The organism is Streptomyces sp. NPDC014870, assembly GCF_043081505.1.
Classification (GTDB): Bacteria; Actinomycetota; Actinomycetes; order Streptomycetales; family Streptomycetaceae; genus Streptomyces.
In genome coordinates this window covers 57,672-115,342 of the sequence record NZ_JBIBWQ010000017.1, presented here as the reverse complement: position 1 = coordinate 115,342, position 57,671 = coordinate 57,672, and the positions used below count along the sequence as shown (strand labels likewise).

At 71.0% G+C, this 57,671-nt stretch carries 45 protein-coding genes (2 of these 45 cut by a window edge); 30 read left to right on the top strand and 15 right to left on the bottom strand.

Going from position 1 to position 57,671, the window contains the following annotated elements:
- Window positions 1-1,454, bottom strand: partial view of an LPXTG cell wall anchor domain-containing protein gene (locus ACF09C_RS37110; protein WP_392098060.1) — the 5' portion only. 901 nt of this gene lie to the left of the window's left edge; the window shows 1,454 of its 2,355 coding nt (coding positions 1-1,454); its start codon is at window positions 1,452-1,454; its stop codon lies beyond the left edge, outside the window.
- A 212-nt stretch (window positions 1,455-1,666) separates the two neighbouring features.
- Between ACF09C_RS37110 and ACF09C_RS37105 the strand changes: the two genes are divergently transcribed.
- From ACF09C_RS37105 to ACF09C_RS37080, 6 genes are all read left to right on the top strand, one after another.
- On the top strand, window positions 1,667-2,692 hold the full coding sequence (locus ACF09C_RS37105) for a hypothetical protein (protein ID WP_392098059.1): 1,026 nt from the start codon (window positions 1,667-1,669) through the stop codon (window positions 2,690-2,692).
- Between the two features lie 71 nt (window positions 2,693-2,763).
- Complete coding sequence (locus ACF09C_RS37100) at window positions 2,764-4,266, top strand: 3' terminal RNA ribose 2'-O-methyltransferase Hen1 (RefSeq protein ID WP_392098057.1); 1,503 nt, start codon at window positions 2,764-2,766, stop codon at window positions 4,264-4,266.
- Window positions 4,263-6,806: a polynucleotide kinase-phosphatase gene (locus ACF09C_RS37095; RefSeq protein WP_392098055.1), complete on the top strand. Its 2,544-nt coding sequence runs from the start codon at window positions 4,263-4,265 to the stop codon at window positions 6,804-6,806. The genes ACF09C_RS37100 and ACF09C_RS37095 overlap by 4 nt, the downstream gene beginning before the upstream one ends.
- Window positions 6,807-6,851: 45 nt before the next feature.
- Window positions 6,852-8,084, top strand: a complete 1,233-nt coding sequence (locus ACF09C_RS37090; protein ID WP_362421619.1) for an arginine deiminase — start codon at window positions 6,852-6,854, stop codon at window positions 8,082-8,084.
- 113 nt (window positions 8,085-8,197) lie between these two features.
- Entirely contained in the window at window positions 8,198-9,208 is a 1,011-nt protein-coding gene (gene argF, locus ACF09C_RS37085) for an ornithine carbamoyltransferase (RefSeq protein ID WP_392098091.1), read from the top strand.
- A gap of 162 nt (window positions 9,209-9,370) precedes the next feature.
- Complete coding sequence (locus ACF09C_RS37080) at window positions 9,371-10,831, top strand: amino acid permease (RefSeq protein WP_392098053.1); 1,461 nt, start codon at window positions 9,371-9,373, stop codon at window positions 10,829-10,831.
- Here the strand turns inward: ACF09C_RS37080 and ACF09C_RS37075 are convergent.
- Window positions 10,785-11,231 (bottom strand): ATP-binding protein, encoded by a 447-nt coding sequence (locus ACF09C_RS37075; RefSeq protein WP_392098051.1) that lies wholly within the window; start codon window positions 11,229-11,231, stop codon window positions 10,785-10,787. The two genes, ACF09C_RS37080 and ACF09C_RS37075, sit on opposite strands and share 47 nt — an antisense overlap.
- 230 nt (window positions 11,232-11,461) lie before the next feature.
- Here ACF09C_RS37075 and ACF09C_RS37070 point away from each other — a divergent pair, with 230 nt between their 5' ends.
- Window positions 11,462-12,289, top strand: coding sequence for an enoyl-CoA hydratase family protein (locus tag ACF09C_RS37070; protein ID WP_392098049.1), 828 nt, complete (start codon window positions 11,462-11,464; stop codon window positions 12,287-12,289).
- Between the two features lie 2 nt (window positions 12,290-12,291).
- Window positions 12,292-14,613: a bifunctional salicylyl-CoA 5-hydroxylase/oxidoreductase gene (locus ACF09C_RS37065; RefSeq protein WP_392098089.1), complete on the top strand. Its 2,322-nt coding sequence runs from the start codon at window positions 12,292-12,294 to the stop codon at window positions 14,611-14,613.
- Here ACF09C_RS37065 and ACF09C_RS37060 read toward each other — a convergent pair.
- Window positions 14,600-15,421: a PaaX family transcriptional regulator C-terminal domain-containing protein gene (locus ACF09C_RS37060; RefSeq protein WP_392098047.1), complete on the bottom strand. Its 822-nt coding sequence runs from the start codon at window positions 15,419-15,421 to the stop codon at window positions 14,600-14,602. The genes ACF09C_RS37065 and ACF09C_RS37060 overlap by 14 nt on opposite strands.
- 21 nt (window positions 15,422-15,442) lie before the next feature.
- Window positions 15,443-17,086 (bottom strand): AMP-binding protein, encoded by a 1,644-nt coding sequence (locus ACF09C_RS37055; RefSeq protein WP_392098045.1) that lies wholly within the window; start codon window positions 17,084-17,086, stop codon window positions 15,443-15,445.
- A gap of 109 nt (window positions 17,087-17,195) precedes the next feature.
- On the opposite strand from ACF09C_RS37055, the gene ACF09C_RS37050 reads away from it, so the two are divergent.
- The 5 genes from ACF09C_RS37050 to ACF09C_RS37030 all read left to right on the top strand — a co-directional run bounded on the left by ACF09C_RS37050 (window position 17,196) and on the right by ACF09C_RS37030 (window position 22,209).
- Window positions 17,196-18,446 (top strand): acyl-CoA dehydrogenase family protein, encoded by a 1,251-nt coding sequence (locus ACF09C_RS37050; RefSeq protein ID WP_392098044.1) that lies wholly within the window; start codon window positions 17,196-17,198, stop codon window positions 18,444-18,446.
- Window positions 18,443-18,841 carry a RidA family protein gene (locus ACF09C_RS37045; protein WP_392098042.1) on the top strand — a complete coding sequence of 133 codons (399 nt, stop codon included), beginning with the start codon at window positions 18,443-18,445 and terminating at the stop codon, window positions 18,839-18,841. The genes ACF09C_RS37050 and ACF09C_RS37045 overlap by 4 nt, the downstream gene beginning before the upstream one ends.
- A gap of 118 nt (window positions 18,842-18,959) precedes the next feature.
- The gene (locus ACF09C_RS37040; protein WP_392098040.1) at window positions 18,960-20,495 is read left to right on the top strand and encodes an MFS transporter; all 1,536 of its coding nucleotides are present in this window, start codon (window positions 18,960-18,962) and stop codon (window positions 20,493-20,495) included.
- Between the two features lie 88 nt (window positions 20,496-20,583).
- Window positions 20,584-21,087, top strand: coding sequence for a thiol peroxidase (gene tpx / locus ACF09C_RS37035; RefSeq protein ID WP_392098038.1), 504 nt, complete (start codon window positions 20,584-20,586; stop codon window positions 21,085-21,087).
- A gap of 174 nt (window positions 21,088-21,261) precedes the next feature.
- Window positions 21,262-22,209 (top strand): tetratricopeptide repeat protein, encoded by a 948-nt coding sequence (locus ACF09C_RS37030; RefSeq protein ID WP_392098036.1) that lies wholly within the window; start codon window positions 21,262-21,264, stop codon window positions 22,207-22,209.
- 15 nt (window positions 22,210-22,224) lie between these two features.
- Here ACF09C_RS37030 and ACF09C_RS37025 read toward each other — a convergent pair whose 3' ends face one another.
- From ACF09C_RS37025 to ACF09C_RS37005, 5 genes are all read right to left on the bottom strand, one after another.
- Window positions 22,225-23,187 carry an ABC transporter substrate-binding protein gene (locus tag ACF09C_RS37025; protein WP_392098035.1) on the bottom strand — a complete coding sequence of 321 codons (963 nt, stop codon included), beginning with the start codon at window positions 23,185-23,187 and terminating at the stop codon, window positions 22,225-22,227.
- A gap of 1 nt (window position 23,188) precedes the next feature.
- The gene (locus ACF09C_RS37020; RefSeq protein WP_392098034.1) at window positions 23,189-25,162 is read right to left on the bottom strand and encodes an ABC transporter permease subunit; all 1,974 of its coding nucleotides are present in this window, start codon (window positions 25,160-25,162) and stop codon (window positions 23,189-23,191) included.
- 70 nt (window positions 25,163-25,232) lie between these two features.
- Complete coding sequence (locus ACF09C_RS37015; RefSeq protein ID WP_392098032.1) at window positions 25,233-26,300, bottom strand: glycine betaine/L-proline ABC transporter ATP-binding protein; 1,068 nt, start codon at window positions 26,298-26,300, stop codon at window positions 25,233-25,235.
- Window positions 26,297-27,823, bottom strand: coding sequence for a GMC family oxidoreductase (locus tag ACF09C_RS37010; RefSeq protein ID WP_392098031.1), 1,527 nt, complete (start codon window positions 27,821-27,823; stop codon window positions 26,297-26,299). The genes ACF09C_RS37015 and ACF09C_RS37010 overlap by 4 nt, the downstream gene beginning before the upstream one ends.
- Window positions 27,820-29,328, bottom strand: coding sequence for an aldehyde dehydrogenase family protein (locus tag ACF09C_RS37005; RefSeq protein ID WP_392098029.1), 1,509 nt, complete (start codon window positions 29,326-29,328; stop codon window positions 27,820-27,822). Before ACF09C_RS37005 ends, ACF09C_RS37010 begins: the two co-directional genes overlap by 4 nt.
- Window positions 29,329-29,541: 213 nt before the next feature.
- Here ACF09C_RS37005 and ACF09C_RS37000 point away from each other — a divergent pair, with 213 nt between their 5' ends.
- The 6 genes from ACF09C_RS37000 to ACF09C_RS36975 all read left to right on the top strand — a co-directional run bounded on the left by ACF09C_RS37000 (window position 29,542) and on the right by ACF09C_RS36975 (window position 32,577).
- A complete protein-coding gene (locus tag ACF09C_RS37000) occupies window positions 29,542-29,979 on the top strand; it encodes a nitroreductase family deazaflavin-dependent oxidoreductase (protein ID WP_392098027.1) in 438 nt (145 codons plus the stop codon).
- Between the two features lie 112 nt (window positions 29,980-30,091).
- Window positions 30,092-30,298 (top strand): cold shock domain-containing protein, encoded by a 207-nt coding sequence (locus tag ACF09C_RS36995; RefSeq protein ID WP_362421672.1) that lies wholly within the window; start codon window positions 30,092-30,094, stop codon window positions 30,296-30,298.
- Between the two features lie 182 nt (window positions 30,299-30,480).
- Complete coding sequence (locus ACF09C_RS36990; RefSeq protein WP_392098026.1) at window positions 30,481-30,834, top strand: sortase-dependent protein; 354 nt, start codon at window positions 30,481-30,483, stop codon at window positions 30,832-30,834.
- Window positions 30,831-31,469 (top strand): class F sortase, encoded by a 639-nt coding sequence (locus ACF09C_RS36985; protein ID WP_392098024.1) that lies wholly within the window; start codon window positions 30,831-30,833, stop codon window positions 31,467-31,469. The genes ACF09C_RS36990 and ACF09C_RS36985 overlap by 4 nt, the downstream gene beginning before the upstream one ends.
- 117 nt (window positions 31,470-31,586) lie before the next feature.
- A complete protein-coding gene (locus tag ACF09C_RS36980; protein ID WP_392098023.1) occupies window positions 31,587-32,081 on the top strand; it encodes an RNA polymerase sigma factor in 495 nt (164 codons plus the stop codon).
- Complete coding sequence (locus ACF09C_RS36975) at window positions 32,065-32,577, top strand: hypothetical protein (RefSeq protein ID WP_392098021.1); 513 nt, start codon at window positions 32,065-32,067, stop codon at window positions 32,575-32,577. Before ACF09C_RS36980 ends, ACF09C_RS36975 begins: the two co-directional genes overlap by 17 nt.
- A 10-nt stretch (window positions 32,578-32,587) precedes the next feature.
- Here the strand turns inward: ACF09C_RS36975 and ACF09C_RS36970 are convergent, their stop codons facing one another.
- From ACF09C_RS36970 to ACF09C_RS36960, 3 genes are all read right to left on the bottom strand, one after another.
- Entirely contained in the window at window positions 32,588-34,117 is a 1,530-nt protein-coding gene (locus ACF09C_RS36970; protein WP_392098019.1) for a helix-turn-helix domain-containing protein, read from the bottom strand.
- 51 nt (window positions 34,118-34,168) lie between these two features.
- On the bottom strand, window positions 34,169-34,525 hold the full coding sequence (locus tag ACF09C_RS36965; protein ID WP_392098087.1) for a VOC family protein: 357 nt from the start codon (window positions 34,523-34,525) through the stop codon (window positions 34,169-34,171).
- An 81-nt stretch (window positions 34,526-34,606) separates the two neighbouring features.
- Window positions 34,607-35,563, bottom strand: a complete 957-nt coding sequence (locus ACF09C_RS36960) for a cupin domain-containing protein (protein WP_392098017.1) — start codon at window positions 35,561-35,563, stop codon at window positions 34,607-34,609.
- A gap of 105 nt (window positions 35,564-35,668) precedes the next feature.
- Here ACF09C_RS36960 and ACF09C_RS36955 point away from each other — a divergent pair, with 105 nt between their 5' ends.
- The gene (locus ACF09C_RS36955) at window positions 35,669-36,520 is read left to right on the top strand and encodes an NAD(P)H-binding protein (protein WP_392098016.1); all 852 of its coding nucleotides are present in this window, start codon (window positions 35,669-35,671) and stop codon (window positions 36,518-36,520) included.
- Between the two features lie 26 nt (window positions 36,521-36,546).
- Here ACF09C_RS36955 and ACF09C_RS36950 read toward each other — a convergent pair whose 3' ends face one another.
- Entirely contained in the window at window positions 36,547-37,581 is a 1,035-nt protein-coding gene (locus tag ACF09C_RS36950) for a saccharopine dehydrogenase family protein (RefSeq protein WP_392098014.1), read from the bottom strand.
- A 111-nt stretch (window positions 37,582-37,692) separates the two neighbouring features.
- Here ACF09C_RS36950 and ACF09C_RS36945 point away from each other — a divergent pair, with 111 nt between their 5' ends.
- The 4 genes from ACF09C_RS36945 to ACF09C_RS36930 all read left to right on the top strand — a co-directional run bounded on the left by ACF09C_RS36945 (window position 37,693) and on the right by ACF09C_RS36930 (window position 45,017).
- Window positions 37,693-38,721, top strand: a complete 1,029-nt coding sequence (locus ACF09C_RS36945) for a helix-turn-helix domain-containing protein (protein ID WP_392098012.1) — start codon at window positions 37,693-37,695, stop codon at window positions 38,719-38,721.
- 151 nt (window positions 38,722-38,872) lie between these two features.
- A complete protein-coding gene (gene acnA / locus ACF09C_RS36940; protein WP_392098011.1) occupies window positions 38,873-41,587 on the top strand; it encodes an aconitate hydratase AcnA in 2,715 nt (904 codons plus the stop codon).
- A 370-nt stretch (window positions 41,588-41,957) separates the two neighbouring features.
- The gene (locus ACF09C_RS36935) at window positions 41,958-44,513 is read left to right on the top strand and encodes an RHS repeat-associated core domain-containing protein (protein WP_392098009.1); all 2,556 of its coding nucleotides are present in this window, start codon (window positions 41,958-41,960) and stop codon (window positions 44,511-44,513) included.
- Window positions 44,514-44,582: 69 nt separating this feature from the next.
- Window positions 44,583-45,017, top strand: a complete 435-nt coding sequence (locus ACF09C_RS36930; RefSeq protein ID WP_392098007.1) for a hypothetical protein — start codon at window positions 44,583-44,585, stop codon at window positions 45,015-45,017.
- 93 nt (window positions 45,018-45,110) lie between these two features.
- Here the strand turns inward: ACF09C_RS36930 and ACF09C_RS36925 are convergent, their stop codons facing one another.
- Together ACF09C_RS36925 and ACF09C_RS36920 are read right to left on the bottom strand one after the other, a co-directional pair.
- Entirely contained in the window at window positions 45,111-46,028 is a 918-nt protein-coding gene (locus ACF09C_RS36925; protein ID WP_392098005.1) for an FG-GAP repeat domain-containing protein, read from the bottom strand.
- A gap of 152 nt (window positions 46,029-46,180) precedes the next feature.
- Window positions 46,181-50,002: a GH92 family glycosyl hydrolase gene (locus ACF09C_RS36920; RefSeq protein WP_392098003.1), complete on the bottom strand. Its 3,822-nt coding sequence runs from the start codon at window positions 50,000-50,002 to the stop codon at window positions 46,181-46,183.
- 387 nt (window positions 50,003-50,389) lie between these two features.
- Here ACF09C_RS36920 and ngcE point away from each other — a divergent pair, with 387 nt between their 5' ends.
- The 6 genes from ngcE to ACF09C_RS36890 all read left to right on the top strand — a co-directional run.
- Window positions 50,390-51,883 carry an N-acetylglucosamine/diacetylchitobiose ABC transporter substrate-binding protein gene (gene ngcE / locus ACF09C_RS36915; RefSeq protein WP_392098001.1) on the top strand — a complete coding sequence of 498 codons (1,494 nt, stop codon included), beginning with the start codon at window positions 50,390-50,392 and terminating at the stop codon, window positions 51,881-51,883.
- Window positions 51,884-51,998: 115 nt separating this feature from the next.
- Window positions 51,999-52,928 carry a carbohydrate ABC transporter permease gene (locus ACF09C_RS36910; RefSeq protein ID WP_392097999.1) on the top strand — a complete coding sequence of 310 codons (930 nt, stop codon included), beginning with the start codon at window positions 51,999-52,001 and terminating at the stop codon, window positions 52,926-52,928.
- Between the two features lie 100 nt (window positions 52,929-53,028).
- The gene (locus tag ACF09C_RS36905; RefSeq protein ID WP_392098085.1) at window positions 53,029-53,952 is read left to right on the top strand and encodes a carbohydrate ABC transporter permease; all 924 of its coding nucleotides are present in this window, start codon (window positions 53,029-53,031) and stop codon (window positions 53,950-53,952) included.
- A 316-nt stretch (window positions 53,953-54,268) separates the two neighbouring features.
- Complete coding sequence (locus ACF09C_RS36900; RefSeq protein WP_362421714.1) at window positions 54,269-55,480, top strand: ROK family transcriptional regulator; 1,212 nt, start codon at window positions 54,269-54,271, stop codon at window positions 55,478-55,480.
- Between the two features lie 122 nt (window positions 55,481-55,602).
- Window positions 55,603-56,703 carry a substrate-binding domain-containing protein gene (locus ACF09C_RS36895; protein WP_392097997.1) on the top strand — a complete coding sequence of 367 codons (1,101 nt, stop codon included), beginning with the start codon at window positions 55,603-55,605 and terminating at the stop codon, window positions 56,701-56,703.
- A gap of 191 nt (window positions 56,704-56,894) precedes the next feature.
- Window positions 56,895-57,671: the 5' portion of an ATP-binding cassette domain-containing protein gene (locus ACF09C_RS36890; protein WP_392097995.1), read on the top strand. 36 nt of this gene lie beyond the right edge of the window; 777 of the gene's 813 nt are visible here — the first part of the coding sequence; the start codon lies at window positions 56,895-56,897; its stop codon lies off the right edge, out of view.

Below are 57,671 nucleotides of genomic sequence, written 5' to 3'. Positions count from 1 at the left end.
CGGTACGTCTTCCAGCAGGGTGCGCCGTTGACGTGCTGGAACGAGTCCCACAGCCGGTTGCCGACCGGGTTGTTGGGAACCATGACCCGGGCCAGGTCGTGCTTCATCTCCAGGTCGGCCTCGAGCAGGACGCGGCCCGCGTCGGTCTTGGCGAGCTTGTCGTCGGTGACCTGGTCGGGCTGGTCGGGGTTGAGGTTCACCCAGAACCGGTTCGGGTGCAGCGCCAGCCAGGTGAACATCGCGTCGGACGAGAGGTCGATCTTCGCCCCGCCGCCCCACGAGGGGTTCTCGTCCTCGTCGTCGTTCATCGTGGCCTTGAAGCCGTAGTCCATGCCCTTGCCCTTGACGGGCTCGGTGATGTACCGCAGCTCCATGGTGGTGAAGTCGATGCCGCCGGGGCCCCGCATCCGGAACGGTGCGCCGGGCGCCTGGCGGGCGGCCGCCTGGCGGCGCTGCGCCTCTTCCTTCGTCCGGCCGGAGTTGCGGGCGAAGTCGTTGGCCGAGCCCCGGGAGCTGCCGCAGCCGGCCGCCTTGGCCGAGGCCAGGGTGGTGGCGGTGGGGCAGTTCTTGCCGCTGAAGGCCGGGTCCTGACGGGTGTACTGCGGGTGCGGGGTGTACCGGGCGTCCGGCACCGCGCGGTGCTGGTACCAGGAGACTCCGTGCGCCCGCAGCCGCGCCTCGACCGCCTTGCTCGGCGGCTCGCCGAAGACGTACACGACCTTGTAGCCCCGCTTGGCCAGGGCCTGGTCCACGAGCAGCTGCTTGGTGTCGATCTGCTTCGTGCCCGACTTGAACTCGTAGATGATCTTGTCGCGGCCGCTGGTCTTGATCGCGTCGAAGCGGCGGTCCTTCTTGACGTTCTCCTCGCCCAGCTCGTCGACGAGTTCCTTGAAGAGCTCCGGCATCTCCTCGGCCATGGAGTACTGGCAGTACCAGTTCTGGCCGCCCAGCTTGAAGTAGCGGGCCACCTCGGCCTCGTAGGCGTTGCCGCCCCGGGCGTTGGCCTCACCGTTGACGTAGTAGCTGTTCACGTACTCGTTGAAGGTGCCCTTGTAGGGCTGCTTCCCGGCCTGGTTCTGCTTCCAGTACGCCCAGGCGTGCTGCGGAGAGGCGTTGTCGTACTTGCTCGGGTCCGGGAGGATCTTGTCCAGTTCCTCGGCGCTGGGCAGGTCGAGGCCCGAGAGGCGCTTGCGCGGGTTGTCGAAGGAGTACGTGCGCCTGGTGTCCCCGAGCGTGCGCCACTGGTACTTCCCCGGGGCCTTGAAGCCGGGCAGGGTTCCCAGCCGGGGCGCCGAGTTGGGCGTCTGGTACATGTCGGTACAGCGCTTGGCGGCGGCTTCTGCCTCCTGGACGTTGTCCAGGATCGGCAGGCTGCCGGAGAGTATGCCGACGCTCAACGCCAGGACGGCCGCGCGGCCGAACCAACTGGAGCGCCGTGTGATGGCGGTGGTCAAGATGATCGGTCCCATGGTCAGGGGGCCACGGGTTGAAGTGCGTGCGGTCGGGTATCAGGTCACGGCCCCCGTGGAAGTGACCTGATGGTCACTCACCATAGGAGGGCCGTGTGAAGAAAGTGGCAGGGACACGCCAAGGTTCTGCGGTGTAACTCGCCCGCACAGTCTGCCACTTCGGTCACCGCCAACCCCTCCTGTCTAGAGTGGCGGGCATGTCTGACACCACGCACGGCACGACGGACGGCTCCACGGACGGGACGGCGGACGGCACCACGGACGGCGAGCGGCTGGCCGAGTGGATCGAGGACGTACCGGCCCGCGTGATGCGCCTGGACACCTGGTACACCCCCGCGGACTTCACACCGGACATGTCGGCGGAGTCGCTCGGCCTGCTGGAGGACGCGCTGGTCTTCACGTACCGGCCCGAGGGCACGCCCGAGTCGCAGGACTTCCTCCAGGGCGCGATGGCCTACCTCGGCGAGGCGCTCATGGCGGCCGGCGGCGGACGCTGGGGCTGGAGCGCCGACGACCGTCCGGTCGTCCTGCCCGACCCGGCGCTCGGCCTGGCTCCGCTCGATCCGCTGGGCCTGATCGTCGCCGCGCAGGAGCGGGACAGGTCCGGCGCGTTCACCGAGGCCGCCGACGAGCTGCGCGCGGCGGTCGCGGCGCACCGCGAGCGGGTGGCGGAGCCCGGCTGGAAGCCCGCCAAGCACGCCACCCCCGGCCTCGACCCGGGGGCGGCCGACGCCCCGCACCCCTGGCTCGCGGGCTGGCTCGCCGAGCGCGCGGACGGCCACCCCGCGTGGGCGGCGGACGCGGGGGCCGGATCCGCCGCCGGGTCCGGGACCTGGGACTTCTCCCCGGAGTCGCTGGAGACCCTGGGGCGGCTGATGGTGGACAGGTTCCCCGACAAGGAGGTCTACCGGGCCGCCGAGGGCACCCCGTTCGTCCAGGGCGCCGTCTGGTACGTCGGTGAGGTCGCCGTCCGCCACCGGCACGGGGCCTGGACCTACCGCGAGGCCGCCGCCGGGATCCCCCGGGACGAGGTGGAGCGGAACATCTACCTGGAGCGGCCGTTCGTCAACCAGCCCACCGTCAGGGACGGGGTCGGCGAAGTGCCCTTCTACGCCCTCCTGGCCACCGTGGGGGACAAGGACCCGGGCACCCTCCGAGAACGCCTCGCCCGCTACCGCGACCACGACCCGGAGGGCGACCCGGTGGAGTACCGCGAGGCATAGCCGCGGTCCGCAGCCGCCGGGACGGGGAAAATGCCTGGTCGGAGCCGGGATCTCGGACCATACTCGGACGTGTGTTCCTGACGATCAGTACCACCGGCACCCCCGAACGTCCCGCGACCGACCTGGGCTTCCTGCTGCACAAGCATCCCGACAACGCGCAGACGTTCTCGACCTCGCACGGCACGGCGCACGTCCTCTACCCCGAGGCGACCGCCGAGCGGTGCACGGCCGCCCTCCTCCTGGAGATCGACCCCGTGGGTCTGGTGCGGCGCGGCAAGGGCAAGGGCCGGGGCGGCGCCCCCGACTCCGCGCTCGCGCAGTACGTGAACGACCGGCCCTACGCCGCGTCCTCACTGCTCGCCGTCGCCCTCGCCACCGTCTTCAAGAGCGCTCTGCACGGCGCCTGCAAGGCGATGCCCGAGCGGGCCGCCGCGCCGCTGCCGCTGCGCGTCGAGGTCCCCGCGCTCCCCGCCCGCGGCGGCGCCGACCTGGTCCGCAAGCTGTTCGGGCCGCTCGGCTGGGACACCGTGGAGGCGGAGCCGGTGGCGCTCGACACCGCGTTCCCCGAGTGGGGCGACTCGCGCTATGTCCACCTCGTCCTCGAAGGGGAGCTGCGGCTCGCCGACGCGCTCAACCAGCTGTACGTCCTGCTGCCCGTCCTCGACGACGCCAAGCACTACTGGGTCTCGCCCGACGAGGTCGACAAGCTGCTGCGCGCCGGCGACGGCTGGCTCGCCGACCACCCCGAGCAGAAGCTGATCACCAGCCGCTACCTCTCCCGCCGCTGGGGTCTGACCCGCGACGCCATGGAACGCCTGGAACTCACGCGCCTCGCCGAGGCGGACGGGCTCGACGTCGAGGACGTCGACAACGCCGTCGACGAGACCACCGACACCGAGGACAAGCCGGTGCCGCTCGCCGAGCAGCGCCGGGACGCGATCCTCGCCGCGCTGCGCGCCGCCGACGCCACCCGGGTGCTCGATCTCGGCTGCGGACAGGGCCAGTTGGTGCAGGCGCTGCTCAAGGACGTGCGCTTCACCGACATCGTCGGCGTCGACGTGTCCGTACGCGCCCTGACCGTCGCAGGGCGCCGGCTGCGGCTCGACCGGCTCGGCGAGCGGCAGGCCGGCCGGGTGAAGCTGATCCAGGGCTCGCTCGCGTACACCGACAAGCGGCTCACCGGCTACGACGCCGCGGTCCTCAGCGAGGTCATCGAGCACCTCGACCTGCCGAGGCTGCCCGCGCTCGAATACGCCGTGTTCGGCTCGGCGCGCCCCCGTACGGTCCTCGTGACCACGCCGAACGTCGAGTACAACGTCCGCTGGGAGTCCCTCCCCGCCGGGCACGTCCGGCACAGCGACCACCGCTTCGAGTGGACCCGCGACGAGTTCCGCGCCTGGGCGGGACGCGTCGCCGAACAGTACGGCTACGGAGTCCGGTTCACCCCCGTCGGCCCCGACGACCCCGAGGTCGGCCCGCCGACCCAGATGGCGGTCTTCACCCAGGAGACCGACACCCGGAAACCCGGCACCCAGGAAACCGATCCGGCGACCCCGAAGGAGGAGCAGGCATGACCAGCACCGACACCACCCGCAGGCTGCCCGTCACCGACCTGTCCCTCGTGGTCCTGATCGGTGCGAGCGGCTCCGGCAAGTCCACGTTCGCGCGCCGTCACTTCAAGCCCACCGAGGTCATCTCCTCCGACTTCTGCCGGGGCCTGGTCGCCGACGACGAGAACGACCAGAGCGCGAGCCGGGACGCCTTCGACGTCCTGCACTACATCGCCGGGAAGCGCCTTGAGGCGGGACGGCTGACCGTCGTCGACGCCACCAACGTCCAGCAGGAGGCCCGGCGCCAGCTCGTCCAGCTGGCCCGGCAGCACGACGTGCTTCCGATCGCGATCGTCCTCGACCTGCCCGAGGAGGTCTGCCAGGCGCGGAACGCGGCCCGCCCCGACCGCGCCGACATGCCCCGGCACGTCGTCCAGCGCCACCGCCGCGAGCTGCGGCGCTCGCTGCGCGGCCTGGAGCGCGAGGGCTTCCGCAAGGTGCACGTGCTGCGGAGCGTCGAGGAGGTCGACGCCGCCCAGGTCGTCCTGGAGAAGCGGTTCAACGACCTGCGCCACCTCACCGGACCCTTCGACATCATCGGCGACATCCACGGCTGCCGCTCCGAGCTGGAGACCCTGCTCGGCAGGCTCGGCTACGTCGACGGCCACCACCCCGAGGGCCGTACGGCCGTCTTCGTCGGCGACCTCGTCGACCGCGGCCCGGACAGCCCGGGCGTGCTGCGACGGGTGATGTCCATGGTCGCGGCCGGGGACGCGCTCTGCGTGCCCGGCAACCACGAGAACAAGCTCGGCCGCTGGCTCAAGGGGCGCAAGGTCCAGGAGACCCACGGACTCGCCGAGACCATCGAGCAACTGGGCCGGGAGAGCGAGGAGTTCCGCGCCGAGGTGGGCGCCTTCATCGACGGGCTCGTCAGCCACTACGTTCTCGACGAGGGCAGGCTGGTGGTCTGCCACGCCGGTCTGCCGGAGAAGTACCACGGCCGGACCTCCGGCCGGGTGCGCTCGCACGCGCTGTACGGGGACACGACCGGGGAGACCGACGAGTTCGGGCTGCCCGTGCGCTACCCGTGGGCCGAGGAGTACCGCGGCAAGGCCACCGTCGTCTACGGCCACACACCCGTCCCGAACACCTCGTGGATCAACAACACCCTCTGCCTCGACACGGGCGCCGTCTTCGGCGGGAAGATGACCGCGCTGCGCTGGCCGGAGCGTGAACTCGTCGACGTACCGGCGGAGAAGGTCTGGTACGAGCCCGCCCGGCCGCTCACCACGGACGCGCCCGGTGGCCACGAGGGCAGGCCGCTCGACCTCGCCGACGTGCACGGACGCCGGATCGTGGAGACCCGGCAGATGGGCAACGTCTCCGTGCGCGAGGAGAACGCGGCGGCGGCCCTGGAGGTCATGAGCCGGTTCGCGGTCGACCCGCGCCTGCTCGCCTACCTGCCGCCGACCATGGCACCGACCGCGACCTCGAAGGAGGACGGCTACCTGGAGCACCCGGCCGAGGCGTTCGCGCAGTACAAGGCGGACGGGGTCGAGCGGGTCGTGTGCGAGGAGAAGCACATGGGCTCGCGGGCCGTGGCGCTGGTCTGCCGCGACGCGGACGCGGCCCGTGAGCGGTTCGGGGTCACCGGAGTGACCGGCGCCCTGCACACCCGTACCGGACGGCCCTTCTTCGACGACGAGGCGGTCACCGAGGAGGTCCTCGCGCGGCTGCGGGCGGCGATCACCGCCGCCGGGCTCTGGGAGAGCCTCGACACGGACTGGCTGCTGCTCGACGGCGAGCTCATGCCGTGGTCGCTGAAGTCGGCCGGGCTGCTGCGTTCGCAGTACGCGGCCGTCGGCGCGGCCTCCCGCGCGGTCTTCCCGGGCGCCCTCGGCGCACTGGAGCAGGCGGCGGCGCGCGGGGTCGCGGGTGTGGACACGCTCCTGGCCAAGCAGCGGGAACGGGCGGCGGACGCCGAGGCGTTCACGGAGGCGTACCGGCGCTACTGCTGGCCGACCCAGGGCCTCGAAGGGGTGCGCTTCGCCCCGTTCCAGATCCTGGGCGCGCGGGGCCGCGCGCTGACGGCCGTGCCGCACGACGAGCAGCTCGGGTGGCTCGACCGCCTGGTCGACGCCGACCCGACGGGCCTGCTCCAGGTCACCCGCAGACTCGTCGTCGACACGGGGGACGAGGAGTCGGTCAGGGCCGGGGTCGAGTGGTGGCTGGAGATGACGGCCGCCGGTGGCGAGGGCATGGTCGTCAAGCCGCTCGCCGCGCTCGTCCGGGGCGCCGACGGCCGGCTCGTCCAGCCGGGTGTGAAGGTCCGCGGCCGCGAGTACCTGCGGATCATCTACGGCCCGGAGTACACCCGCCCGGAGAACCTGGAGCGGCTGCGCAACCGCTTCCTCGGCCACAAGCGCTCGCTGGCGCTGCGCGAGTACGCGCTCGGCCTGGAGGCGGTGGACCGGCTGGCCGAGGGCGAGCCGCTGTGGCGGGTCCACGAGGCCGTGTTCGCGGTGCTCGCCCTGGAGTCGGAGCCGGTGGATCCGCGTCTGTGAGGTGAGAACCACGCGCGAGCCGCCCGGCTCCGTCAGGATGGTCGCATGGGATTCCATGTCGATTCCGAGACCGGGCGGCTCCGCCGCGTCATACTGCACCGGCCCGATCTGGAGCTGAAGCGGCTGACACCCTCCAACAAGGACGCTCTCCTCTTCGACGACGTGCTCTGGGTGCGCCGCGCCCGCCAGGAGCACGACGGGTTCGCCGACGTGCTGCGCGAGCGGGACATCGAGGTCCATCTCTTCGGGGATCTCCTCGCCGAGTCCCTCGAACTGCCCGCCGCCCGCAAGCTCGTCCTCGACCGGGTCTTCGACGAGAAGGAGTACGGCCCGCTCGCCGCCGACCACCTCCGCGCGGCCTTCGACTCGCTGGACGCCGTCGCGCTCGGGGAGGCGCTCGTCGGGGGCATGACGAAGCGCGAGTTCCTGGCCGCGCACCGGGAGCCCACCTCGGTCCGGTTCCACGCGATGGACCTCGACGACTTCATCCTCGGCCCGCTCCCGAACCACATCTTCACCCGGGACACCTCCGCCTGGATCTACGACGGGGTCTCCATCAACGCGATGCGCTGGCCCGCCCGGCAGCGCGAGACCGTCCACTTCGAGGCCATCTACAAGCACCACCCGCTCTTCGCGGGCCCGGAGGCGGGCAGCTTCCACCTCTGGTCCGAGGGCCAGGCCGACTACCCGTCCACCATCGAGGGCGGTGACGTCCTCGTCATCGGCAACGGAGCCGTGCTGATCGGCATGAGCGAGCGGACCACCCCGCAGGCGGTGGAGATGCTGGCCCGGGGGATGTTCGCGGCCGGCTCGGCCCGGACGATCATCGCCCTCGACATGCCGAAGCGGCGCGCGTTCATGCACCTCGACACGGTGATGACCATGGTCGACCAGGACACCTTCACCCAGTACGCGGGGCTCGGCATGCTCCGCTCGTACACCATCGAACCGGGCGACGAGGGGCAGTCCCTGCGGGTCACCGACCATCCGCCCGAGCAGATGCACAGCGCGATCGCCGCGGCGCTCGGCCTCCAGGACATCCGGGTCCTCACGGCGACGCAGGATGTCCACGCGGCGGAGCGCGAGCAGTGGGACGACGGCTGCAACGTCCTCGCCGTCGAGCCGGGGGTGGTCGTGGCGTACGAGCGGAACGCGACCACCAACACCCATCTGCGCAAGCAGGGCATCGAGGTGATCGAGATCCCGGGCAGTGAGCTGGGCCGGGGGCGCGGCGGCCCGCGCTGTATGAGCTGCCCGGTGGAGCGCGACGCCGTGTGAGGAACGGTCCGGGACGACGAGTGTGCGGCGTCACTGTATAGCCATACTGATATACGTATACACTTCCAGTCGCTGACATGTTCGCCGTCCCCGACCGTATCCAGGAGCGCCCCATGGCCACCGACCTCATCGGCCGCCACTTCCTCAAGGAGCTGGACTTCTCCGCCGAGGAGTTCCGTGGTCTCGTCGACCTGGCCGCCGAGCTGAAGGCGGCCAAGAAGGCGGGCGCCGAGGTCCAGCGGCTGCGGGGCCGGAACATCGCCCTGATCTTCGAGAAGACCTCCACCAGGACCCGCTGCGCCTTCGAGGTCGCCGCCGCCGACCAGGGCGCCTCCACCACGTACCTGGACCCCTCCGGCTCGCAGATCGGCCACAAGGAGTCGGTCAAGGACACCGCCCGTGTCCTCGGCCGGATGTTCGACGCCATCGAGTACCGGGGCGACAGCCACTCGAAGGTCGAGGACTTCGCCACGCACGCGGGCGTCCCCGTGTTCAACGGTCTGACGGACGACTGGCACCCCACCCAGATGCTCGCCGACGTCCTCACCATGACCGAGCACACGGACAAGCCGCTCGCCGAGGTCGCCTTCGCCTACCTCGGCGACGCCCGCCTGAACATGGGCAACTCCTACCTCGTGACCGGCGCCCTCCTCGGCATGGACGTCCGGATCGTGGCCCCGAAGGCCTACTGGCCCGGTGAGGCGGTCGTCGCCTCGGCGCGCGCCCTCGCGGAGACCAGCGGCGCGAAGATCACCCTGACCGAGGACGTCGGCGAGGGAGTCAGGGGCGCCGACTTCGTCGCCACCGACGTCTGGGTCTCGATGGGGGAGCCCAAGGAGGTCTGGGACGAGCGGATCGCGCACCTCCTGCCGTACGCCGTGACCATGGACGTGCTGCGCGCCACCGGCAATCCGGCCGTGAAGTTCCTGCACTGTTTGCCCGCCTTCCATGACCTCGGCACGGCCGTCGGCCGCGACATCCACACCCGGCACGGGCTCACCGAGCTGGAGGTCTCCGACGAGGTCTTCGAGTCGGCGCACTCCGTCGTCTTCGACGAGGCCGAGAACCGGATGCACACCATCAAGGCGGTCCTCGTCGCCACGATGGCGGGCGACCTCGGGTAGCCGCATACGAGGCACCTCGGATAGCGATACGCCCGATTGGGTGTATATGCGACCTCGTGGTTACCATCGGATCGATCGGTGGGGTTCGGGCTCACAAGCCCGGACCCCACTCGCGCGTCCACACCCCGGGCGCCCTGCTCGACCAGAGATGAGAACCCCCGCATGTCCCCGTCCGCGCCGCGGATCAAATCCCCCCAGCAGCTGATCGCCGAATCCGGCGCGGACCTCGAAGGCCACGGCCTCAAGCGCACCATGGGCCTCTTCCAGCTCGTGTGCTTCGGCATCGGCGCGATCGTCGGCACCGGGATCTTCGTCGGCCTCTCCGACAGCGTCGCCGAGGCCGGCCCCGCCGTCGTCGTCTCCTTCGTCCTGGCCGCGATCACCTGCGTCTTCACCGCCTTCTCCTTCGCCGAGCTGGGCGGTGCGATCCCGGTCTCCGGGTCCTCCTACTCCTTCGCGTACGCGAGCCTCGGCGAGCGCGTCGCGTTCCTCGTCGGCTGGTGCCTGCTCCTGGAGTACGGCGTCTCGGTCTCCGCGGTCGCGGTCGGCTGGAGCCAGTACCTGAACGAGCTCCTGGACAGCCTCGTCGGGCTCCAGCTGCCGCAGGCGCTCTCCGCCGGACCCGGCGACGGCGGTGTGGTCAACCTGCCCGCCGTGGTGGTCATCGCGCTCGCCGCCGTGCTGCTTGTGCGCGGCGTCCGGGAGAGCGCCCGGGCGACGGCCGCGATGGCCGTCCTCAAGCTCGGGATCCTGGTCCTGTTCTGCGCGATCGGCTTCAGCGCCTTCCAGGACGGCAACCTCGCGCCGTTCGCCACCCACGGCGCCGCGGGGATCACCGCGGGCGCGTCCGTGGCGTTCTTCTCGTACATCGGCTTCGACGCCATCACCACCGCAGGCGAGGAGGTCAAGAACCCCCGCCGCAACATCCCGATCGCGATCCTCGTCTGCATCGGGGTCGTCACGGTGCTCTACTGCGCGGTGGCGCTCTCCGCGATCGGCGCGCTCGGCGCCGATGCCGTCGCCGACAAGCCGGCCGCGCTCTCCCTCGTCGTCGACCAGGTCACCGGATCCTCGATCGGCGGCGGGATCATCGCCTTCGGCGCCGTCGTCGCGATCGCGTCCGTCGTCCTCGCGGTGATGTACGGACAGACCCGCATCCTCATGTCGATGTCCCGGGACGGGCTCGTCCCCCGGGTCTTCGAGCGGGTCTCCCCGAAGAGCGCGACCCCCGTCGCCAACACCTGGATCGTGGCCGCCGTCTTCGCGGTCCCGGCCGCCTTCGCCTCGCTCGACGTGGTCGTCGGCCTGACCACCATCGGCACGCTCGCCGTCATGGCCGTCGTCAACATCGCCGTGATCGCGCTGCGCCGCCGCGACCCGGAGCTGCCGCGCTCCTTCCGGGTGCCGTTCTACCCGCTGAGCCCGCTCCTCGGCGTCGGCTTCTGCCTGTACCTGATCTGGGGCACCGGCTGGGCGACCTGGCTGCAGTTCGCGGCCTTCCTGGCCGTCGGAGCGCTCGTCTACGCGTTCTACGGGCGCCGCAACTCGCGGCTCGCCGCCACCGCCCCTGTGGCGGTCACCGCTCCCGCGGACGGCGCTGCCTCGGCACCGCGGGAAGGGTGAACCAGACCGCCTTGCCGTGCGCGGTGGGGCGGTGGCCGCAGTCGCCGGCGAGCGCCCGGACGAGGAGCAGCCCGCGCCCGTGCTCCTGCCACGGGTCGGGCCACTCGCCGGGGCCGATCAGCTCGCCCGGCCCCGCCGGGCGCCGGTCGTGCACCTCGACCTGACAGCCGCCCGGCAGCAGCTCGACGACCAGCTCGATCGGATCCCCGGGGGCCGTGTGCTCGACGGCGTTGGCGACCAGCTCGGCGGTGAGCAGCTCGGCCGTGTCGCTGTCGGCGGGCGCGGCCGGCTCGGCGAGCGCGGCGCGGACCACGGCCCTGGCCATCGGCACGGCGGCGGTGGTGTGCGGAAGCTCGATGCGCCAGGAGGTGGGGCTGGTGGCGTCGGTGGCGTCGGCCATGGCGGGCTCCCTTCGCCGCGGGCAGGTGGGGGGAGGGGACGCACCCCGACACGTCCGGCTTTCCACCTTACGAACCGTGTCGGCCGATTCCATGGGCACCCCCTCCTCGATGGCGGGGACCAGTGCCTCCAAGGTGCCGGGACCTTCGTACCTCCGCGATATCGTGCACTCGTGACGGTGGTCACATTGCAGTGATACGCTCCGGGGAGGAGGAAGGGAGGGCGTCCCCCATGAGCCCCTTTACCGGCTCCGCACCCCGAACCGAGCGCTGGCGGCACCTGCGGCTGACCGTCGACGACGGCGTCGCCACCGTCACCCTCGACCGCCCCGCGAAACTCAACGCGCTCACCTTCGGCGCCTACGCCGACCTGCGCGACCTGCTCGCCGAGCTGTCCCGGGAGCGGGCCGTCCGCGCCCTCGTCCTCGGCGGCGAGGGTCGCGGCTTCTGCTCCGGCGGCGACGTGGACGAGATCATCGGCGCCACGCTCGCCATGGACACCGCCCAGCTGCTCGACTTCAACCGGATGACCGGACAGGTCGTCCGCGCGATCCGCGAGTGCCCCTTCCCCGTGATCGCCGCCGTCCACGGCGTCGCGGCCGGCGCGGGAGCCGTGCTCGCCCTCGCCGCCGACTTCCGGATCGCCGACCCGACCGCCCGCTTCGCCTTCCTCTTCACCCGCGTCGGGCTCTCCGGCGGCGACATGGGCGCGGCCTACCTGCTGCCCCGGGTCGTCGGCCTCGGCCACGCGACCCGGCTCCTCATGCTCGGCGACCCCGTCCACGCGGCCGAGGCGGAACGCATCGGCCTCCTCAGCGAGCTCACCGAGGAGGGCGCCGCCACCACCCGCGCCGCCGCACTCGCCCGCCGCCTCGCCGACGGCCCGGCCCTCGCCCACGCCCAGACCAAGGCCCTGCTCACCGCCGAACTGGACATGCCGCTGGCGGCCTCCGTCGAGCTGGACGCAGCCACCCAGGCGCTCCTCATGAACGGGGAGGACTACGCCGAGTTCCACGCCTCCTTCACCGAGAAGCGCCCCCCGAAGTGGCGGGGGCGCTGACGATGCCCGCGCCCGAGGCGGGCCGCGCCCCGGCCCCCGGGGCCCCTGCCGCCCCGCTCCGGATCGCCGTCGTCGGCGGCGGACCCGGCGGGCTGTACGCGGCCGCGCTGCTCAAGCGGCTCGACCCCGGCCGCGAGGTCACCGTCTGGGAGCGCAACGCCCCCGACGACACCTTCGGCTTCGGTGTCGTGCTCTCGGACGAGACCCTCGGCGGCATCGAGCACGCCGACCCCACTGTCTACCGAGCCCTCCAGGAGGAGTTCGTCCGCTGGGACGACATCCACATCGGCCACCGCGGCCGGCTCCTCACCTCCACCGGTCACGGCTTCGCCGCCCTCGGCCGCCGCCGGCTCCTGGAGATCCTGCACACCCGCTGCGCCGAACTCGGCGTACGGCTCCGCTTCCGCACCGAGGCGCCGCCGGCCGCCGAACTGGCCGCCGACCACGACCTCGTCATCGCCGCCGACGGCGTCCACAGCGCCACCCGCGAGGCGCACGCCGACGTCTTCCGCCCCCGGATCACCAGCCACCGCTGCCGCTACATCTGGCTCGCCGCCGACTTCGCCCTCGACGCCTTCCGCTTCGAGATCGCCGAGACCGAGCACGGCGTGATGCAGCTCCACGGCTACCCCTTCTCCTCCGACGCCTCCACCGTCATCGTCGAGATGCGCGAGGAGGTCTGGCGGGCCGCCGGCTTCGACACGATGGACGAGGACGAGTCCACCGCCCACTGCGCCAAACTCTTCGCCGACGTGCTCGGCGGCCGTCCCCTGCGCTCCAACCGGTCCTCCTGGACCGCCTTCCGCACGGTCGTCAACGAGCGCTGGTCCCACGGCAGCACCGTCCTCCTCGGCGACGCCGCCCACACCGCGCACTTCTCCATCGGCTCCGGTACCAAACTCGCCGTCGAGGACGCCCTCGCGCTCGCCGCCTGCGTCGAGGAACAGCCCACCCTCCCCGAAGCACTGGCCGCGTACGAGGCCGAACGCAGGCCCGTCGTCGAGTCCACCCAGCGCGCGGCGGCGGCCAGCCTGCGCTGGTTCGAGGAGATCGCCGGCCATCTCGACCAGCCGCCACGGCAGTTCGCCTTCAACCTGCTCACCCGCAGCCGCCGTGTCACCCACGACAACCTGCGGCTGCGCGACCCCCGGTTCACCGAGGCGGTGGAACTCGACTTCGGCTGCCCGCCCGGCACCCCGCCGATGTTCACCCCCTTCCGGCTGCGCGGCCTCACCCTGCGCAACCGGATCGTGGTCTCCCCGATGGACCTGTACGTCGCCGAGGACGGCCTCCCCACCGACTACCACCTCGTCCACCTCGGAGCCAGGGCCCTCGGCGGCGCCGGGCTCGTCATGACCGAGATGGTCTGCGTCAGCCCCGAGGGCCGCATCACCCCCGCCTGCACGGGCCTGTGGACCGACGCACAGGCGGAGTCCTGGAGTCGGGTCACCTCCTTCGTCCACACCAACGCCCCCGGCACGGCGATCGGCGTCCAGCTCGGCCACTCCGGCCGCAAGGGCTCCACCCGCCGCATGTGGGAGGGGATCGACCAGCCGCTCCCCGAGGGCAACTGGCCGCTCGTGGCCGCGTCACCCCTGCCGTACCGCGCCGGGGTCAACCAGGTCCCGCGCGCCCTGGACCGGGCGGGCATGACCGCCGTGCGCGAGGAGTTCACGGCCGCCGCCCGGCGCGCCGCCGCCTGCGACTTCGACCTCCTCGAACTGCACTGCGCCCACGGCTACCTGCTCTCCGGCTTCCTCTCGCCGCTCACCAACCACCGCGACGACACCTACGGCGGCCCGCTGGAGAACCGGCTCCGCTTCCCGCTCGAAGTCTTCGACGCCGTACGGGAGGTGTGGCCCGAGGACCGGCCGATGACCGTGCGGCTCTCCGCGACCGACTGGGCGGACGGCGGCACCACGCCCGAGGACGCGGTGGAGATCGCCCGCGCCTTCGCCGCCCACGGCGCGGACGCCCTCGACGTCTCCACAGGCCAGGTCGTCCCCGACGAACGCCCCGAGTACGGCCGCTCCTACCAGACCCCGTACGCCGACCGGATCCGGGGCGCGGTCGGCGTGCCGGTCATCGCCGTCGGCGCGATCTCCTCCTGGGACGACGTCAACTCGCTCCTCCTGGCCGGCCGCACCGACCTCTGCGCCCTGGCCCGCCCGCACCTCTACGACCCCCACTGGACCCTCCACGCGGCGGCCGACCAGGACTACCGGGGCCCGGCGGCCCCCTGGCCCGCCCCGTACCGCGCGGGCAGCCGCACACCCCCGACGGGCCGCACGGACGCCCCCAAGCCCCGGCTCACCCTGAACTGACGTCCGCGAACCGCGCCCCCAGGTCCCGCAGTCGCTCGTGCAGCTCCGCGAAGACCGCCGCCGAACGGGCGCCCGGCCAGTCCTGGGGGAGCAGCTCGGCCGGCAGCACCGGGTCGGCGTACGGGAGGCGGCGCCACGAGTCCAGGGCGAAGAGGTAGTCGCGGTACGCGTCCTCGGCAGTACCCGGCGCCGCGGTCCAGGCCCTCAGCACCGGCTCGTGGGCGGCCAGGAACTCCTCGTGGAGCTTGGCGATCGACGGCAGGTCCCACCAGCGGGCCACCGACTCGGCCGTCGGCGCGTATCCCAGGTGCTCGCCCCGGAAGAGGTCCACGTACGAGGAGAGCTCCAGGCGCTCAAGGGTGTGGCGGGTCTCCTCGTACAGCCGCGCCGGGGCGATCCAGACGCCCGGCGCCGCCGTCCCGAAGCCCAGCCGGGCCAGCCGGGAGCGCAGCAGGTGGCGCTTGTGGCGCTCGGCCTCGGGGACGGTGAAGACGGCGAGCACCCAGCCGTCGGAGAGCGCGGGCTCGGCGCGGGCGTAGATCCGGCGGTCGCCGTCGTCCAGGAGCTGGCGGGCATCGTCCGACAGGACGTACCCGGCGGCCCCGTCCGCCGTCCGCCGGGGCAGCAGCAGTCCCCGCCGCTTCAGCCGGGACACCGACGAGCGCACCGACGGCGCGTCCACGCCGAGCACCGCCAGCAGCCGGATCAGCTCGGCCACCGGCAGCGGCTCCTCACCGGGCGCGAGGCCGCGGCCGTACGCGCCGTACAGCGAGACGATCAGGGAACGGGGGGTGTGCTGCTCGACCACGTGATCACTCTAGAGGCACCCCTAGGGCGTGTCCTCCGGGGTCGCGCGCAGCCGGAAGCGCTGGAGCTTGCCCGTGGCCGTCCGGGGCAGGGCGTCCAGGAACACGATCCTCCGGGGGCTCTTGTACGGCACGAGCCGGGCCCGTACGAAGGCCCGCAGCGCGCCCGCCGTCTCCGCGTCGCGCGGCACCCCGTCCCGTACCACCGCGTACGCCACCACGATCTGGCCGCGCAGCGCGTCCTCGTGCCCCACCACCGCCGCCTCGACCACGTCCGGATGGGCGAGGAGCGCCTCCTCCACCTGGGGGCCCGCGATGTTGAAGCCCGCCGAGATGATCATGTCGTCGGCGCGGGCGACGTAGCGGAAGTAGCCGTCGGCGTCACGGACGTACGTGTCGCCCGTGACGTTCCAGCCCCCGTGCACGTACTCGCTCTGGCGCGGGTCCGCCAGATACCGGCAGCCCACCGGGCCGCGCACCGCGAGCAGCCCCTCCTCGCCGTCCGGGAGTACGGTGCCCGACCGGTCCACCACCCGTGCCTGCCAGCCGGGGACCGGCCGGCCGGTGGTGCCCGGGCGGATGTCGCCGTCGGCCGCCGAGATGAAGATGTGCAGCAGCTCCGTCGCCCCGATGCCGTTGATGAGCTTCAGGCCGGTGCGGGCGTACCAGGCGTCCCAGGTCGCGGCCGGCAGGTTCTCGCCCGCCGACACGCACCGGCGCAGCGAGCCGAGCGTCGACACGTCGTGGCCGCCGTGCCGGTCGATCTCCTCCAGCATCACCCGGTACGCCGTCGGCGCGGTGAACAGCACCGACACCCGGTGCGCGGGGATCGCCGCCAACAGCTGCTTGGGGCCCGCCTGTTCGAGCAGCAGCGCGCTGGCCCCGGCGCGCAGCGGGAAGAGCACAAGACCGCCGAGCCCGAAGGTGAACCCGAGCGGAGGGGAGCCGGCGAAGACGTCGTCGGGCTCGGGGCGCAGCACGTGCGCCGAGAAGGTGTCGGCGACCGCGAGCACGTCCCGGTGGAAGTGCATGCACCCCTTCGGCCGCCCGGTGGTGCCCGACGTGAAGGCGATCAGGGCCACGTCGTCGGCGGCGGTCTCCACCGCCTCGTACGTCTCCGGCGCGGCCGAGGCGAGGGTCAGCAGGTCGTCCGGGGCGTCCCCGCCGAACGCCGTGATCCGCAGCCCCGGCACCTCGGCCTTGACCAGGTCGTCCACCGTCCGGACGTCGCACAGCGCGTGCTCGCAGCGGGCCATCTCGCACATCACGGCCAGCTCCTGGGCGCGCTGCTGGGCCAGGACCGTGACGGCCACGGCGCCCGCCTTCATCACCGCGAGCCAGCAGGCCGCCAGCCAGGGGGAGGTGGGGCCGCGCAGCAGCACCCGGTTCCCGGGCCGGACACCGAGGTCGGAGGTGAGGACGTGGGCGATCCGGTTCACCCGCCGGCTCAGCTCTCCGTACGTCCAGACGTTGCCGTCGCCGTCCCGGAACGCGGGTCGCTCCGTGCCGAATCGTTCCACCGTACGGTCGAGCAGCTCCGTGCCGCAGTTGAGCCGCTCCGGGTAGTCGAGCCCCGGCAGATCGAAGAGCAGTCGGGGCCACTGGTCGGCGGGCGGCAGGTGGTCGCGCGCGAAGGTGTCGTGGTGGGCCGAGGGGGTCAGCTCCATGAGTTCGTCCCCTTGTCGTGGTGGGGTCGCCCAACGAGCGTATCGTGATGATGACGACAGTCAACGGTGCGCGATAGAAGTGGTGTCGGCGAACAGGACAGGGGTCCGAATGTCCGTATTCTCACTCGATCCACAGCAGACCACCCGCTGCGCGGAACTGCGCGCGCTGGCGGCCGAACGGCTCCGGCCGATCGCCGACAAGGGCGAACCGGGCCGCGTCAACCGCCCTCTGGTCGCCGCCCTCGGCGAGTACGGCCTGCTGGCAGGGCTCTTCGAGGCCGGCGCCCTCGACCTCTGCCTGCTCCGCGAGTCCCTCGCCCAGACCTGCACGGAGGCCGAGACCGCCCTCGCCCTCCAGGGCCTCGGCGGCCACCCGGTCGCCGCCTTCGGCAGCCCCGAGCAGCGGGCCCGCTGGCTCCCCGAGATCGTCGCGGGGCGAGCCGTCGCCGCCTTCGCGCTCAGCGAGCCCGAGGCCGGCTCGGACGCCGCCGCGCTCGCCCTGGAGGCCCGCCCGGACGGGGCCGGCGGCTGGCGGCTCCACGGCGAGAAGCGCTGGATCTCCAACGCCCCCGAGGCCGACTTCGCCACCGTCTTCGCCCGGACCACCCCCGGCGCGGGCGCGCGCGGCGTCACCGCCTTCCTGATCCCCGCCGACCGGCCGGGACTCTCCGGCGCCCCGCTCGACATGCTCGCCCCGCACGCCATCGGCAGCCTCGTCTTCGACGGCGTCCCGGTCGGCCCCGAGGACCTCCTCGGCGAGCCCGACCGGGGCTTCCGGGTCGCCATGACCACGCTCAACCGCTTCCGCCCGAGCGTCGGCGCCTTCGCGGTCGGCATGGCCCAGGCCGCCCTCGACGCCACCCTCGCGCACACCGCCACCCGGCAGGCCTTCGGCGGCGTCCTCGGCGACCTCCAGGCCGTCGCCCACCAGGTCGCCGAGATGGCCACCCGTACCGAGGCCGCCCGCCTCCTCGTCTACGCGGCGGCGGCCGCCTACGACGCCGGGGCGGACGACGTGCCCCGCCGCGCGGCGATGGCGAAGCTGCTCGCAACCGAGACCGCGCAGTACGTCGTCGACGCGGCCGTCCAACTGCACGGGGCGCGGGCGCTGCAACGCGGCCATCTCCTGGAACACCTCTACCGCGAGGTCCGTGCCCCCCGCATCTACGAAGGCGCCACCGAGGTCCAGCGCACGATCATCGCCAAGGAGCTGTACACGGCGGCACGCACCCCGCAACCGGAACCGCCGCAACCCGAGTCTCCGCAACCGCATGAGCCGCACCCGGGATCCCCGCAACAGGAACCGCCGCGACACGAGCAGCCGCAGCCGCAGCCCCAGGCGCAGGAGGCCACGGCATGAGCCTGCACCGGCACAACCCCGCCGAACTCTCCCCGCCCACCGGCTTCTCCCACGCCGTCACCGCCACCGGCTCCCGACTCGTCCTGCTCGCCGGGCAGACCAGCCTCGACCGCGACGGCAAGGTGGTCGGGGAGACCCTGCCCGAGCAGTTCGAGACCGCCCTCGCCAACCTCCTCACCGCCCTCCGGCACGCCGGCGGCTCCCCGGCCGACCTCGCCCGCGTCACGGTCTACGCCACCGACGTCGCCGACTACCGGCGCCACGTCGCCGAACTCGGCAGGATCTGGCGGCGGTTGGCCGGTCGTGACTACCCGGCGATGGCCGTCGTCGGAGTCGTACGGCTCTGGGACGAACAGGCGCTGGTGGAGGTGGACGGCCTCGCCGTACTGGAGTGACCGCCCGCGCCCTTGATCAACTGGAGAGTCGCAGGGCCCGGGCTTAGTGTCGAAAGGTGGACTGACCGGCCCACGGCCTCCCTCAGTGAGCGAGGGCGCGATGACTACACCGAACCCGATGCCCGACCCCGCACAGACCACGTCGCCGCCCGAGAAGAGCGGCGACGGCAAGGGCATCGCCCTCTTCGTCATCGCCTCCTGCCAGCTGATGGTCGTTCTCGACATCACGATCGTCAACATCGCGCTGCCCCACATCCAGGATTCGCTGAACTTCTCGACCACGAGCCTGTCGTGGGTGGTCAACGCCTACACGCTGACCTTCGGCGGACTGCTCCTGCTCGGCGGACGCGCCGGTGACATCCTCGGCCGGCGCCGGGTCTTCGTCTTCGGCATCCTGCTCTTCGGATTCGCCTCGCTGCTCTGCGGACTGGCCCAGAACGACTGGCAACTGCTCGCCGCCCGGGCCCTGCAGGGCGTCGGCGGCGCGATAGCCTCCCCGACCTCGCTGTCCCTGATCACCACCAACTTCGAGGAAGGCCCGGAACGCAACCGGGCCTTCGGTGTGTTCGCGGCCGTCTCCGCCGGCGGCGGAGCGATCGGCCTCGTCGCCGGCGGACTGCTCGTCGAATGGCTCGACTGGCGCTGGATCTTCTTCGTCAACGTGCCGATCGCGCTGCTCATCGTCTTTCTCACGCCCCGCCACATCAAGGAGTCCGAGCGCCACCCGGGCCACTTCGACCTCACCGGTGCGCTCACCTCCACCCTGGGCATGGTGGCGCTGGTGTACGGGTTCATCCGGGCCGCCCAGGAAGGCTGGCGGGACCCGTGGACGCTGGTCTCCTTCGGCGCGGCGGTCGTCCTGCTGCTCCTGTTCATCCTGGTGGAGCGGCGCTCCCGGCAGCCGATCACCCCGCTGCACATGTTCGCCGACCGCAACCGTGCGGGCACGTACGCGATCATGCTCTGCCTCGCGGCGGCCATCTTCGGCATGTTCTTCTTCCTGACGCTCTGGGTTCAGGGCGTCCTGCACTTCAGCCCGATCAGGACCGGCCTGGCCTTCCTCCCCGTGAGCGCGATCATCGCGGTCGGGGCCGGACTCACCTCCAACCTCCTGCCCAGGTACGGCCCCAAGCCCTTCATGGTGGCCGGATCGTTCATGTCGGCGGTCGGCCTGTCCTGGCTGACCCTGACCGATGTCGACTCCACCTACCTGGGCAGCATCCTCGGCCCGATCCTCGTCTTCGGCTTCGGCATGGGCCTGATCTTCGTCTCGCTGACCATCATGGCGCTGTCCAACGTCGAGCAGCAGGAGGCCGGTGCCGCGTCCGGCCTGCTCAACGCCACCCAGCAGGTGGGTGGTTCGCTCGGTCTGTCGATCCTGGTGACGGTCTTCGGCACGGCCAGCCGCAACGAGGCCAAGGACCAGATCCCCGCCTTCCTCTCCCAGGCGAGTCCGCTGGAGAAGGCCCAGTTCGCCAGGACGGGTGAACTGCCGCCGCCCTGGTCGGACGAGGTCCTCACGGCCGGTGTCTCCTCCGGCTTCATCACGGCGGCGATCTTCTCCGTCGTCGCGTTCGTGATCTCCATCTTCGTGATCCAGGTCCGCGCCTCGGACATCGAACGCCTCAAGGGCGGCATGCCACCCCCCGGCTGATCCCGCGGTGGCCGCCGGACCGGACCGGGCGATCACGCCACGTACGATCGGGGACGTTCTCGTAGTCACTCTCCGAGGGAGCTTCCCCATGGCCCAGATCGCGTTCAAGGGCAACCCCGTGCAGGTCAACGGCGAACTGCCCGCCCCCGGCAGCGTCGCCCCGGCGTTCTCGCTCGTCGCCAAGGAGCTGTCCGACAGCTCGCTGAAGGACTTCGCCGGCCGCCGCAAGGTGCTGAACATCTTCCCGAGCATCGACACGGGCGTCTGCGCCGCCTCGGTCCGCGCGTTCAACGAGAAGGCCGCCGACCTGGACAACACCGTCGTGCTCTGCATCTCCGCGGACCTGCCCTTCGCGCAGTCCCGTTTCTGCGGCGCCGAGGGACTGGAGAACGTGCAGACGCTCTCCACCCTGCGCGACCGTGACTTCCACACCAACTACGGCGTCGACATCGCCGACGGCCCGCTGGCCGGCCTGACCGCCCGCGCGGTCGTCGTCCTCGACGAGAACGACACGGTGCTCCACGCCGAGCTCGTCGGCGAGATCGCCACCGAGCCGAACTACGAGGCCGCCATCGCCGCCCTGAAGTCCTGAAGCAGCCGGGACCGGTACGGGCGGGCCGCCGACGCGGCGCCCGCCCGTACCGCCTGACCAGCCCACGACCGCCGGGTGAACTCTGGTGGAAGCTTCGCCCCAGGGCGATTCGCGAGGCCCCGGCGCCGGGGATAGTGATCCCGGTCAGCCAGAGTTCACGCACGTGGGGGTTCGATGACGAGATGGGATGCGGTCCGGGTCCGGCAAGGTCTCGTCGACAGCTGTTCCTCGGCCGAGCAGGCCGGTGACCAGGCCCTGCGGAAGGGCAGGCCGCGCGAGGCGCGGCGGCACTACGAGCGGATGCTCGCGGAGTCGATCCGGCTCGCCGAGCAGTTCCCCGACCTCTCCACCCGACGGGACCTGAGCCTCTCGTTCAACAAGTACGGCGACTTCTGGGTGGGCGCCGACCGCCTCGACCAGGCCGCCCAGGCCTACGAGGAGGGCCTCGCCATCGCCGGCCGGCTGCGCGAGGAGAACCCCGACGACATCCGGCTGCTGCGGGACCTCAGGTTCGGCGAGTCCGCGCTCGGCGAGATCGCCCTGCGGACCGGCGGGCCCGCCGCCCAGGACACCGCGCGCGACCGCTTCACGACGGCCCTCGCGCTCGCCGAGCACATCGTCGAGGCCGGCCCGCTCGACCCGGCCGACCGCCGGGAGCTGGGCGCCCTCCAGGAACGCCTCGGCCTGCTGGCGGCGGAACGCCAGGACCTCGACGAGGCCGCCCGCTGGTACGCCCGCGCCCTCGCCGTACGCCGTGAACTGGCGGCCGAGCTGAAGGGCGACGCGCAGGCCCGCCGCGACCTCGGCGTCCAGTACGAGCGCCTCGGCGACCTGGCCCTGCGCCGCCGCGACCTGGAAGCCGCCCGCGCCCACTACGACGAGTCGCTGTCCCTGCGCCGCGCCCTCCTCGGCGACGACCCCCGCGACCTGGCGACCCAGCGCGCCCTGAGCACCCTCTGCGAGCGCCTCGGCGACGTGGCCCTCCTCACCGAGGGACCGGAGCAGGCCCGCCAGTGGTACGACGACAGCTTCGCGATCCTGGACGCCGCCTACGGGCCCAGGCACCCCGAGACCCGTACGCTCCGCAAGAAGCTCCGCAGCCACCCGGCGTCCCCGAACTGACCTCCGGCGGGCGCGTCAGGACGGGAGCCAGGCCCGCCAGGTCGCCTCGTTCTCCTTCACCCAGCGCTCCGCCGCCTCCTTCGGCGACAGCTTCTGCTCCGCGATCATCAGCGCGACGTCGTTCTGCGCCTCGGTCGTCCACCGGAACTTCTTCAGGAACGCCGCCGCGTCACCCCCGCCCGCCGCGAAGCGGGCGTTGAGGAACTTCTGCAGCGGCGTGTGCGGGTACGCGCAGGCCACCTTCTCCGGATCGGCGTCGCAGCCCACCGTGTACGCGGGCAGCTTCACCTCCGTCATCGGGACCTTCTCGAACAGCCACTGGGGCTTGTACCAGTAGCTCAGGAACGGCTTCCCCTCCTTGGCGAACTGCTTGATCTGGGTGATCTGCGCCGCCTCCGAGCCCGCGAACACGACCTCGTAGTCGAGGTCCAGGTTCTTCACCAGCGCCTTGTCGTTCGTCACGTACGACGGCGAGCCGTCGAGGAGCTGGCCCTTGCCGCCGCTCTCCGCGGTACGGAGCCGGTCGGCGTACTTGTTCAGGTTCTTCCAGTCGGTGACGTCCGGGTGCTGCTCGGCGAAGTACGTCGGGACGAACCAGCCGATGTGGCCGGTCACCCCGAGGTCGCCGCCCCGCGCGATCGTCCCCTTGTCCTCCACGTACCGCTTCTCCTGCTCGGGGTGGCCCCAGTCCTCCAGGATGGCGTCCACCCGGCCCTGGCTGAGCGCGTCCCAGGCGGGCACCTCGTCGATCTGGACGGTGTCCACCCGGTAGCCGAGCTCGTGCTCCAGGAGGTACTGGGCGACGGCCACATTGGCCTGTGCGCCCACCCACGACTGCACCGACAGGGTCACCGTGCGGGAGCCCTCCGCGTCGGCGAACGGCGAGGCCTGGCGGGTCATGTCGGCTGCTCCGCAACCGGTGAGGCCGGCCACCAGGGCGGCGGCCGTCACGAGCGCGGCGATACGGGTGCGAGCCATCTCAGGCCCCCTTTCCGGAGAGGTCACGGCGCTGCGTCGGCTGCGTGACACGGTCGAGCATCAGGCCCAGGCAGACGATCGCCGCGCCCGCGACCAGACCGGTCGCCAGGTCGCCCTGGGCGAGGCCGAAGACCGCGTCGTAGCCCAGCGCCCCGCCGCCCACGAGCCCCCCGATGACGACCACGGCGAGGACCAGGACCACGCCCTGGTTGACGGCGAGCAGCAGCGCGGGCCTGGCCAGCGGCAGCTGGACCTGGAGGAGCTGCTGACGCCCGGTCGCGCCCAGCGAGCGCGCCGACTCCAGCGCGGCCGGGTCCACCGCGCGCACCCCCTGCGCGGTGATCCGGACGACGGCGGGCAGCGCGTAGACCACGGCGGCGGCGACCGCCGGGGCGCGGCCCACCCCGAACAGGGCGACCACGGGGATCAGGTACACGAACTGCGGCATCGTCTGGAAGACGTCGAGGACCGGGCGCAGCGCGCGGCCCAGGCGGGCGCTGCGCGCCGCGGCGACCCCGAGGGCGACGCCGAGCAGCAGGGTCACCGCCACGGCGGCCAGTACCTGGGACAGCGTGTCGAGCGCCGGGTCCCAGACGCCGAGCACCCCGATCGCAGCCATCGCGAGGACCGCGGTCGCGGCCGTGCGCCAGGTGCCGATGAGCAGCGCGAGCGCGCCGACGGCGACCAGGACCGCCCACCAGGGCAGCCACTGCAGGCCGTCGCGCAGCGGGTTGAGCACCCAGGAGGTGAACCGGGCCGCCCAGTCGGCGGTGCCGCCGACGAGGGGCACACCGGAGTAGAGATGGGCGGTCATCCAGTCGACCGCCGTGTTGACGGGTCCGGCGATGTCCACCGTCCACGCCGAGGGCCAGGAGAGGCGGTCGGCGAGGCGGCCCGCGACGGCGACGACGGCGGTCGCCGCCAGGGCGACGGCCCAGCCGAGCCGGGCCGAGGCCGACCCCGCCGCCCGGCTGTCCGCCGCGCCGATCCGGCTTCCCGCGGCGGCGGTCACCCGGTCGAGGACGACGGCCAGCAGCACGATCGGCACCCCGGCGGCGAGCGCCGCCCCGACGTCGACGGAGCCCAGCGCCTGGTACACCCGGTCCCCGAGACCACCTGCGCCGATGACGGACGCGATCACGGCCATGCCGAGGGCCATCATGATCGACTGGTTGACGCCGAGCAGCAGCTCCTTGCGGGCCAGCGGCAGCCGGGCCGTCAGGAGCCGCTGCCTGCCGGTCGCGCCGAGCGACGCGGCCGCCTCCATGACACCGGCGTCCGCGCCCCGCAGCCCGAGCGCGGTGAGCCGCGCCATGGGCGGGGCGGCGTAGACGACGGTCGCGAGCACGGCCGCGGGGACGCCGATGCCGAAGACCAGGACGACGGGCAGCAGATACGCGAAGGCCGGCAGCACCTGCATGGTGTCGAGGACCGGGCGCAGGGCCCGGTGCGTCCGGTCGGAAAGACCGGCGGCGAGGCCCAGGACCCCGCCGAGCAGCACGGAGGCGGCGACGGCGACCACCATCAGGGCGAGGGTCTGCATGGTGGGCACCCACATGCCGAGCAGCCCGCAGGCGGCGAACGCGGCGACGGACGTCAGCGCGAGCCGGACCCCCGCGACCCGCCAGGCCACGAGCCCGGCGGCGGCGGTCACGCCCGCCCAGCCGAGCGCGAGGAGCACCAGGTACACCGCGCGGACGGAGACGACCACGGCGTTGCTGACGTGCCCGAGGACGTACAGGAAGAGCGGATGGCCGTCCCGGTTGTCGATGATCCAGTCGCTGGTGCGGCCGAGCGGTCCCGACACGTCGACGGCGAGGGCCGAGGGCCAACTCCCACCCTCCAGCAGCAGGGAGCCGAGGACGAGCGCGAGCACCGCGCCCGCACCCACAAGCCGGCCCCGGTGGCGCGCGAGCGCGCGCAGCGCGGCGCCGGCTCCGCCCGGCGGGGCGGAGGTGACGGTGGTGGCGATCATCGGCCCCACCGCCCGGCCGTCTCCACGCGGCTCGGGCCGCCCTGCGGCGGACAGGTCGTACGGGCGTGCATCAGGCCACCGCCTTCCCGGGGCCGGCGGCCGGCACCCCGGCGACGACACCGAGGAGCGCCGCGTGGTCGACCACCCCGAGACACCGCCCGTCCTCGACGACCCGGGCGTTCTCGCCGGTACGCGCCACGGCCTCGATGGCCTCGTGGACGGTGGCGCTCGGGGCGAGCGCCGGGCCCGCCGCGCGCTCGTCCTCGTCGACCGCCGGGCGCATCGCCGAGCGCACGGTCAGGACCTGCTCGCGCGGCACGTCCCGGACGAAGTCCCGGACGTACGCGTCGGCGGGGGAGCCCACGATCTCCTCGGGCGTGCCCAGCTGGACGACGCGGCCGTCGCGCATCAGCGCGATGCGGTCGCCGAGCTTCAGCGCCTCGGTCAGGTCGTGCGTGATGAAGACCATCGTCCGGCCCTCCTCGCGGTGCAGGCGGACGACCTCCTCCTGCATGTCCCGGCGGATCAGCGGGTCGAGCGCGCTGAACGGCTCGTCGAACAACAGGACTTCGGGGTCCACGGCGAGCGCCCGGGCCAGCCCGACCCGCTGCTGCTGGCCGCCGGAGAGCTGGCCCGGTCTGCGGTGCTCCATGCCTTCGAGGCCCACCTTGGCGACGAACTCCGCGGCCCGCTCGCGCCGTTCACCACGGCCGACGCCCTGGATCTCCAGACCGTAGGCGACGTTGTCGAGCACCGACCGGTGCGGCAGCAGCCCGAAGTGCTGGAAGACCATCGCCGCCCGGTGCCGGCGCAGCTCGCGCAGCCGGCCGGCGTCCATGGACAGCACGTCCTCGCCGTCGATGGAGATCGCGCCCGAGGTCGGCTCGATGAGCCGCGTCAGGCAGCGGACCAGCGTCGACTTGCCCGAGCCGGACAGGCCCATGACGACGAAGACCTCACCCTTGCGGACGTCGAACGAGACATCGCGGACGGCGGCGGTGCAGCCGGTCCGCTCGCGCAGCGCGGCGGCGTCGAGGGCGGCGAGTTCCGGGTCGGCGGGCACGCGGTCGGCCTTCGGTCCGAAGACCTTCCACAGGTCACGTACGGCGAAGACGGGGTTGGTCGGACTGGTACTCATCGTGTGCTGCCTCCCAGCAGATCGACGCATTTCTCGCCGACCATGAGCACGCAGATCATCGGGTTGACGGTGGTCATGGTCGGGAAGACGGACGCGTCGGCGATCCGGACGCCGTCGAGGCCCCGGATCCTGAGATCGGGACCGACGACGGCGAGTTCGTCGTCGACGGCACCCATCCGGCAGGTGCCGGCCGGGTGGTAGACGGTGTGGGCCACGTGCCGGGCGTAGGCGCTGAGTTCCTCGTCCGAGGTGACCTCGGGCCCCGGGCAGACCTCGCGCTTCAGCCAGCCGGCGAGCGGTTCGCTCGCCGCTATCCGCCGGGCGATGCGGATCCCGTCGACCAGGGTCCGGCCGTCGTAGTCGTCCTCGTCGGTGAAGTACCGGAAGTCGAGGGCGGGTTTGACCTCGGGGTCGGCGCTCGTCAGGTAGAGCCGGCCACGGCTGCGCGGCTTGGGGATGTTCGGGGTCATCGAGACGCCGTGCGCGGGCCGTTCGTAGCCCAGGCGCTCGGGGTTGTCGGTGAAGGGGATCTGGTAGAAGTGGAACATCAGGTCCGGCCCCTCTTCCGCCGGGTCCCGCCGGACGAAGAGCCCGGCGTCCGAGTCCATCGCGGAGTTCTCCGGGATCGGACCGTGGGTCTCCCAGACGATGACGGACTCGGGGTGGTCCAGCAGGTTCTCCCCGACGCCCGGAAGGTCATGCGCGACGGGGATGCCGAGCTTCTCCAGGTCGGCGCGCGGCCCGATACCGGAGTGCAGCAGCAGCCGCGGGGTGTCCACCGCGCCCGCGCACACGAGTACCTCGCGCCGGGCGCGTACGACATGCTCCGCGCCGTCCTTCGTACGGATGTGCACGCCGGTGGCGCGGGTGCCTTCGAGCTCCAGCCGGAACGCCCAGGTCTCCAGGGCGATGTGCAGGTTCGGCCGGTCCAGGAAGGGGTGCAGATAGGCCACCGACGCGGAGGACCGCTTGTTGTTCTCCGGGTGGTAGGCGAGATCGAAGAACCCGACCCCCTCGTGGAAGGGCTGCTGGTTGAACCCTTCCACGCGCGGCACCCCGAGCGCGCTCTGCGCCGCGTCGACGAAGTCCCGGGCGATGGCGTTCCGGTCGGCCTCGTCGACGGGGACGATGTTGTTGCGCAGCCGCCCGAAGTACGGGTCCATGGCCGCCGCGTCCCACCCCTCGGCGCCCGCCTCGGCCCACTCGTCCCAGTCGCCGGGCAGCGGCTTGAACGCGATGAGCGTGTTGTGCGAGGAGCAGCCGCCGAGCACCCGCGCGCGGCTGTGGCGGATGTGAGAGTTGCCCCGGGGCTGCTCGGTGGTGGGGTAGTCGTAGTCCAGCTCGCCGCCGAGCAGCCCCATCCAGCGCCGCAGGGTGAGGACGTCGTCGCGGCCGACGTCGCTGGGGCCGCCCTCGATGACGGCGACGCTCACGTCCGGGTCCTCGGTCAGCCGGGAGGCGATGACGGAACCGGCGGTGCCGCCGCCGACGACGACGTAGTCGTACACGTTCTGGTCGTTCATGCCTGGTCCTTCTCGGTCGTGCCGGCGAACCAGCGCACCGGGCGCGGGGCGAGGTTCTGGTAGATGTGCTTGGCCTCGCGGTACTCGGCGAGGCCGCTCGGGCCGAGCTCCCGGCCGACGCCGGACCTGCCGAAGCCGCCCCATTCCGCCTGCGGCAGATACGGGTGGAAGTCGTTGATCCAGACGGTGCCGTGCCGCAGCCGGGCCGCGACCCGGCGGGCGCGGTCCTCGTCGGAGCTCCACACCGCGCCGGCGAGGCCGTACTCGGTGTCGTTGGCGAGGGCGACGGCCTCCTCCTCGGTGCGGAAGGTCTCCACGGTGAGGACGGGCCCGAAGACCTCCTCGCGGACGACCCGCATGCGCCGGTGGCAGCGGTCGAGCACGGTGGGCCGGAAGAAGTACCCCGGCCCGGCGGGCCGCTCGCCGCCCGCCCTCAGCACCGCGCCCTCGCCGAGCGCGGAGGCCACGTACCCCTCGACCCGAGCGACCTGCGCGGCGGAGACGAGCGGCCCGCACTCGACGCCCTCGTCGGTCCCACGGCCGAGCCGGATCAGTTCGGCCCGCCGCGCGAGTTCGGCGACGAAGCGGTCGCGCAGCGACTCCTCGACGATGAGGCGGGAGCCGGCGGAGCAGACCTGGCCGCTGTGGATGAAGGCGGCGTTGAGCGCCTGGTCGACGGCGGTGTCGAAGCCCTCGGGCGTGGAACAGGCGTCGGCGAAGACGACGTTGGGGTTCTTGCCGCCGAGTTCGAGGGCGACCTTCTTCACACTGTCGGCGGCGGCCCTGGCGACCTTCGTACCGCTGACGATCCCGCCCGTGAAGGAGACGAGGTCGACGTCCGGATGCTCGGCGAGCCGGGCGCCGACGGTCTCGCCGGGACCGGTGACGATGTTCGCGGCGCCGAGCGGCAGCCCGGCCTCCATGAGCAGTTCGACGAGGACGACGGTGGTCAGCGGAGTGATCTCGCTCGGCTTGATCACGAAGGTGTTGCCGGCGGCGAGGGCCGGCGCGACCTTCCAACTGGCTTGGAGGAGAGGATAGTTCCACGGCGTGATGAGCGCGCAGACCCCGACGGGCTCCTGCACGACGACACTGTGGATCTCGTCGGACCCGGCGTCGACGACCCGCCCGCCGCTCTCCTTCTCGACGAGGTCGGCGAAGTAGCGGAAGGCGTCGCGGACGCAGTCGACGTCGACGCGCCCCTCCTCCAGCGTCTTGCCGGCGTCCTGGCTCTCCAGGGCCCCGATCCGCTCCCGGTCGCGCTCCAGGAGGTCGGCGACCCGCCGCAGCAGCGCGGCGCGCTCGGCGACGGGTGTACGCGGCCACGACCCGTCGTCGAACGCGGCGCGTGCCGCGGCCACGGCGTCATCGGTGTCCTCCACGCCGCCTTCCGCCACGACGGCGAAGACGGTCGCGTCGACGGGATCGATGATCTCGCGCGTGGCGCCGGAGAGCGCGGTGCGCCACTCTCCGCCCACGTGGATGGTCTGTTGTGCTGCGGTCACGTCGCGTAGGGCCTTTCGTTCCTGTGAATCCCCCTGCCGGTAACGCCGGCGGTCCGGCCGCCTGCCCTGGCTTCCGGGATCCATGCGCAATGCCTCGCGGAGAGTGGCCCGCTTCACGCGCCAACACGAGCAAAACAGGACATTCGACTCCGCTCGCGCCCGGCGGAGGGAGTTCTCTGATGGACTGGCCCGACCAACGCGAAAGGGAGTGTCATGCCTCTTGAGGGAACGTACGAACCCAGCCCGACGCAGTGGGTGCGGGAGCAGGTCGAGCTGTACGAGGGGTCGGGCGGCACGGAGGGGACGACCATGCGCGGCCTGCCCGTCGTCCTGGTGACCAACGTCGGCGCGAAGAGCGGCAAGCTCCGCAAGACCCCGCTCATGCGCGTGGAGCACGAGGGCGCCTACGCGCTCGTCGCCTCCAACGGCGGCGCCGTGAAGCACCCGGTCTGGTACCACAACCTGGTCGCCTTCCCGCAGGTCGAGCTGCGCGACGGGACGGACCTGTGGGACATGAAGGCCCGCATCGTGACCGGCGAGGAGCGTCAGGCCTGGTGGGAGCGGGCCGTCGCGGCCTTCCCCGACTACGCCGACTACCAGCGCGGGACCGAGCGGGAGATCCCGGTCTTCGTGGTCGAACGCGTGCAGTGACGGGCCGCCGCGGTCACTGCGCGTAGCGAGGTGACCGCTCGGAGGACCTTCCCAAGGGGCCCGTCCGGAGGTGAGATGGAAGGGAGGTGCAAGCCGCCCGAGGGAGTCCACCGTGAACGGCCGACGCAAGGGACTCGTGACGTACTTCAACCAGGAGGGCGGGTACGGGTTCATCACCCCGTACGGCGACGAGGACACCGTCTACGTCCGAGCCGAGGACGTCGAGACCGAGGACCACGTCCTGTCCGAGGGCCAGCAGGTCAGCTTCACCCTGGAACTGACCCCGGGCCGCTTCGAGGCACGGCGGGTCCGCCCGTAGCGCCGCGCCCCCGGACACTCGGCCCGGGGGCGTCGTTCGCGTGTCCGCCCCGGGCGGTACCGATGTCGCGCGACTTTGCCTTCTCTTTACAACCCGCCTCCTGGCCGTGTCGTCTCTCTGCTCGATCCGAAGCCCAGCCCGCCGAGTCTCCGGCCGGGCGGACCGACGAAAGAGAGCGACTGATGCGTTCAACTGTCCTCACCACACTGGCACTTGCCGGTAGCGCCGTCCTGGCGAGCGCCATGCCCGCGTTCGCCGACGGGCCCGCGCCGAGCGCCGTTCCCACCACCCGCGCCACCGCCGAGGCCACCCCGGCGCCCGCGCCCGCCGAGCCGACGAGGAGCGCCAAGCCGGTCGGCGAGCCCGCACCCGGTCAGGTCTCCGTCGTGCCGGAGGGTGCCCCCAGGACCGGAGTGGCGCCGGTGTCCGAGCAGTCGGGGGCCGGCGGCGCGCTGATCGGCACGAGCGCCGTCGCCGCGCTCGGTGCCGTGGGCGCGGTCTTCGTCGTACGCCGTCGGCGCGCGACCGGAGCGTGACCTCGCTCCCCAGGCGCGCGTTCGCCGCCGCGGCCCTGGCGTGCGTGCTGGTGGGCTGCGGCGGAAACGGGGCCGACGACCGGCCCACGACTCCGCGCGGGACCGCCGTCGCGCCGCCCACGTCCGCGCCGTCGACGGCAACGGGGAACGCGAAGTCCGAGGCCGTGAAGGCGCTTCCGCGCTCGGTCCCGGCCCGCCTCCGGATCCCGGCCATCGGGGTGGACACCGCGGTCATGCGGGTGGGCCTCGCGGCGGACGGCACCATGGAGGTGCCCCCGGTCGTCGCGGACGACCGGGCGGGCTGGTACCGGCACTCGCCGACGCCTGGCCAGAACGGCCCGTCGGTGATCGTCGGCCACCTCACGGTCGGCCGGTACGGCGACGGAGTCTTCCGGGACCTGTCCCGGCTGCACCGGGGTGACACGGTCACGACGCACCTGGAGAACGGCACGACGGCCGTCTTCACGGTCACCACCGTGAAGACGGTCCCACAGGCCGACTTCCCGGCGGACGACGTCTACGGGGACGTGGACCGTCCCGAGCTCCGGCTCATCACCTGCGGCGGCCCCCGCAGCGGTGACGGCTACCGCGACAACGTGGTCGTCTTCGCCGAGCTGAGCTCGTCCACCCCCTGAACCAGGCGAAGAGCGGCGCGGGCCGAGGCAACCCATACCCCCGGCCCGCGCTCCTCCCTCACGAAGCACGACGAAGCACGACGAGGCTCGAAGAAGCCCCCCCATCCCTGGAGAGCGTTGAAACGGTCACGCGACACAGCAGCCTCCGAGCTGTTCGCCGCCCTCTACCCCCGCCTGGCCGGCTGGTGCCGGCGTCTGGTGGACGACGACGAGACCGCCCACGACATCGCCTCGGAGGCGTTCACCCGGCTCTGGGCCCGTTGGACGTCCGTGGAGGAGCCCCGCGGCTTCCTCTATGTCACCGCGGCCAACCTCGTCAGGGACCACTGGCGCAAGCTGGAGCGCGAACGCAGGGCCGTACGCCACGCCGGCCTCGAAGCCGCCGCCGGTGCGCACGCCGAGCAGCCGGCCGACCCCTCGGTACGGCTCCTCGTGCAGTCGCTGCCCGAACGCATGCGCGTCCCGATCCTGCTGCACTACTACGCTGACATGCCGGTCCGCGAGGTGTCCGCGCTGACCGGGCGCAAGGAAGGAACCATCAAGGCCGACCTCCACGCGGCCCGAGAACTGCTCCGCGCCCACCTGAGGAGGAACCTTGATCACGCGCTCTGACGACAGCCCGGGCCTCGACCCCGACGACCCCGTCGCGGTCCTCCTGCGCCCGACGTCCGACCACCTCCTCCCGCCGCCCGGCAGGTTCGAGGAGATCCGGCGCGGTGCCGCCCGCCGCCGGAGGCTGCGCGCCGCCGCCACGGGGCTCGGCGTGTCGTTCGCCGCCGCACTCATCGTGCTGCCGCTGCACCTCACGACATCCCCCGAGACCACCACACCCCCCACGATCCCCCTGGCCCCGCCTCCGACGAGCGGACCCGTCGTCACCCCCGCCCCCGAGAAGACGCCGGGCCCGGTCAACCCCCGCCCCTCGGAGCCGGCGACCCCGGCCCCCGGAAGAACGGCGGAGGCGAAGACCGACGCCACGTCAGGATCGGTACGCGCCCCCCGAACCGCCCTCGAACCCCCACCACGCGGGCCGGCCTCGACCCCCCGGACGGCGGCCCCGACCCCCACCCCCGCCGACGCCGCCTCCCGCCTGCCCTCGCGCGGGTGAGCCGCTCTCTCTAGATGTCCCGGAAGATCTCGATCTGCGCGCCCACCGAGTTCAGGCGCTCCGCCAGCTCCTCGTAACCCCGGTTGATGACGTAGACGTTGCGGAGGACCGATGTGCCCTCGGCGGCCATCATCGCCAGGAGGACGACCACCGCGGGGCGCAGGGCCGGGGGGCACATCATCTCGGCCGCGCGCCAGCGGGTCGGGCCCTCGACCAGGACGCGGTGGGGGTCGAGGAGCTGGAGGCGGCCGCCGAGGCGGTTGAGGTCGGTGAGGTAGATCGCGCGGTTGTCGTAGACCCAGTCGTGGATCAGGGTCTTGCCCTGGGCCGTCGCCGCGATGGCCGCGAAGAACGGCACGTTGTCGATGTTCAGGCCCGGGAAGGGCATCGGGTGGATCTTGTCGATCGGGGCCTCCAGCTTGGAGGGCCGGACCGTCAGGTCCACCAGGCGCGTGCGGCCGTTGTCCGCCGCGTACTCCGCCGAGCGGTCGTGGTCGAGGCCCATCTCCTCCAGGACCGCGAGCTCGATCTCCATGAACTCGATCGGGACCCGGCGGATCGTCAGCTCCGACTCGGTCACCACCGCCGCGGCCAGCAGGCTCATCGCCTCGACCGGGTCCTCGGAGGGGGAGTAGTCCACGTCCACGTCGATCCTCGGGACGCCGTGCACCGTGAGGGTCGTCGTGCCGATGCCGTCCACCCGTACGCCGAGCGCCTCCAGGAAGAAGCAGAGGTCCTGGACCATGTAGTTGGAGGAGGCGTTGCGGATGACGGTCACGCCGTCGTGCCGGGCCGCCGCGAGCAGCGCGTTCTCCGTCACGGTGTCGCCGCGCTCGGTCAGTACGATCGGGCGGCCGGGGGAGACCGACGGCTCGACCTGCGCGTGGTAGAGGCCCTCGGTCGCCGTGATGTCGAGGCCGAACCGGCGCAGCGCGATCATGTGCGGCTCGATCGTGCGCGTACCGAGGTCGCAGCCGCCCGCGTACGGCAGCTTGAAGCGGTCCATCCGGTGCAGCAGCGGGCCGAGGAACATGATGATCGAGCGCGTCCGGATCGCCGCCTCCGCGTCGATCGAGTCCATGTCCAGCTCGGCCGGCGGGACGATCTCCAGGTCGACCCCGTCGTTGATCCAACGGGTGCGCACACCGATGGAGTTGAGGACCTCCAGGAGCCGGAAGACCTCCTCGATCCGGGCGACCCGGCGCAGGACCGTGCGACCGCTGTTGAGGAGGGTGGCGCAGAGCAGCGCGACACACGCGTTCTTGCTCGTCTTGACGTCGATGGCCCCGGAGAGCCGGCGGCGGCCGACGACCCGCAGATGCATGGGGCCGGCATAACCGAGGGACACGATCTCGCTGTCGAGCGCTTCGCCGATGCGTGCGATCATCTCAAGGCTGATGTTCTGGTTGCCACGTTCGATCCGGTTCACGGCGCTCTGGCTTGTGGCCAGGGCCTCGGCGAGCTGCGTCTGCGTCCAGCCACGGTGCTGACGGGCGTCACGGATGAGCTTGCCGATGCGTACGAGGTAGTCGTCTGCCATGCGCGTCACGTTATCTCAGATATGAGATGACGCTTGCGTGGGGGTGGGCCGTCAGGGTGACGCGTCGTGTGCGGTGGGGTGACGCGGTTCGTACAGCGGCAGTTCGGCCCCGCTCGGCAGGCGTACGGCGGCCAGCAGGCCCCAGCCCTGATCGCTGATGGGCCGTGAGATCTCGGCGCCGCGATCCTCCAGGGCGGTGAGCGTCGCGGTGACGTCCTCGCACATGAGATAGAACTCGTGCTTCGGTTCACCCTGTGTCGGATGCACCGCGACCTCGGCCGGCGGCAGCCTGAAGACGAGCCAGCCGTCGCCCGCGTCGACATGGTCGAAACCGAGGACGTCCCGGAGGAAGGCCCGGTCGGCGTCCGCGTCCGGCGTGTAGAGGATCACATGCGCCCCGCTGAACATACCCATGGGGCGATCCTCGGCCCACGGTACGAACCCGGCAATTCCACCGCACCCGTACGGGGCGGCTCGCCCGGCCAGGCGTCAGGCCGCGGGGGCCCTGGCCGCCGCGCGGTGGTGGCTGGGGCGGGTCCCGTGCACCCGCTGGAAGGCGACGCTCAGCCCGAACGCGCTGCGGTAGCCGACCTGTCGGGCGATCGCCTCCACCGTCTCGTCGGTGCGCGCCAGAAGGTCGGCGGCCAGCGCGAGGCGCCAGCTGGTCAGACAGGCCATCGGGGGCTCGCCGACCAGCTCGGTGAAGCGGCGGGCGAGCGTCGCGCGCGACACCCCGGCCTCCTCGGCGAGCGCCGCAACGGTCCACGGCCGCGCCGGGCGGTCGTGGATCAGCCGCAGCGCACGGCCCACCACCGGGTCGCCGAGCGCCCGGTACCAGCCGGGTGGTTCGGCCTCCGGACGGCCGAACCACTCCCGCAGCGTGGACAGCAGCAACAGATCGAGCAGCCGGTCGAGGACCGCCTGCTGCCCGGGGTCGTCGCGGCCGATCTCGGCGGCCGTCAGTTCCAGGATCGGTCCCGCGCCTCCCTGCGGGTGGACCACCAGGACCCTGGGGAGCACGCTCAGCAGCCGCTCCGAGACCTGCCCGCCGACCCGGTAGCTGCCGGTGAGCAGCACCGCGGGGCCGTCCGCGCTGTTCCCGCACATCCGCAGGCCCAGGACCACGTCCTCGCTGATCTCCTCGCCGTCGGCCGTGGTGCAGCGGTCGGGACCCTCCCGTACGTACAGCGGCGCCGCGCCCGAGTCCGCCTCGTCGCCGACGGAGAACGGCTCCGAGCCGACCACGACGGCCACGTCCCCCTCGGCGAGCGGGACGGGTGGCGCACCGCCACCGGGGTCGACGAGGCCCGACCCCCGCAACATCGTGACCAGCGTGAGCGGTGCGCGGTCGGCGAACCGGACCGACCACGGAGGCGCCAGGTGGTTCCGGCTGAACAGCGCGCCCTCGGACCTCACCTCGTGCAGCAGGCTCCCCAACGCGTCCATGGCGCCAGGGTAGACGCCGAGACCTGGAGACGCTGAGACGCTCGGACATCGGATTGAGCGGGGAGACCATTCCACGCCTCATGGCCGGCGCGTTTGACTCGTCCCATGACCACTCACGTATCCCCTCACGCATCCCCGATCCTCGTCCTCGGCGGCACCGGCAAGACCGGCCGCCGCGTCCTCTCCCGCCTCCGGCACTCCGGCCACCAGGTCCGCGCCGCCTCCCGCAAGGGACCGACCCGCTTCGACTGGACCGACGAGTCCACCTGGGAGCCGGCCCTCGCCGGTGTCCGCGCGGCCTACCTGGTCGACGCGCAGACCGCGGACGCGGCGGAGGCGATGCGCGCCTTCGCCCAGCTGGCCGCCGCGCGCGGGGTCGAGCGGCTCGTCCTGCTCTCCGCCCATGACTGGGTGGTGCCGGACGGCGAGGAGAAGCTGCCGTGCGAGCGCGCGGTACGGGAGGCGGGCACGGCCTGGACGATCCTGAAACCGGCCTGGTTCGCGCAGAACTTCAGCGAGGACCCGTACTACCTGGGGCAGCTGCTCGACGGCGAGTTCGTGAGTTCGACGGGGACGGGCACCGAGCCCTTCGTCGACGCCGACGACATCGCCGACGTGGCGGTCGCCGCCCTCACCGAGGACGGCCACGCCGGCCAGACGTACCGGCTGACCGGGCCGCGCCTGCTCGACCTCGACGAGGTCGTGGCGGAGATCGCCCGCGCCACGGGCCGGGACCTCGCCCATCGCGCGGTCACATCGGAGGAGTTCGCGGCCGTCGCCGAGCGTCAGGGGCTGCCGGGGGAGTACGCGGAACTCCTCGACATGCTCTACGGCTGGATCCGCGAGGAGCGCTTCGCCCGGCTCGCCGACGGCGTGCAGCGCGCGCTCGGCCGCGAGCCGCGCGACTTCGCCGACTACGTCCGTACGACCGCGGCGACGGGCGTCTGGCACGGCTGACCCGGGCGTCGGCCTCGGGCCTTGGGTTACAGCTCCACCGACAGGTGCGCGGAGAGGGCGCGGAGGAAGTCCGGCGCGTCGAACATCGCCCCGGCCGAGGCGACTCCGACCGTCCGGCCGCGGCCCGTGACCAGCCGGTCGACCGCCTCCACGGCGAGCGGCGCGCTGACGGCGTAGATGTCCCGGCCGCTCGCCGTGGCGCGCCGCTCCTCGCCTCCCGCGCGCACGAGGACGTCGACGAGGAAGGTCTGGTCGGAGCGCCCCCGCTCGTCGGCCGCCGCGGGCGCCGGGGTGTCGGCCGCGGCCAGGTCCCTGGCCGCCTCGACGGCCATGTACGTACGGACCTCCGGTACGGCCAGGTGGCTCGGGACGGTGACGACGTCGGCCATGGTGAAGTCGCCGATCACGGCCTTGACCCCGAGCGGCTCGGGGAACGACCACTTCAGGGCCGCCGGGGCGTCGTCGCCGTAGACGAGGCGTCCCTGGGTGTACCGGACGTGCCGGCCGTCCCTGCGTTGCCGGGAGACCGCGCCGGCCGTGCGGGTGCCGGCCGTCGGGTGCCAGCTGCTGAGGCCGTACGCGACATGGACCTCGTCGGCCGTCGTCAGGTCGCCGAGCGCCGCGCTGACCAGCAGGTCGCCGAGGCCGCCGAAGAAGGCCATCGCGGGGACGACCGCCGTACCGGCGGCGCGCGCGGGCTCCGCGAACCGCGCGAACGTGTCGAGGTTGGCCTCGATCTCGGCCGCCACGTCCACGTACGGGACGCCCGCCCGCAGCGCCGCCTCGATCACCGGGCCGGCGGTCGTCGCGAAGGGCCCGGCGGCGTTGATCACGGCGGCGGTGCCGGCCAGCGCACGGTCGAGCGCGGCCGGGTCGTCGACCGAGGCGGGCCTGACCTGCCGGGTCTCGACGCCCGGCAGGGACGCCGCGAACTCCCGCAGCTTCTGCGCGTCGCGCCCGGCCAGGACCGGGACGTACCCGCGGTCGAGGAGTTCCGCCACCACGAACCGCCCGGTGTGCCCGTACGCCCCGAACACCGCGACCGCCTGACCCGCACCCATGAGAACCCCTTTGTCCGTACTCCGTGTCGATCCGTTTCGATACGAGGAGTCTGGCCGTGCGGGACGCGGGGCACGAGTGTCCGGAACGACATGCCCCGTACACTTCCGGACATGAAAACGGACGTGGAGCCAGGCACGGCCACCGTGGCCCTCGCCGTCACCGACGGCATGCTGCACTTCGAACTCTCCGTGGCGTACGAGGTGTTCGGCGACCCCCTCTACCGCCTCGCCGTCCACGGGCCCGCGCCCGTCCGGTTCGGCAGGTTCCTGCTGGAGCCGGACGGCGGGTTCGGCGGGCTCGCACACGCCGACACCGTGATCGTGCCCGGCTGGGCCGACGTCGACGTGGACCCGCCCGCCGCCCTGGTCGACGCGGTGCGCGCGGCCCACGAGGCGGGCGCCCGGGTGGCCTCGCTCTGCACGGGCGCGTTCGTGCTCGCCGCGGCCGGGCTGCTCGACGGGCGCCGTGCGACCACGCACTGGGCGCACACCGACGTGCTCGCGTCCCGGTACCCGCGGGTGGAGGTCGACCCGGACGTCCTCTACGTCGACAACGGCAGCGTGCTCACCTCGGCGGGCAAGGCGGCCGCGATGGACCTGTGCCTGCACCTGGTCCGCCTCGACCACGGCTCGGCGCTCGCCAACACGATCGCCCGCAGGCTCGTCGTACCCCCGCACCGGGCCGGCGGTCAGGCGCAGTTCGTCACGGCTCCCGTCCCGGCGCAGGACGACCACCCGCTCGCCGCGCTCTTCCCCTGGGTCCTCGAACGGCTCGGCGAGCCGCTGACCGTGGAGGACCTGGCCCGCCGGGCGAACATGAGCTCGCGCCACCTGACCCGCCACTTCCGCGCGGTGACCGGCACCACCCCGCTCCAGTGGCTGCTGACCCAGCGGATCCGCCACGCCCAGGAACTCCTGGAGGCGACCGGCGACAGCGTGGACGCCATCGCGACCGCCACGGGCATGGGCACGGCCACGACCCTGCGCCGCCACTTCAACCGCACCATCGGCGTACCACCGGACACCTACCGCCGCACGTTCCGCACCACGCGCTCCATGCATGCGACGCACTCGACGGACTCGACGCATGCGGAGTCTCACAGGCATGCCGGGCATGACCGAGCGGCGGGGATGCACTAGAGTTATCTCGACATCGAGATAACTGCTTACGGCGCACCCGCAGCCGCCTACCCGGTAAGGGTTACCTAACTAAGCCTTACCTTAGCGGATCGGCGAGGAGTCGTGGCGGCAGCATGGCGGTAATACGCGCACATTGATGAAGGAGACTGTCGTGTCGGCGAACAGCTTCGACGCCCGCAGCACGCTGCGCGTGGGCGACGAGTCGTACGAGATCTTCAAGCTGGACAAGGTAGAGGGCTCCGCGCGCCTTCCCTACAGCCTGAAGGTGCTTCTGGAGAACCTCCTCCGCACCGAGGACGGCGCGAACATCACCGCCGACCACATCCGTGCCCTGGGCAACTGGGACTCGCAGGCTCAGCCGAGCCAGGAGATCCAGTTCACGCCGGCCCGCGTGATCATGCAGGACTTCACCGGTGTGCCCTGTGTCGTCGACCTCGCCACCATGCGTGAGGCCGTCGCCGCGCTCGGCGGCGACCCGGCGAAGATCAACCCGCTGTCGCCGGCCGAGATGGTCATCGACCACTCCGTCATCGCCGACAAGTTCGGCACCAACGACGCGTTCGCGCAGAACGTCGAGCTGGAGTACGGCCGCAACAAGGAGCGCTACCAGTTCCTGCGCTGGGGCCAGACCGCCTTCGACGACTTCAAGGTCGTCCCGCCGGGCACCGGCATCGTCCACCAGGTGAACATCGAGCACCTGGCCCGTACGGTCATGGTCCGCAACGGCCAGGCGTACCCCGACACGCTCGTCGGCACCGACTCGCACACCACCATGGTCAACGGCCTCGGCGTGCTCGGCTGGGGCGTCGGCGGCATCGAGGCCGAGGCCGCCATGCTCGGCCAGCCGGTCTCCATGCTGATCCCGCGCGTCGTCGGCTTCAAGCTGACCGGCGAGCTGCCGACCGGCACCACCGCCACCGACCTCGTCCTCACGATCACCGAGATGCTGCGCAAGCACGGCGTCGTCGGCAAGTTCGTCGAGTTCTACGGTGAGGGCGTCGCCGCCACCTCCCTCGCCAACCGCGCCACCATCGGCAACATGTCGCCGGAGTTCGGCTCCACCGCCGCGATCTTCCCGATCGACGGCGAGACCCTGAACTACCTGAAGCTGACCGGCCGTTCCGCGCAGCAGGTCGCACTGGTCGAGGCGTACGCCAAGGAGCAGGGCCTCTGGCTGGACCCGGCCGCCGAGCCCGACTTCTCCGAGAAGCTGGAGCTCGACCTCTCCACGGTCGTCCCCTCCATCGCCGGCCCGAAGCGCCCGCAGGACCGCATCGTCCTCGCGAACGCCGCCCAGCAGTTCGCCCAGGACGTGCGCAACTACGTCGCCACCGCCGACGAGGCGGGCGAGGAGTCCTTCCCGGCCTCCGACGCCCCGGCCGTCAGCAACGGCGTCCCGTCGAACCCGGTCCAGGTGACCGCCCCCGACGGCACGACCTACACGATCGACCACGGCGCCGTCACCGTCGCCGCGATCACCTCCTGCACCAACACCTCGAACCCGTACGTGATGGTCGCCGCCGCGCTCGTCGCGAAGAAGGCCGTCGAGAAGGGCCTGACCCGCAAGCCGTGGGTCAAGACCACCCTCGCCCCGGGCTCGAAGGTCGTCACCGACTACTTCGACAAGGCGGGTCTGACCCCGTACCTCGACAAGGTCGGCTTCAACCTCGTCGGCTACGGCTGCACCACCTGCATCGGCAACTCCGGCCCGCTGCCGGAGGAGGTCTCCAAGGCCGTCAACGAGCACGACCTCGCGGTCACCTCGGTCCTCTCCGGCAACCGGAACTTCGAGGGCCGTATCAACCCCGACGTCAAGATGAACTACCTGGCCTCCCCGCCGCTGGTCGTCGCGTACGCCCTCGCGGGTTCGATGAAGGTCGACATCACGAAGGACGCGCTCGGCACCGACACCGAGGGCAACCCGGTCTTCCTCAAGGACATCTGGCCCTCCGAGGCCGAGGTGAACGACGTCGTCGCCAACGCCATCGGCGAGGACATGTTCAGCAAGTCCTACCAGGACGTCTTCGCGGGCGACGCCCAGTGGCAGGCGCTCTCGATCCCGACCGGCAACACCTTCGAGTGGGACGCCGAGTCCACCTACGTCCGCAAGCCCCCGTACTTCGAGGGCATGACGATGGAGACCACCCCGGTCTCCGACATCGTCGGCGCGCGCGTCCTCGCCAAGCTGGGCGACTCGGTCACCACCGACCACATCTCCCCGGCCGGCGCCATCAAGGCCGACACCCCGGCGGGCAAGTACCTGACGGAGCACGGCGTCGAGCGCCGCGACTTCAACTCGTACGGTTCCCGCCGAGGCAACCACGAGGTCATGATCCGCGGCACGTTCGCCAACATCCGCCTGCGCAACCAGATCGCGCCGGGCACGGAGGGCGGCTTCACCCGCGACTTCACGCAGGCCGACGCGCCGGTCTCGTTCATCTACGACGCCTCGCAGAACTACCAGGCCGCCGGCACCCCGCTGGTCATCCTGGGCGGCAAGGAGTACGGCTCCGGCTCGTCCCGCGACTGGGCGGCCAAGGGCACGGCCCTCCTCGGCGTCAAGGCCGTCATCACCGAGTCGTACGAGCGCATCCACCGCTCGAACCTCATCGGCATGGGCGTCCTCCCGCTCCAGTTCCCGGCGGGCCAGTCGGCCGACTCGCTCGGCCTGACCGGCGAGGAGACCTTCTCCATCGCGGGCATCACGGAGCTGAACGAGGGCACGACCCCGAGCACGGTCAAGGTCACGACGGACACGGGCGTCGAGTTCGACGCGGTCGTCCGCATCGACACCCCCGGCGAGGCGGACTACTACCGCAACGGCGGCATCATGCAGTACGTCCTCCGCAACCTGATCCGCGGCTGACACATCGCCTGACACAACGCAACGGGCCCCGCTCCTCGAAGGAGGAGCGGGGCCCGTCCGCATAGCAGTATCGGCTCGGCTCAGCTCAGGTCCTGGAACCCCGCCCAGCCACCGGAGCCGACTTCGGTACCCGAGCCCTGCGCGTTCGGGTAGAAGTACAGCTTGCCGTCGCCGCCCGTGGACCTTCGCCCCGTACTACGCCGACGTAGCACCGTCCGCGACGCTCTCCACGGCGAAGGACGTCCACCAGCTCGACAACGTCACGGAGAACACCTACGACGGGACCGGTCGGGTCACCGACGCCGTCTCGCTATTCCGCGGCGAGGAGAAGTGGCGGACCACGTCGGTCTACGGAGGCGACCGGGTCACCGTGACCCCGCCGAAGGGCGGGACCGCCACGACGACCGTCAAGGACGCGAACGGGCGGACCACCGAGCTCATCCAGTACGCGGGGCCCGGCAGGACCGAACCGCAGTCCACGACCTACACCTACGGCAAGTACGACGAGCCCGCCTCGGTCACCGACCCGGCGGGCAACACCTGGACGTACACCTACGACAGCCGCGGCCAGAAGGTCCGGGTCGACGACCCCGACAAGGGCACGACCGACCTCGTCTACGACGCCGCCGGCCAGGTGGTATCGGCCAAGGACGCCCGGCAGACCACGCTGACGACGGTCTACGACAAGCTCGGCCGCAAGACCGAGGTCAAGGACGGCGCCACGACGCTCTCGAAGTGGAGCTACGACTCGCTCGCCAAGGGGCAGCTGACCAGCAGCACCCGGGTGGCCGGCGGGGCCGAGTACACCACGACCGTCGGCGGGTTCGACGACCGCTACCAACCGACGTCGACCAGCCTGACGGTGCCGACGGCCGCGGGCGGACTCACGGGCACGTACACCTGGACGTACGGCTACAGCGCGGAGACCGGCGCTCTGCTGTGGACGCTGAACCCGGCCGTCGGAGACATCCCCTCGGAGCGGGTGGTCACCGGCTACAACAGCGACGACCAGCCCTACCGGACGACGAGGGCCGGAGTCCTGCTCGTCGCGAACACCCAGTACGACGTCCACGGCCGTCCCGTGGGAACGGAGTTCGGCGACGCCCTCGACAAGAAGGTCTACCGGACCCAGGCGTACGACGAGCACACCGGGCGCCTGATCGAGCGGACCACCGACCGCTTCCTCGCCCCGCGACGGGTCGACCGCTCCCTGTACGACTACGACCAGGCGGGCAACGTCACGGGCGTCACCAGCACCACGGGCCAGGACGCCACCGCGTCGAAGGACCGCCAGTGCTTCACCAACGACGGCCTCGGCCGGCTGACGGAGGCGTGGACGGCGACCACCGACTGTGCCACGGCACCGTCCGCGACCAGCGTCGGCGGCCCCGACGCCTACTGGCTCACGTACGGGTACGACAAACTCGGCAACCGCACGGACCAGAGCGACAAGCTGGCCGGTGCCACGACCGCTTACACGCACCCGGCTCCGAAGGCCGACCGTCCGCACGCCGTCCAGCAGGCCACGGTCACGGGTGGCCCGGACAACGGCCGGGTCAGCACCTTCAGGTACGACGCCACGGGCAACACCACTCACCGCACCATCGGCACGAAGGTCCAGGACCTGACGTGGGACGCGGAGGGCCACCTCGCGACGGTGACGGAGGCCGGTGGAACGATGAACTACGTCTACGACGCCGACGGCAAGCGACTCCTCGCCAGGAACGCGGACGGCAGCAGCACGCTGTCTCTCCCCAACGGCGACGAACTGAGGCTGGCGCCCACCGGAACGAAGACCGCGACCCGGTACTACACCCATGGCGGCGAGACGATCGCGGTCCGCACCGGAGCGGCTGTCTCGTACCTGGTCGGCGACCACCAGGGCACGGCGATGACGGCGATCGACACGGCCACCCTGGCCGTCACGCACCGCAGGCAACTCCCCTTCGGCGCTCTGCGCACGGCCCAGTCGGGCGCCTTCGGCCCCCGCGGCTTCGTCGGCGGCACGAACGACCCGACGGGCCTGACCCACCTGGGAGCCCGCGAGTACGACCCGACCACGGGCCGCTTCCTCTCGGTCGACCCGGTCATCGACTTCGACGACCCGGCCCAGATGAACGCCTACGCCTACGGCCACAACAACCCCCTGACCAAGGCCGACCCCACGGGCCTCCGCCCGGACGGCCCCGTCGGCGGCAATGGCGTCGCGGACGAGTACTGGGCCAAAGAGCGCGGCATGAACACCGGCCACTACACCAAGAAGAGCGGCAAGTACGTCTGGAACCAGAGTCCGCGCAAGGACGCCGAGTCCCAGCGACGCTACAAGTCGTACCGGGCGAATCCGTCTGAGTACAAGGTCTACCACTACGACGCGAACGAAGTGGCAGCGACCAAGGCACAGGCAGCGAAACGAGCTCAAGCCCGCACGGCCCAACAGCGGGTTGCGAGACACACCTGGGACAGCATCAAGGGCGGGCTGGTCAAGGCCACAGTGGGCCAGATCAACAGCACGATCGAGCGCGCCAAGGATGTGGGGGACTGGATCTATGAGAACAGGGGGCTGGTAGCGAGTGTCGGCGCAACAGTCGGCTGCTTCGTGCCGGCAGTCGGCTGGGCAGCCTGTGCCGGTCTGCAAGCGGCTGCGTATGGCGTTCGAGCCCAGCAGCGTGCCTCTGAGGGAGGCGGTTGGAAGAAGACTTGGCGGGCCAACGTATTTGATGGCATCGTCACGGCGGGCACATTCGGTACGGGGAGCGCACTCCGGTACGCGAAGTTCGGCAACCTCTCCGGAATCGTCGAGAGAGCACGGGTCCCTTCCTTCTACCAGGGAGCTGCCTGGCGGGGCGGCGAGGCCTACCATCCCCTCTACAGAGTGGCAGTCTCCATGCCGACCATCGTCAATGCGAGTTCCGCATTCTTGAACTGAAGCAGTGGAACGCCCTCTTGGATGACCTGCCGTTCATCCCGCTCGGAAGATTTCCTGAAAGGCTGATCGATGCTCGTTGGATCCTGGAACTGGGTCTGCTTCGTGTTGGGGTTGATGGCCCTGTCCATTGGGGTCTCGGTCCTGGCTGTGGGTGAGTTCAGCGGAAACGAGTTCACCGTGGTCCTGAGCCTGGGCCTGGGGGGATGGGTGTCGGCGACGGCTCCCTTCGCAGGGGCCCGGGTCGACGAACGGGGGATCCACTACCGGGGAATCTTCAAAAGGACTCGCCTGTCCTGGGGCGAGGTTCAGTCGATTCTCGTCGAACCGCTGGGCGGGAGTGGTCTCCTGGAGGCGGAGATGCCCGTGGTCAAGAAGGCGGACGGCAAGGACCTGCCGATCCTGGTTCTGGCCGGCTACACCTCGGGGCGTCCGCGTACCAACGGCCGAGTGCGACGGCAGGTGACGGTCATGTGTGAAGCGCTGGACCGCGCCCATCGCCGCTGACCGTCTCGGGTCCCCACGCACACGAAACAGGCCCCGCTCCTCCTGCGAGGAGCGGGGCCCGTTCGTCTGTTCGTCAGGCGCCAGAGGCGTCGATCAGAACATCAGGCGGTACGTGTTCCAGCCGCCGGTGCCGATGACGGCCTTCGGCTTGAACGGGGCGGAGGCGATGCCGGTGCCCGAGTAGCGGTACAGCTTGCCGGACGTGTCGCGGGCGATCAGGTCCGTGATGCCGTCCAGGTCGATGTCACCGACCGAGACGAGGTTGTTGAACATGTTCCAGCCGGCACCGATCTTGGTGCGGCCCTCGAACGGGGCCTTGTAGTTGCCCGTGCCCTTGTACAGCCACAGCACGCCCGAGCCGTCGCGCGCGACGATGTCGGCCTTGCCGTCGTTGTTCAGGTCGCCGTTGCCGGCGATCTGGGTGTACGCGCCCCAGCCCGCGCCGACCAGGGTACGGCTGGTGACCTTGCCGTTGCCGTAGCCGAGGTAGATGTACAGCTTGCCGGCGTTGTCACGGGCGAGCAGGTCGTCCGCGGCGGCGCCGCCCAGGTTGCCGGTGGAGATCACCTTGTTGTAGATGCCCCAGCCACTGCCGATGCGCACCGGGTCCTCGCCCCAGGCGAGGTAGTCCAGCGTGCCGTTGGTGACCGCCCAGATGCCGTCGGAGCTGCCGTCGGCGTCGTGGTCGACCTGGGTGAGCTGCTTGGTGTACTCCCACCCGGAGCCGGTGAACATCCGGCTGTCGAGGCCGCCCTGGCCGTTCGGGACGTAGCCGTACATGAAGCCCGTGCTGTCGACGCCGTACAGGGCGTTGACCGGGGCGTCGGCCGCAGCGGCCGGGGAATTGAAGGCGCCGGCGGCCGGCGCGGACTGCGCGGAGTCCGCAGAGCGGGGCGTCGGGGCCTCCGCCGCGACCGCGCTCGTGGTCGTGGCGACCAGGGCCGCGGTTATCGCCGCGACCGTGACACGGGACAGGATGCCCGTGGTGTTCAGGCCAGAAGAATTGGCCACGTAGTGCTCCCCTTTTTGTCGAAACGGATCCGCCGCGCCCCTGTAGAGGGACGCGGCGGACCACTCATGCCCGAAGATCCTCGCACAGGATCTTCACAGGGCAATTTGTTTGTGACAGAACTGTTTCGGATAGACAGTCACGATCAGTCGAATCAGCGCAGTAGCTCGACTTCCGCCAATTGCGCCTCGCCGTCCACTATCAGACGGTATGTCGTGAATGCCGAAGGCGATTTGATCGTGAATGCCCTGGTTTGCCGATTCCAGCTGAAGGACTCGCCCGACCTTCGGTCCAGATCCGCCCACTTCTTTCCGTCCGTCGAACCCTGCAGCACCCAACCCGACGGCGCCGAACCCGCCGTCGCCGAGGTCAGCGTGTACTGCGCCGCCCGCGTCCCGGTCGCCATCGGGAACTCCACAGGCGACGTCACCGTCGCCGACGTCGCCGAGGTGTTGTCCACCAGCGGCCCCGTCCCCGTCGTCGCGTCCGTGCGCGGCGACGGGCTCGCGCCGTCCGGGGTGATCGAGACCGGGCCCGCCTGCTTGCCCGTGCCCCAGGCCGACGGCCGCGGGCCCATGTCGAAGGTCAGCCTGCCGCCGCGGGCCAGCACGTCGTGCGGGAGCGCCGTGGAGTTCCACTGCTTGCCGTTCACCCGCACGCCCTGCACGTAGATGTTCTTCGCGCTGTTCCGGGGAGCCTCGACCACCAGCGTGCGGCCGTTGTCCATCCGCACCGTCGCCTTCGTGAAGAGCGGCGAGCCGATCGCGTACTCCCCGCTGCCCATCACCAGCGGGTAGAAGCCGAGCGCGGAGAAGAGGTACCAGGCCGACTGCTCGCCGTTGTCCTCGTCGCCGTGGTAGCCCTGCCCGATCTCGCTGCCGGTGTAGAGGCGGGAGACGACCTCGCGGACCTTCTCCTGCGTCTTCCAGGGCTGCCCGGCCGCGTTGTACATGTACGGCACGTGGTGCGCGACCTGGTTGGAGTGGCCGTACATGCCCATCCGGACGTCCCTGGCCTCCGTCATCTCGTGGATGACGCTGCCGTACGAGCCGACGAACTCCGGGCTCGCCGTCTCCGGGGTGGAGAAGTACGTGTCCAGTTTGTCGCCCAGGCCCTTCCGGCCGCCGTACAGCGCCGCCAGGCCCCGCGAGTCCTGCGGCGCCGTGAACGCGTAGCCCCAGCCGTTCGTCTCCGTGTAGTCGTGGCCCCAGATTCGCGGGTCGTAGCTCGCCGACGGAACCCGCCACTCGCCCTTCAGGTCGCGGCCCTGGAAGAAGCCGGCCTCCGAGTCGAAGAGCGAGACGTAGCTCTGCGCGCGGGACAGGAAGTACGACGCCTCCTCCTGGTACCGCTTCTTCCCCGTCTTCTTGTGCAGCGCCTGGGCCATCTTCGCGATGCCGTAGTCGTTGAGGTACCCCTCCAGGGACCACGAGAGGCCCTCGTGGGTCTCGGTCGACGCGTAGCCGAGGAAGGGCGAGGTCTCCATGCCCTTGCGGCCCACGCCCCGGCTCGGCGGCACGACCGTGGCGTTCTTCAGCGCCGCCTCGTACGCCGCCTCCGCGTCGAAGTCCACGCCCTTGACGTACGCGTCGGCGAACGCCACGTCCGAGGACGTGCCGGTCATCAGATCCGCGTAGCCGGGGGAGGACCAGCGGGAGATCCAGCCGCCGTCCTTGTACTGCTGCACGAAGCCGTCGACCAGTTCGCCGGCCTTCGTCGGGGTGAGGAAGGAGTACGCCGGCCAGGTCGTGCGGTACGTGTCCCAGAAGCCGTTGTTGACATAGACCTTGCCGTTCACGACTTTCGCCCCGGTATGGGTGGGGGTGTCCTCGCCCGTCATCGGGGAGAACGGGCTCGCGTACTTGTACGTCGACCCCACCTTCTCGAAGCCCGAGTTCGGGTAGAGGTAGAGGCGGTAGAGCGAGGAGTAGAGGGTCGTCAGCTGGTCGTGGTTCGCGCCCTCCACCTCCACCCGGCCGAGGATCCGGTCCCAGGCGGTCTGCGCCCGGTCCTTCACCTGCTCGAAGCGGCTGGCCTCCGGCAGCTCGTCCGCGAGGTTCGCCTTGGCCTGGTCGACCGAGAGCAGCGAGGTGGCAAGGCGGAGCGTCACCGTGCGGTCCGCGCCCGCGTCGAAGCGGAAGTGGCCCTTCACGCCCTGCGCGGCGGAGTCGGTGACCGGCGCGTCGAAGACGCCGTACACGAACATCCGCGTCGCACCGGTCGACAGGCCGCTCTTCACGTCGGAGTAGCCGGTGAAGGAGCGCGTCGCCGGATCGAGCGTCAGACCGCCCTGGTCGGTCACGTTGTCGAAGATCACGCTCGCGTCCTCACCGGGATAGGTGAAGCGCATCATCGCCGCGTGGTCGGTCGGGGTCATCTCGGCCTTGAGGCCGTTCTCGAAGGTGACGCCGTAGTGGTGCGGGCGTGCCGTCTCCTTCTCGTGGCGGAAGGCGAGCGCCCGCGCCGTCCGGTCGGTGACCGGAGCGCCGGCCGCCGCCGAGGGCATCAGCTGGAAGGTCTGCCGGTCACCCATCCAGGGGCTCGGCTCGTGGCTCGCCGCGAAGGCCTGAACGGTCGGCAGGTTGTCCGCGTTGTTGCCGCGCGCGTACTCGTACAGCCAGCTCTGCGAGGCCGCGTTGGTCACCGGCGTCCAGAAGTTGAAGCCGTGCGGGACCGCGGTGGCCGGGAAGGTGTTGCCGCGCGAGAACGAACCGCTGGAGTTCGTGCCCCGGGTGGTCGAGGCGTAGTCGGAGAGCCGGGCGAGCCGCTTCTCGGGCGCCTTGGGCTTCAGCGCGACGTCGTCGATCCAGCCCTGGAACTTCGCCGGGCCCTTGGGGGAGTCGTACGCGACCAGGATCCGGTCCACGGTCTTCCCGGCCGCGACCGAGCCGATCCGCGCGGACACCTGGTTCCACTGGTTGACGTAGAGCCGCTTCGCCGCGCCCTGGCCCTGCGGGGAGAGCAGGCCGCCGTGGGAGTCGGTGGCCCGCAGCTCGCTCAGCAGGGTGCCGTCGGTGAACGCCAGGTCCACCGACACGTTCGTGGCCGGGTAGTTGAGGTCCGTCTCGGGCATCGACGGGAAGATCCGGTACGACAGCTCGGTGTCCCGCTCGACGCGGGTGTCCACGTCGAAGATCCGGTTGTACGAGTACGCCCGGCCGGCCGGCTTGTGCGTACCGGCGTAGCGCAGCGCCCGCGTCCCCGTGAAGCCCGCGTTCGCCTTCGCCGTCGGTGAGCCGCCGGGGCCGCGGTCGACATGACTGCGCATCTCCTCGGGCACGGGGGCCGAGGTGTCCCCGTTCGAGAACTGAACGTCGGCCAGTTGGGTGAGATTCGCGCCCGAGTTCTTCGTGATCTCCAGCCGGTAATGGCGGTAGGCGGTGTCGCCCGCGAAGTCGAACGTCCTGGTCTCGAAGCGCTTGGCGAAGCTCTGGTCCGTCCGGCTGTCGAGGACCGTCCACTCCTTGCCGTCCGTCGAGCCCTTGAGGGTCCAGTCCTTCGGGTCGCGCTCGGCCGCGTCGTTCGCCGAGGTCAGCGCGTATGTGACCACCTTGACCGGCTCGTCCAGGTCGAACTCCAGCCAGGCGGTGGGCTCGAACACAAGCCATTTCGTGGAGGGCTGGAGGTCGACCAGGTTCTCCTTGGTCTCGCCCGCTCCCGCGTGTTCGCCGCTGGCCCGCAGCGCCACCACCTTGTCGGTGACATTGCCCGGAATTCCACTGGCGAATCCGCCGTCGACCCCCGACGACCGGCGGGTGCCGTCCGCCGCGGTGTCCACCGAGTTGCGCCAGGTGGGCTGGGTTTCGTCCGGTTCGAAGGAGGTGGTGAACTCCCGGGGCGGTCTGTCCGGTTGGCCGGGAAGCGCCTGTGCCACCGAGGGTGTCGAGGTCAGTGCCAGCGCCGTCGACGCGAGCAGCGCGACGGCTCTGAGGCGGGGGTTCCGCGTCCGTGATCGGGTGCGAATGCTGGGATCCATGGAGTGTCGCCGCTCCTGCCGGGGATTTGGACAACGTTGTCAACCGAATGACGCAGGCTCCAGTAGGGGGTCAAGTCGCAGAGGGTGTCAAGGGTGTTGACAGCAAGTCGGGGGAGGAAACGGCACTTATACGCCGTCATAATCCGCGAGGTCTCAACTCGGGAAAGACTGCCGTGCAAACCGGCTTTCGATCTTGCTCAGGAGAAGGGAAGTGGACTATACCTGTCGGCGTCCGGGCCGTCGTGGCACACACCCGACGGCACGACGCCAGTACGTGTACGACCCAAGCTGCACACGAATGCGGTGGCGGGGCCCTTCGCCTGTGGCGAGCAGATAACGGGCGACCGGTACACCGCCTGAGTCCTGAATGAAGGCGAGGACTTGAGCATGGGATCCACCTCCGCGCACGACACCTCCGCGAACGGCACCACCGCGAACAGCTCTTCCGCGCCCGCCGGCGAGGGCCTCGGCCGCCGCAGTCTGATCAAGCGCTCCGCCGCTCTCGGTCTGATCTCGGTGCCGACGATGAGCTTCCTCTCCGCCTGCGCCAGCGGCGGCACCTCCGACGGCGGCGACAAGGTCGAGAAGGGCACCAAGTCCGAGAAGAACCCCCTCGGCGTCAACGGTTCGGCCCCCCTCGACTTCGTCCTCTTCGACGGCGGCTTCGGCCAGCAGTACGCCAAGGACGCGGTGAAGGTCTACGAGACCACCTACCCGCAGGCCAAGGTCAAGTTCACCGCCACCCAGAAGATCACCACCGAGCTGCAGCCGCGGTTCAACGGCGGCAACCCGCCGGACCTCATCGACAACTCCGGCGCCGAGCAGATGGACATGGGCGTCCTCGTCGGCCAGAAGCAGCTCGCCGACCTCACCTCGCTGCTCGACGCGGCCTCGATCGACGACCCGAACAAGAAGGTCCGCGACACGCTGCGCCCCGGCATCGTGGAGATGGGCCAGTTCGACGGCGCCCCGGTCTGGATCCTCTACTACGCCTACACGGTCTACGGCGTCTGGTACTCGCAGAAGCTCCTGGACTCGCTCGACGCGAAGTACCCGGAGACCTGGGACGAGATGCTGGCGGTCTGCGAGAAGGCCAAGAAGAAGGGCATCGCCGGCTGGACGTACGCCGGCAAGCACCCGTACTACGTCCCCTTCTCGCTCTACCCGATGATCGCCAAGGTCGGCGGCCGCGAGGTCCTCGACGCGATCGACAACCTGGAGCCGAAGGCCTGGGAGCACCCCGCCGTCAAGGCCTGTTTCGAGGCGTACTACGAGCTCCAGCGCAAGGGCTACATCCTCCAGGGCACCCCCGGCCTCGACCACATCCAGTCGCAGACCGCCTGGACCGAGGGCAAGGCGCTCTTCATCCCGAACGGCTCCTGGGTGGAGAACGAGGCGGCCAAGACCATGCCGGCCGACTTCAACCTGGCCGTCTCCGCCCCGACCGGCATCGACTCCTCCGACAAGATGCCCTTCGGCACCATCTGGGCCTCCGGCGGTGAGCCGTTCATCGTCCCGGCGAAGGCGAAGAACGTCGAGGGCGGCATGGAGCAGCTGCGCATCATGCTCAGCGAGGCCTCCTCGAAGAACTTCACCAAGTCCGTGAAGTCGCTGACCGCCTTCAACGGCGGCACCGACGGCATCGAGCTGACCCCCGGTCTGAAGTCCGGTGTCGCGGCCCTCGACAAGGCCGGTCAGAACGTCGTCAACCCGCGTCTGCAGGACTGGTACGTGGCGCTGCAGAAGGAGAAGATCGGTGTCGCCGGCATCGGCGAGATGATGGCCGGCCGGGCGACCCCGGCCGAGACGATCAAGAAGATCCAGAAGTTCGCCGACGAGGCGGCCAAGGACTCCTCCATCAAGCACTACAAGCACCAGTGAGCTGTGCCGGGGCCCCTTCCCGCCGACCGGGAGCGGGCCCCGGCTCCTTGCGTACGGCACACGCGCCGCGCACGGCACCAGCGGCTACTCCGCGGGAAGATCGGGGTCGGTAGGAATGCAACACGGCAAATACCGTTTCATCGTGGGGTTCCTGGCGATCCCCCTGGCCATGTACGCGCTGTTCGTCGTCTGGCCCTTCATCCAGTCCATCTACTACTCGTTCACGGACTGGAGCGGACTCAGCCCCGAATTCCGGATGGTCGGGTTCGACAACTACAGCCGCATGCTCGACGACGAGGTGTTCTGGAAATCCCTCCAGCACAGCCTGACCTTCGCGGTCGTCCTGCCGCTGGTCACCGTCGGCCTCGCGCTGTTCTTCGCGTTCATGCTCAATGTCGGCGGTCGGCGCCGCCGGGGAGCGGCGGTCGCCGGTGTGCGCGGCTCGTCCTTCTACAAGATCGTGTACTTCTTCCCGCAGGTGCTGTCCATCGCGATCGTGGCGCTGCTCTTCCAGTTCGCGTACAACCCGAACAGCGGAGCCATCAACTCGGTCCTCAAGGGAGTCGGACTCGGCAGCATCCAGCCCGACTGGCTGGGTGACCCGAACCTGGCCCTCATCTGTGTGATGGTCGTCCTCGTCTGGTCCACGGTCGGCTTCTTCGTGGTCCTCTTCTCGGCGGGCATGGCCTCGATCCCCAAGGACTTCTACGAGGCGGCGCTCCTCGACGGCGCGAACCGCTTCACCACCTTCTTCAAGATCACCCTGCCGCTGCTCTGGGACACCGTGCAGTCCGGCTGGATCTACATGGGCATCCTGGCGCTCGGCGCCGAGTCCTTCGCCGTCGTCCAGATCATGACCGTCGGCCCCAACGGCGGCGGGCCGGACTACTCCACCATCGTGATGCCGCTGTACGTGTACCAGAAGGCCTTCCGCGACGGTCAGGCCGCCTACGCGACCACGATCGGTGTCGCGCTGCTCGTCGTCACGCTGCTCTTCGCGGCGGTGGTCATGCGGTTCGGCCGGCGCGAGCGGCTGGAGTACTGATGCTGTGTCTTCCCGGGGGACAGCTCCCGGATCCCCAGCAGGAAAGCAGCTCGGTCGCGGTGGCCGGCACGACAGCACGAGGTGACCTCCGGTGAAAGCCATCGACACCCCTCCCGCCGGCGCGGCGCTGCCCGAGCCGCCCGAGCCCGGCGTCACGAAGACGAGCGCGCCCGCCGTCCCCCGCAGGGAGCCCAAGAGCGAGGGCACCACCCTCAACGTCTTCTCGCACGGCATCCTGATCATCTGGGCGATCATGGTGGTCATGCCGCTCCTTTGGGCGGTCATGACCTCCTTCAAGACCGACCGGGCGATCTTCACCTCGCCGTGGGCGCTGCCCGACAAGCTGCACTTCGAGAACTGGTCGCGCGCCTGGACCGAGGCGCACATGAGCGACTACTTCCTGAACACCATCCTGGTGGTCGGCGGCTCGCTCATCGGCACGCTGCTCTTCGGCTCGATGGCGGCCTACGTCCTGGCCCGCTTCGAGTTCCCGGGCAACCGCTTCATCTACTTCCTGTTCATCGGCGGGATGAGCTTCCCGATCATCCTGGCGCTCGTGCCGCTCTTCTACGTGCTGCAGAACATGGCCCTGCTGAACACGCTGCACGGCCTGATCCTGGTCTACATCGCGTACTCGCTGCCGTTCACGGTCTTCTTCCTCACGGCCTTCTTCCGCACCCTGCCGACCTCGGTGGCGGAAGCGGCCTTCATGGACGGCGCCTCGCACACCCGGACCTTCTTCCAGGTGATGCTGCCGATGGCCAAGCCCGGTCTGATCAGCGTGGGCATCTTCAACTTCCTCGGCCAGTGGAACCAGTACCTCCTGCCCACCGTGCTCAACACCGAGCAGGACAAGAAGGTGCTCTCCCAGGGCCTGGTGCAGCTCGCGGTGAGCCAGGGCTACAAGGGTGACTGGTCCGGACTCTTCGCCGGCCTGGTGATGGCGATGCTCCCGGTCCTCGCCGCGTACATCATCTTCCAGCGCCAGGTGGTCGCCGGACTGACGGCCGGCGCGGTGAAGTAACCGATCGATATACGCGCGAAGGGCGGCTCCCAGGCGGGGGCCGCCCTTCGCCGTACCTGCCCGTGCCTCCCCGTACCCGCTCTGACCTGCGCTGACCTGCGCGTTCGCCGCTGCGGCCAGGCGCTGTGCGGCATCATGGAAGCAAGGCCGCGGCGGGGCTCATCCGAGCCTCCGCTTGCTCAAGGTCTTGACGGGAGACAACCCCAAAGGCTCAGCTTAGAGTTCACAAGTTGGAGAACAAGCTGGGGTCTCACAGGCGCGGCCCCGGCCGGGGCGGTGATCACACCGTCCGTCGCAGGCGGGAGTGGATGAGTCGATGGAGACTCCGGGGTCGCAGACATCTCTGCACAGGGCCAATCTCGAGCGGGTGGTCCGTGCGGTACGCATGGCGGGCTCGCTCACCCAGGCGGAGATCGCCCGGGCGACGGGCCTGTCCGCCGCCACGGTCTCCAACATCGTGCGAGAGCTGAAGGACGGCGGAACCGTCGAGGTCACGCCCACATCGGCGGGCGGCCGGCGGGCGCGCAGCGTCTCGCTCTCCGGCGACGCGGGCATCGTCATCGGGGTGGACTTCGGCCACACCCACCTGCGGGTCGCCGTGGGCAACCTCGCCCACCAGGTGCTCGCCGAGGAGTCCGAGCCGCTGGACGTGGACGCCTCCTCGGCCGAGGGCTTCGACCGGGCGGAACAGCTGGTCATGCGGCTCATCGGGGCCACCGGCATCGGCCGCGACAAGGTCGTCGGCGTCGGGCTCGGCGTACCGGGCCCGATCGACGTCTCCTCCGGCACGCTCGGCTCCACGTCGATCCTGCCGGGCTGGAGCGGCATCAACCCGGCCGACGAGCTCTCGGGCCGGCTCGGCGTGCCCGTGTACGTCGACAACGACGCCAACCTCGGCGCGCTCGGCGAGCTGGTGTGGGGCAGCGGGCGGGGCGTGAAGGACCTGGCGTACATCAAGGTCGCCAGCGGTGTGGGAGCCGGTCTCGTCATCGACGGGCGGGTCTACCGGGGCCCCGGTGGCACGGCGGGCGAGATCGGGCACATCACGCTCGACGAGTCGGGCCCGGTCTGCCGCTGCGGCAACCGCGGCTGCCTGGAGACCTTCGCGGCCGCCCGCTACGTCCTGCCGCTGCTCCAGCCCGGCCACGGCCCCGATCTGACCATGGAACGGGTCGTCCAGCTGGCCCGCGAGGGCGACCCGGGCTGCCGGCGCGTCATCGCCGACGTCGGCCGCCACATCGGCAGCGGGGTCGCGAACCTCTGCAACCTGCTCAACCCCAGCAGGGTGGTCCTCGGCGGCGACCTGGCCGAGGCGGGGGAGCTGGTCCTGGCGCCCATCCGCGACTCCGTCTCGCGGTACTCCATCCCCAGCGCCGCCCGCCAGTTGTCGCTGGCTCCGGGGGCGCTCGGCGGCCGTGCGGAGGTCCTCGGCGCGCTGGCTCTCGTGCTGAGCGAAATGGGCGATTCGACCCTGCTTGAGAGCGCCCTTCCCGGTGCCGCGCAGGCCTCGGCGCCTGCCTTCACTTAGATAACGAATGGCACCGTTGCCATCTCGTTAAGGATTTACTTCTTGACGATGTCTCCGCGGCCGAGTTGACTTCCAGCCACCTCGGCCGCAAAGTCGCGGCCTCGTCAGGGAGGCAACCCCACATGAACGCAGTGACGCGTCGCATCGTCATAGGCACGGCCGCGGTTTCCATGGCCCTCTCCGTCGCCGCCTGTGGCAAGGCGGGCGACAGCGACTCGGGTAACGGGAGCGGCGGCGACAGCAAGACCATCGGTCTGCTGCTCCCGGAGAACAAGACCACGCGCTACGAGACCTTCGACCGCCCGATCATCGAGGCGAAGATCAAGGCTCTCTGCTCGGACTGCGAGGTCAAGTACAACAACGCCGCGCAGGACACCGAGACGCAGAAGAAGCAGTTCGACGCGCTGGTGACCCAGGGCGTGAAGGTCATCATCCTGGACTCGGTCGACTACAAGGCCACCAAGTCCTGGGTCCAGCAGGCCGAGACGAAGGGCGTCAAGGTCGTCGCGTACGACCGGCTGGCCGAGGGCCCGATCTCCGCCTACGTCTCCTACGACAACGAGAAGATCGGCCGCCTCCAGGGCGAGGGCCTCGTGAAGGCGCTCGGCGACAAGGCCAAGGACGCCAACGTTGTCATGATCAACGGCTCGCCGACCGACCCGAACGCGCCGCTGTTCAAGAAGGGCGCCCACAGCGTCCTCGACACGGCCGTCAAGAAGGTCGTCTACGAGCAGGACATCCCGGACTGGTCCCCGGACGAGGCCAACAAGAAGATGGGTGCCGCCATCGACTCGCTGGGCAAGGACGGCTTCCAGGGCGTCTACTCGGCCAACGACGGCATGGCCGGCGGCATCATCACCGCCCTCTCCAAGCAGGGCGTCAAGGTCCCGGTCGGCGGCCAGGACGCCGAGCTCGCCGGTCTGCAGCGGATCCTGAAGGACGAGCAGGCCTTCACGATCTACAAGCAGATCAAGCCGGAGGCCGAGACCACCGCCGAGATCGCCGTCCGCCTCCTCAAGGGCGAGAAGATCGACGACCTCGTCCCCACCAAGGTCACCAGCCTGACCGGTGAGTTCAAGGACATCCCGGCGAAGCTGTACGACGCCCAGATCGTCACCAAGGGCGACATCGCCGGCACGATCATCAAGGACGGCGTCTACAAGGCGGCCGACATCTGCACCGCCGAGTACAAGGCGGCCTGCGAGGCGGCGGGCATCAAGTAACCCCCGCTGCCGGCACGGCCCTTCGGAGCCCTCCCGGGCCGCCCCGCGGCCTCCTCCGAACGGCCCCCCGGTCCGGTCCGGCGCCCCCGCCCCGTTCCACGCCCCGCAAGCGGGGGCGGGGCGCCGGACTCTCTCACAGCCCCCTCAGTGCTCTTCGCACCACCATCCCCGCCGGTCAGGCGGCGAAGGAGATGATTCACGTGTCCGCTACGCCCGTGCTGGCGTTGCGCGGGGTCTCCAAGCGGTTCGGCGCCGTCCAGGTGCTCACCGACGTAGAACTGGAGATCCACGCCGGTGAGGTCGTCGCCCTGGTCGGCGACAACGGCGCCGGCAAGTCGACTCTCGTCAAGACGATCTCGGGTGTGCACCCGATCGACGAGGGCGTCATCGAGTGGGACGGCAAGCCCGTCCAGATCGCCAAGCCCCACGACGCCCAGAACCTCGGGGTCGCCACCGTCTACCAGGACCTGGCGCTCTGCGACAACCTCGACGTCGTCGCCAACCTCTTCCTCGGCAGCGAGCTGAGCTCCGGCTCCGTCCTCGACGAGATCGCCATGGAGAAGCGCGCCAAGGAGCTCCTGGACACCCTGTCCATCCGCATCCCGTCGGTCCGCATCCCCGTCGCCGCCCTCTCCGGCGGTCAGCGCCAGGTCGTGGCCATCGCGCGCGCCCTGATCGGCGACCCGAAGATCGTCATCCTGGACGAGCCCACGGCCGCCCTCGGCGTCGAGCAGACCGCACAGGTGCTCGACCTCGTGGAGCGGCTGCGCGAGCGCGGCCACGGAGTCATCCTCATCAGCCACAACATGGCCGACGTCCGCGCCGTCGCGGACCGCGTCGCGGTCCTGCGCCTCGGCCGCAACAACGGCGACTTCAAGGTCGCCGAGACCAGCCACGAGACGATCATCGCCGCCATCACCGGTGCCACGGACAACGCCGTGACCCGTCGGCAGGCCCGGACGGCCTCG

What these genes read in the sequence shown, in the direction of transcription:
- ACF09C_RS37105 (WP_392098059.1), top strand. Translation starts at nt 1,667, where the DNA reads ATGTCTGACACCACGCACGGCACGACGGACGGCTCCACGGACGGGACG.
- ACF09C_RS37095 (WP_392098055.1), top strand. Translation starts at nt 4,263, where the DNA reads ATGACCAGCACCGACACCACCCGCAGGCTGCCCGTCACCGACCTGTCC.
- ACF09C_RS37090 (WP_362421619.1), top strand. Translation starts at nt 6,852, where the DNA reads ATGGGATTCCATGTCGATTCCGAGACCGGGCGGCTCCGCCGCGTCATA.
- argF (WP_392098091.1), top strand. Translation starts at nt 8,198, where the DNA reads ATGGCCACCGACCTCATCGGCCGCCACTTCCTCAAGGAGCTGGACTTC.
- ACF09C_RS37080 (WP_392098053.1), top strand. Translation starts at nt 9,371, where the DNA reads ATGTCCCCGTCCGCGCCGCGGATCAAATCCCCCCAGCAGCTGATCGCC.
- ACF09C_RS37075 (WP_392098051.1), bottom strand. Translation starts at nt 11,231, where the DNA reads ATGGCCGACGCCACCGACGCCACCAGCCCCACCTCCTGGCGCATCGAG.
- ACF09C_RS37070 (WP_392098049.1), top strand. Translation starts at nt 11,462, where the DNA reads ATGAGCCCCTTTACCGGCTCCGCACCCCGAACCGAGCGCTGGCGGCAC.
- ACF09C_RS37065 (WP_392098089.1), top strand. Translation starts at nt 12,292, where the DNA reads ATGCCCGCGCCCGAGGCGGGCCGCGCCCCGGCCCCCGGGGCCCCTGCC.
- ACF09C_RS37055 (WP_392098045.1), bottom strand. Translation starts at nt 17,086, where the DNA reads ATGGAGCTGACCCCCTCGGCCCACCACGACACCTTCGCGCGCGACCAC.
- ACF09C_RS37050 (WP_392098044.1), top strand. Translation starts at nt 17,196, where the DNA reads ATGTCCGTATTCTCACTCGATCCACAGCAGACCACCCGCTGCGCGGAA.
- ACF09C_RS37045 (WP_392098042.1), top strand. Translation starts at nt 18,443, where the DNA reads ATGAGCCTGCACCGGCACAACCCCGCCGAACTCTCCCCGCCCACCGGC.
- ACF09C_RS37040 (WP_392098040.1), top strand. Translation starts at nt 18,960, where the DNA reads ATGCCCGACCCCGCACAGACCACGTCGCCGCCCGAGAAGAGCGGCGAC.
- tpx (WP_392098038.1), top strand. Translation starts at nt 20,584, where the DNA reads ATGGCCCAGATCGCGTTCAAGGGCAACCCCGTGCAGGTCAACGGCGAA.
- ACF09C_RS37030 (WP_392098036.1), top strand. Translation starts at nt 21,262, where the DNA reads ATGACGAGATGGGATGCGGTCCGGGTCCGGCAAGGTCTCGTCGACAGC.
- ACF09C_RS37025 (WP_392098035.1), bottom strand. Translation starts at nt 23,187, where the DNA reads ATGGCTCGCACCCGTATCGCCGCGCTCGTGACGGCCGCCGCCCTGGTG.
- ACF09C_RS37020 (WP_392098034.1), bottom strand. Translation starts at nt 25,162, where the DNA reads ATGATCGCCACCACCGTCACCTCCGCCCCGCCGGGCGGAGCCGGCGCC.
- ACF09C_RS37015 (WP_392098032.1), bottom strand. Translation starts at nt 26,300, where the DNA reads ATGAGTACCAGTCCGACCAACCCCGTCTTCGCCGTACGTGACCTGTGG.
- ACF09C_RS37010 (WP_392098031.1), bottom strand. Translation starts at nt 27,823, where the DNA reads ATGAACGACCAGAACGTGTACGACTACGTCGTCGTCGGCGGCGGCACC.
- ACF09C_RS37000 (WP_392098027.1), top strand. Translation starts at nt 29,542, where the DNA reads ATGCCTCTTGAGGGAACGTACGAACCCAGCCCGACGCAGTGGGTGCGG.
- ACF09C_RS36990 (WP_392098026.1), top strand. Translation starts at nt 30,481, where the DNA reads ATGCGTTCAACTGTCCTCACCACACTGGCACTTGCCGGTAGCGCCGTC.
- ACF09C_RS36970 (WP_392098019.1), bottom strand. Translation starts at nt 34,117, where the DNA reads ATGGCAGACGACTACCTCGTACGCATCGGCAAGCTCATCCGTGACGCC.
- ACF09C_RS36965 (WP_392098087.1), bottom strand. Translation starts at nt 34,525, where the DNA reads ATGTTCAGCGGGGCGCATGTGATCCTCTACACGCCGGACGCGGACGCC.
- ACF09C_RS36960 (WP_392098017.1), bottom strand. Translation starts at nt 35,563, where the DNA reads ATGGACGCGTTGGGGAGCCTGCTGCACGAGGTGAGGTCCGAGGGCGCG.
- ACF09C_RS36955 (WP_392098016.1), top strand. Translation starts at nt 35,669, where the DNA reads ATGACCACTCACGTATCCCCTCACGCATCCCCGATCCTCGTCCTCGGC.
- ACF09C_RS36950 (WP_392098014.1), bottom strand. Translation starts at nt 37,581, where the DNA reads ATGGGTGCGGGTCAGGCGGTCGCGGTGTTCGGGGCGTACGGGCACACC.
- ACF09C_RS36945 (WP_392098012.1), top strand. Translation starts at nt 37,693, where the DNA reads ATGAAAACGGACGTGGAGCCAGGCACGGCCACCGTGGCCCTCGCCGTC.
- ACF09C_RS36930 (WP_392098007.1), top strand. Translation starts at nt 44,583, where the DNA reads ATGCTCGTTGGATCCTGGAACTGGGTCTGCTTCGTGTTGGGGTTGATG.
- ACF09C_RS36920 (WP_392098003.1), bottom strand. Translation starts at nt 50,002, where the DNA reads ATGGATCCCAGCATTCGCACCCGATCACGGACGCGGAACCCCCGCCTC.
- ngcE (WP_392098001.1), top strand. Translation starts at nt 50,390, where the DNA reads ATGGGATCCACCTCCGCGCACGACACCTCCGCGAACGGCACCACCGCG.
- ACF09C_RS36910 (WP_392097999.1), top strand. Translation starts at nt 51,999, where the DNA reads ATGCAACACGGCAAATACCGTTTCATCGTGGGGTTCCTGGCGATCCCC.
- ACF09C_RS36900 (WP_362421714.1), top strand. Translation starts at nt 54,269, where the DNA reads ATGGAGACTCCGGGGTCGCAGACATCTCTGCACAGGGCCAATCTCGAG.
- ACF09C_RS36895 (WP_392097997.1), top strand. Translation starts at nt 55,603, where the DNA reads ATGAACGCAGTGACGCGTCGCATCGTCATAGGCACGGCCGCGGTTTCC.